Source organism: Rhodococcus yunnanensis NBRC 103083, from assembly GCF_001895005.1.
In the GTDB taxonomy this organism is placed as follows: domain Bacteria; phylum Actinomycetota; class Actinomycetes; order Mycobacteriales; family Mycobacteriaceae; genus Rhodococcoides; species Rhodococcoides yunnanense.
This window is the reverse complement of sequence record NZ_BCXH01000001.1, coordinates 345787-403457: the sequence shown is the minus strand read 5'-3', so window position 1 is coordinate 403457 and position 57671 is coordinate 345787. Positions and strand designations below refer to the sequence as shown.

31 protein-coding genes (1 of these 31 running past the window's edge) are annotated in these 57671 nt (G+C 63.4%); 22 read left to right on the top strand and 9 right to left on the bottom strand.

Translation table 11 applies throughout. From position 1 onward, the window contains the following. Positions 1–61 precede the first annotated feature (61 nt). The 7 genes from RY1_RS01760 to RY1_RS01730 all read left to right on the top strand — a co-directional run bounded on the left by RY1_RS01760 (position 62) and on the right by RY1_RS01730 (position 33709). A complete protein-coding gene (locus tag RY1_RS01760) occupies positions 62–1222 on the top strand; it encodes a sensor histidine kinase (protein WP_072801789.1) in 1161 nt (386 codons plus the stop codon). A gap of 18 nt (positions 1223–1240) precedes the next feature. Then, complete coding sequence (locus tag RY1_RS01755; RefSeq protein WP_072801788.1) at positions 1241–1900, top strand: response regulator; 660 nt, start codon at positions 1241–1243, stop codon at positions 1898–1900. A 71-nt stretch (positions 1901–1971) separates the two neighbouring features. Further along, positions 1972–2493: an FxsA family protein gene (locus RY1_RS01750; protein WP_072801787.1), complete on the top strand. Its 522-nt coding sequence runs from the start codon at positions 1972–1974 to the stop codon at positions 2491–2493. A 17-nt stretch (positions 2494–2510) separates the two neighbouring features. After that, complete coding sequence (locus RY1_RS01745) at positions 2511–4109, top strand: amidohydrolase (RefSeq protein ID WP_072801786.1); 1599 nt, start codon at positions 2511–2513, stop codon at positions 4107–4109. Further along, positions 4099–5694 (top strand): apolipoprotein N-acyltransferase, encoded by a 1596-nt coding sequence (gene lnt, locus RY1_RS01740; RefSeq protein WP_072801785.1) that lies wholly within the window; start codon positions 4099–4101, stop codon positions 5692–5694. The genes RY1_RS01745 and lnt overlap by 11 nt, the downstream gene beginning before the upstream one ends. Positions 5695–6271: 577 nt before the next feature. Next, positions 6272–32989 carry a non-ribosomal peptide synthase/polyketide synthase gene (locus RY1_RS01735; RefSeq protein WP_084727121.1) on the top strand — a complete coding sequence of 8906 codons (26718 nt, stop codon included), beginning with the start codon at positions 6272–6274 and terminating at the stop codon, positions 32987–32989. A 60-nt stretch (positions 32990–33049) separates the two neighbouring features. Next, positions 33050–33709 (top strand): DUF8020 domain-containing protein, encoded by a 660-nt coding sequence (locus RY1_RS01730; protein ID WP_245819458.1) that lies wholly within the window; start codon positions 33050–33052, stop codon positions 33707–33709. Positions 33710–33763: 54 nt separating this feature from the next. Here RY1_RS01730 and pabB read toward each other — a convergent pair whose 3' ends face one another. The 3 genes from pabB to RY1_RS01715 all read right to left on the bottom strand — a co-directional run bounded on the left by pabB (position 33764) and on the right by RY1_RS01715 (position 36833). Beyond that, positions 33764–35827 (bottom strand): aminodeoxychorismate synthase component I, encoded by a 2064-nt coding sequence (pabB, locus tag RY1_RS01725; RefSeq protein WP_072801783.1) that lies wholly within the window; start codon positions 35825–35827, stop codon positions 33764–33766. Between the two features lie 9 nt (positions 35828–35836). Further along, positions 35837–36169, bottom strand: a complete 333-nt coding sequence (locus tag RY1_RS01720; RefSeq protein WP_072801782.1) for a chorismate mutase — start codon at positions 36167–36169, stop codon at positions 35837–35839. Between the two features lie 325 nt (positions 36170–36494). Continuing rightward, positions 36495–36833 (bottom strand): RNA polymerase-binding protein RbpA, encoded by a 339-nt coding sequence (locus RY1_RS01715; protein WP_072801781.1) that lies wholly within the window; start codon positions 36831–36833, stop codon positions 36495–36497. 200 nt (positions 36834–37033) lie between these two features. Between RY1_RS01715 and RY1_RS01710 the strand changes: the two genes are divergently transcribed. After that, complete coding sequence (locus RY1_RS01710) at positions 37034–37357, top strand: hypothetical protein (protein WP_218019769.1); 324 nt, start codon at positions 37034–37036, stop codon at positions 37355–37357. A gap of 4 nt (positions 37358–37361) precedes the next feature. Here RY1_RS01710 and RY1_RS01705 read toward each other — a convergent pair whose 3' ends face one another. Further along, positions 37362–38153 (bottom strand): MBL fold metallo-hydrolase, encoded by a 792-nt coding sequence (locus RY1_RS01705; protein ID WP_072801780.1) that lies wholly within the window; start codon positions 38151–38153, stop codon positions 37362–37364. 54 nt (positions 38154–38207) lie between these two features. Here RY1_RS01705 and RY1_RS01700 point away from each other — a divergent pair, with 54 nt between their 5' ends. The 3 genes from RY1_RS01700 to RY1_RS01690 all read left to right on the top strand — a co-directional run bounded on the left by RY1_RS01700 (position 38208) and on the right by RY1_RS01690 (position 41323). Beyond that, a complete protein-coding gene (locus RY1_RS01700; protein WP_072802233.1) occupies positions 38208–40277 on the top strand; it encodes a phage holin family protein in 2070 nt (689 codons plus the stop codon). A gap of 8 nt (positions 40278–40285) precedes the next feature. Beyond that, positions 40286–40741, top strand: coding sequence for a tellurite resistance TerB family protein (locus tag RY1_RS01695; protein ID WP_072801779.1), 456 nt, complete (start codon positions 40286–40288; stop codon positions 40739–40741). 78 nt (positions 40742–40819) lie between these two features. Beyond that, positions 40820–41323 carry a DUF6328 family protein gene (locus RY1_RS01690; RefSeq protein ID WP_072801778.1) on the top strand — a complete coding sequence of 168 codons (504 nt, stop codon included), beginning with the start codon at positions 40820–40822 and terminating at the stop codon, positions 41321–41323. 18 nt (positions 41324–41341) lie between these two features. On the opposite strand, the gene RY1_RS01685 is transcribed toward RY1_RS01690, so the two are convergent. Together RY1_RS01685 and RY1_RS01680 are read right to left on the bottom strand one after the other, a co-directional pair. Next, positions 41342–41620, bottom strand: a complete 279-nt coding sequence (locus RY1_RS01685; RefSeq protein ID WP_072801777.1) for a DUF7218 family protein — start codon at positions 41618–41620, stop codon at positions 41342–41344. Between the two features lie 49 nt (positions 41621–41669). Continuing rightward, positions 41670–43178: an amidase gene (locus RY1_RS01680; protein ID WP_072801776.1), complete on the bottom strand. Its 1509-nt coding sequence runs from the start codon at positions 43176–43178 to the stop codon at positions 41670–41672. An 818-nt stretch (positions 43179–43996) separates the two neighbouring features. Here RY1_RS01680 and RY1_RS01675 point away from each other — a divergent pair. The 6 genes from RY1_RS01675 to RY1_RS01650 all read left to right on the top strand — a co-directional run bounded on the left by RY1_RS01675 (position 43997) and on the right by RY1_RS01650 (position 50207). After that, positions 43997–45106, top strand: a complete 1110-nt coding sequence (locus RY1_RS01675) for a tyrosine-type recombinase/integrase (RefSeq protein ID WP_072801775.1) — start codon at positions 43997–43999, stop codon at positions 45104–45106. Further along, on the top strand, positions 45103–45441 hold the full coding sequence (locus RY1_RS01670) for a helix-turn-helix domain-containing protein (protein ID WP_072801774.1): 339 nt from the start codon (positions 45103–45105) through the stop codon (positions 45439–45441). The genes RY1_RS01675 and RY1_RS01670 overlap by 4 nt, the downstream gene beginning before the upstream one ends. 181 nt (positions 45442–45622) lie before the next feature. Beyond that, positions 45623–46909 carry a site-specific integrase gene (locus RY1_RS01665; protein WP_245819456.1) on the top strand — a complete coding sequence of 429 codons (1287 nt, stop codon included), beginning with the start codon at positions 45623–45625 and terminating at the stop codon, positions 46907–46909. Between the two features lie 349 nt (positions 46910–47258). Beyond that, positions 47259–48329 carry a hypothetical protein gene (locus RY1_RS01660; protein WP_169914543.1) on the top strand — a complete coding sequence of 357 codons (1071 nt, stop codon included), beginning with the start codon at positions 47259–47261 and terminating at the stop codon, positions 48327–48329. Beyond that, positions 48326–49342, top strand: coding sequence for a hypothetical protein (locus tag RY1_RS01655; RefSeq protein ID WP_072801771.1), 1017 nt, complete (start codon positions 48326–48328; stop codon positions 49340–49342). The genes RY1_RS01660 and RY1_RS01655 overlap by 4 nt, the downstream gene beginning before the upstream one ends. A gap of 343 nt (positions 49343–49685) precedes the next feature. Then, positions 49686–50207 carry a DUF2441 domain-containing protein gene (locus RY1_RS01650; RefSeq protein WP_139279694.1) on the top strand — a complete coding sequence of 174 codons (522 nt, stop codon included), beginning with the start codon at positions 49686–49688 and terminating at the stop codon, positions 50205–50207. A 235-nt stretch (positions 50208–50442) separates the two neighbouring features. Here the strand turns inward: RY1_RS01650 and RY1_RS01645 are convergent, their stop codons facing one another. Further along, a complete protein-coding gene (locus tag RY1_RS01645) occupies positions 50443–51114 on the bottom strand; it encodes a hypothetical protein (protein ID WP_139279693.1) in 672 nt (223 codons plus the stop codon). 483 nt (positions 51115–51597) lie between these two features. Between RY1_RS01645 and RY1_RS30410 the strand changes: the two genes are divergently transcribed. Beyond that, positions 51598–51933 (top strand): hypothetical protein, encoded by a 336-nt coding sequence (locus RY1_RS30410; protein ID WP_245819455.1) that lies wholly within the window; start codon positions 51598–51600, stop codon positions 51931–51933. 175 nt (positions 51934–52108) lie between these two features. On the opposite strand, the gene RY1_RS01635 is transcribed toward RY1_RS30410, so the two are convergent. Together RY1_RS01635 and RY1_RS01630 are read right to left on the bottom strand one after the other, a co-directional pair. Continuing rightward, complete coding sequence (locus tag RY1_RS01635; protein WP_072801767.1) at positions 52109–52753, bottom strand: response regulator; 645 nt, start codon at positions 52751–52753, stop codon at positions 52109–52111. Further along, positions 52744–53964 (bottom strand): sensor histidine kinase, encoded by a 1221-nt coding sequence (locus RY1_RS01630; protein WP_072801766.1) that lies wholly within the window; start codon positions 53962–53964, stop codon positions 52744–52746. Before RY1_RS01630 ends, RY1_RS01635 begins: the two co-directional genes overlap by 10 nt. Before the next feature lie 177 nt (positions 53965–54141). On the opposite strand from RY1_RS01630, the gene RY1_RS01625 reads away from it, so the two are divergent. The 4 genes from RY1_RS01625 to RY1_RS01610 all read left to right on the top strand — a co-directional run. Continuing rightward, entirely contained in the window at positions 54142–54825 is a 684-nt protein-coding gene (locus RY1_RS01625) for a DedA family protein (protein ID WP_072801765.1), read from the top strand. 121 nt (positions 54826–54946) lie between these two features. After that, positions 54947–55543: a TetR/AcrR family transcriptional regulator gene (locus RY1_RS01620; protein ID WP_072801764.1), complete on the top strand. Its 597-nt coding sequence runs from the start codon at positions 54947–54949 to the stop codon at positions 55541–55543. Further along, positions 55540–56760, top strand: coding sequence for a GDSL-type esterase/lipase family protein (locus tag RY1_RS01615; RefSeq protein WP_072801763.1), 1221 nt, complete (start codon positions 55540–55542; stop codon positions 56758–56760). The genes RY1_RS01620 and RY1_RS01615 overlap by 4 nt, the downstream gene beginning before the upstream one ends. Then, positions 56757–57671: the 5' portion of a phthiocerol/phthiodiolone dimycocerosyl transferase family protein gene (locus RY1_RS01610; protein ID WP_072801762.1), read on the top strand. It continues 330 nt past the right edge of the window; 915 of the gene's 1245 nt are visible here — the first part of the coding sequence; its start codon is at positions 56757–56759; its stop codon lies beyond the right edge, outside the window. Before RY1_RS01615 ends, RY1_RS01610 begins: the two co-directional genes overlap by 4 nt.

Genomic DNA, 57671 nt, shown 5'->3' with positions numbered 1-57671 from the left:
TGCTCTCACCTGGTTACTGCCGTCGCGAGCCGAGCTGCTGTCATGCGGCAAACTCAATCACATGCGGAGATTCAGCTTGTGGCTCAGGGGCAAGCCGTTCGTGGCGGACTCGCTGCTCGCCGGAGCGCTCTTCGTGCTCGATGTCGTCGCGTTCGTCGGCAGCGCGGAGATGCAGAACTGGCTCCTCTTCGCTGTGGTGGCGGTGGCCGTCAGCGTGCCGATCGCGTGGCGTCGTCGACACCCGCGGACGGTCGCCGCGGCGGTGCTCGCCGGATCTTTGTTCAGCACGCTCGCCGGGGTGGCGGTGGGGGAGACCACAAACTTCCACCCGGCGCTGCTCGGAATTCCGATCATGCTGTACACCCTGGTCGCGTACGTGGGTCGCCGTGATGCACTCGTGTATCTGGTCGTCGTGACCGTCGACTCGGCTCTGTCGGTCCTGTCCTACGACGAGGACCTCGTGTCGACGATCGTGTTCACGGTGATGATGTACGCGCTGGCGTGGACCGCCGCCGAGTTTCTCGGCGCCCGCCGTGCGTACGACGAGGCTGTGGAAGCGCGTCTGGCGGTGGCGGACTACGACCGAGACAGGCGTGCCGACGAAGCTGTGGCCTTGGAACGAACCCGCATCGCACGCGAGTTGCACGATGTCATCGCTCATGGGGTAAGCGTCATGATCGTGCAGGCAGACGGTGCCTCGTATGCCATCCGGAAGGATCCGGAGCGCGCCGAGCAGGCGGTGGCGAACATCTCGGCGACGGGGAGGCAGGCGCTCGCCGAGCTGCGTCGTACCGTCGCGCTGCTGCGCACGACTCCCCAAGCCGACGACATGCCGCAGTACGGAACGGCCGGGCTCGCGAAGGTGGTCGAGATGATGACGAGGGCCGGCCTGTACGTCGAGCTGGAGCAGACGGGCAACCTCGACGACATCAGTCCTGCCATCAGCCTCGGCGTTCACCGTCTGGTGCAGGAATCACTCACGAACGTCCTACGGCACGGGGGCCACGCTCCGCGGGCTCGGGTGTCGGTGATTCGCCGCGAGGAGGACGTGCTGGTTCAGGTCGTCAACAGTCGTGTCGGGACCGCTGCGAGCACGGTGGAAGGCTCCGGAAACGGCTTGCTCGGCATGCGTGAGCGGGTCGCCGTGCTGCAGGGAACTCTTCACGCCGGTCGGACCGACGACGGTCAGTGGCTGGTGCGTGCCGAGCTACCGCTCGAATGACCGACTAGGTTGTTCTCTGTGCCGATCACCGTTCTCATCGTCGACGATCAGGAACTGATGCGGATGGGACTGACGATGGTCCTCGACGCACAGGACGACCTCACGGTCGTCGGCGAGGCCGCCGACGGTGCCTCTGCGTTGACGGCGGTGGCGAAGCTGAAACCGGACGTGGTTCTGATGGACGTCCGGATGCCAGGTATCGACGGGGTGACTGCGACGTCGAAGATCGTCGAATCGGATTCGGAGTCGCGTGTCCTGGTCATGACGACGTTCGATCTGGACGAGCACGTTCTGGGAGCTCTCCGGGCCGGGGCGAGCGGATTTCTTCTCAAGGACACTCCTCCCGAGGACCTGGTGTCGGCGATCCGCAGTGTGGCGGTCGGCGACGCGGTCGTATCACCGAAGGTGACTCGCAGGCTTCTCGCGCGCTTCATCTCGGACGACGCCGCGCCCACACGGGATCCGGAGATGTTGAACGCGCTCACCGAGCGCGAGCGCGAGGTGCTGAGTCTGTTGGCGACGGGAATGTCCAATGCCGAGATCGCGCGGAGTCTTGTGCTGTCCGAGGCAACCGTGAAGACCCACATCGGCCGAGTTCTGACGAAGCTCGGCCTGCGCGATCGGGTACAAGCGGTGGTATTGGCGTACGAGACGGGTCTGGTCCGGCCGGGAGTCTGAAGGTTCCGCTCCGATCGGGAGAAATTCGGCCGTCTTGTTCGTTGTCCGTTCAGGCAACGAAAGGAACTACAGTGTTTGCGATCTTTCTCCTCTACGTCATTGTCGAAGTGGCTGCTCTCGTCGCCGTCGGTAGTGCGATCGGCGTGTTGTGGACAGTTCTGCTTCTGATCGCAGGCTCGATCGTCGGATTGGTGCTCGTCCGGTCGCAGGGTCGACGGGTCATGGATGGACTGAGAGCCGCGAGTCGTGGAGAACGCTCGCCCGGCGGAGCCGTCGCAGACGGTGCGCTGTTCGCACTGGGTTCGGTTGCGATGTTCGTGCCAGGACTGGTGACGACGGTCTTCGGCATCCTCCTCCTGATGCCTCCCACCCGGTGGGCGCTGCGTCCGCTGGTGCTGCTCGCGGCGGCCCGGTGGATGCCGGGGGTCATGGCGACGACGAGCAGGATGCGGCCTTCGGTCATCGACGGGGAAATCGTGCCGGAGCCTTCGTCGGCGAGCGGCAGCGGGTCGGCGAGCGGCAGTGGGTCGGCGAGCATCAGCGGACAGATCATCGAGATCGACGGACGGGATTTCGATAAGCCGACTCGTTGAGGGCAGACTTGGCTGTCGTGAGTACCCAACTACTTCTCGGCGGGCGCATCTACAGTGCCTCGGCACCCGATGCCACGGCGATGGCGGTCACCGACGGCATCGTGACGTGGACGGGCGAGGACCGTACCGGTAGAGCCCTGCATCCCGGTGCAGAGGAGTTCGATCTGGCCGGTGCGTTCGTCGCTCCTGCATTCGTCGACTCGCATGTGCATACAACTGCTCACGGACTCGCTCTCGGCGGCCTGAACCTGACCGGCTGCCGTTCTCGCGCGCACTGCCTGGACTCGCTTCGTCGATACGTGCTCGCATCGGTGGATCCGGTGATCTGGGGACACGGCTTCGACGAGTCGACGTGGCAGGACGGCGGGGCGCCCACGACCACCGAGCTGGACGAGATCGCTCCGGGCCGTGCTGTGTATCTCACCAGAATCGATGCCCATTCGGCAGCGTGCTCGTCCGTACTGCGCAACGCCTCGCGCACTGACCTGACCCGCCTCGCTGGATACCACCCTCAGACTCCTCTGACTTCCGACGCCCATCACGCTGCGCGTGCTGCCGCCCGGTCGATGCTCACGGTTGCAGTGCGCGCGCAGGCGCAGAAGCGAGCACTCGACGACGCCGCGGCGTCAGGGATCTGTGCGGTGCACGAGTGCGGCGGACCCGACGTCTCGGGCCGCGCGGACTTCGCGGAGCTCATGTCCTTGGACCACGGTGTCGAGGTGCGTGGATATTGGGGTCAGGCAGTGTCCACCGCGCAGGAGGCGCGCGACGTCCTCGCAGACACCGGCGCGCACGCACTCGGCGGCGACATATTCGTCGACGGCTCGCTCGGCTCGCGCACCGCGTGGCTGCAGGAGCCCTATGACGATGCACCGGGGACCGGTGTGTCGTATCTGGGGGTCGATGCGATCGCCGACCACGTCGCAGCGTGCACCGAAGCGAATGTGCAAGCGGGTTTCCACGCGATCGGTGACGCCGCCGTTGCCGCCGTGGTCGAAGGATTCTCCCGGGTAGCCCAAACAGTGGGCGGACCGCGGCTCGCTGCGCGAGGCCACCGCGTCGAACATCTGGAAATGGTCACCGACGAGCAGGTGACGAAGCTCGCGTCCTGGGGTGTCATCGCCGCGATGCAGCCACGGTTCGACCGACTGTGGGGAGGCGAGAGCTCCCTCTATGCCCAACGGCTCGGGCGGGACCGAGCGCTGCGACTGAATCCGTTTGCTCAGCTGGCCTCCTCTGGCGTGTCCCTTGCGTTCGGATCGGACGCACCTGTCACCGCGATGGATCCATGGGCGGTGTCGAGGGCGGCCGTCAACCACCGGACATCCGGTAGTGGCCTGTCGCCGCGCGCAGCATTTGCGGCGTCCACACGTGGTGCCTGGCGCGCGGGGGGAGTTCGCGACGGACTCGCGGGAACACTGGCACCAGGTGCTCCCGCGAGCTACGCGATCTGGGAAGCACAGGAGCTCGTGGTCCGCGCGCCCAAGGACGGCGTGGCGCGATGGTCGACCGATCCGAGAGCGGGCGTTCCGCCCCTGCCGCCGCTGGACGAGGACTCACCGAGCCCGCGGTGCCTGCGTACCGTTCACCGTGGACGGGTGATCCATGAGGCGTGAGCGCGGGTCGATTCGGTCGATCGCAGTGTCGAGCCTGGCATCGGTCCTGTCCGGTCTTCTCCTCTTCCTGAGCTTCCCGCCCCGCCCCCTGTGGTTCCTGGCGCCGATCGCCATAGCTGTGGTGACCCTCGTCCTCGTGCGGTTCGGTCGCGGCGAGTCGCTGAGCAAGAAGGCGGGCTTCGGGTACGGCATGCTGTTCGGGCTCGGATTCTTCGTCCCGCTGCTTCCGTGGATCGGGGTCTATGTCGGACCGTTGCCGTGGCTTGCGCTCGCGGCAGCCGAGTCGGTGTTCATCGGTGTTTTCGGTGTCTGCGCGGTGATCGCCGCCCGGACGCGGTGGTGGCCCGTGTCGATCGCGTTGGTCTGGAGTCTTCTCGAATGGGCGAGATCGAGCGTTCCATTCGGTGGTTTCCCGTGGGGTCGGCTCGCATTCGGTCAACCCGACGGCTGGTTGCTTCCGTTGGCGAGTATCGGCGGCGCACCGTTGTTGAGTTTCGGCGTCGCGGTGACCGGTACCGGCCTCGCGGCCCTGGTGTGTGCGCTCACTGTTCGCCGTACACGTACCAGGGTGCTCGCTGCTGTGGCGACGACGATCGTCGCATCGATTGTCGCGCTTGCACTGTCGCCGACACTGGAGAACCGCACCGCGGAAGACGGTGACCGCACCATCACCGTCGCGGCGATCCAGGGCAGCGTTCCCAGGTTGGGGTTGGACTTCAATGCACAGCGACGCGCAGTGCTGGACAACCACGTAGCCGAGACGCTTGCGCTTGCCTCCGATGTGAAGGCCGGTCGTCGTCCTTCGCCCGATCTGGTGGTCTGGCCGGAGAATGCGTCGGACATAGATCCGTTGCGCAATTCCGATGCGGCCGCTGAGATCACGATGGCATCCGAGGCAATCGGTGCGCCGATTCTGGTGGGGACGGTGCTGGTCAACGACGACCGTACGACCACCAACTCGGTCATCGCCTGGGACGGGGCCGACGGCCCCGGTGAGCGTCACGACAAGAAGATCATTCAGCCGTTCGGCGAATACCTTCCTTACCGCAGTTTCTTCCGTCTGTTCTCCGAATACGCGGACAGAGCAGGTTACTTCGTACCCGGCACCGGAAACGGTGTGGTGCATGCAGGCGGGATCGCGGCCGGAATAGCGACGTGTTACGAGGTGGCGTTCGACCGAGCCCTGAACGAATCCGTGCGTTCCGGCGCCGAATTCATTGCGATTCCTACGAACAACGCGACGTTCGGCGACACCGAGATGACGTACCAGCAACTGGCGATGTCCAGAGTCCGCGCGGTCGAGCATGGACGATCGGTGGTCGTGGCGGCGACGAGTGGTGTCAGCGCCATAGTGTCACCCACCGGTGACGTCGTCGATCGCACCGAACTGTTCGTCCCTGATGCGCTGGTGGAGCGGATACAACTGAGGACCGGCACGACTCTCGCGACCGATCTCGGTCCGATTCCCGAATATCTGCTGTGCTTCGCTGCAGCAGCGTTCATCGCATTCGGATGTCTACGTTCGAGAAAACCGATCGTGAAGTCGGTTACAGCCGAAGAAAACAACTCATCTCTCGAAAATTGATGATCTTCACTATGCACAGTTCGGAATAGGTGGATTACAGGGGATCGATCAGCTTTCTTTCGATTTGCACGTCGAGAGCTGTAACGGTCGCTGACGTAGGCTCGATTCTTCAATAGTGATCGGCCATAAAGGGGGCAGCTGACTATTGTATGTTTGTAGATCGCGAGTGTGTAATAGCGCGCATTTTGCCGTCGGGACGAGCTGACACGTTTCGATCGCGGATTTGCGGGTCGGTGGCTCAGCGCATGGGAGGGGTCCTCGGTGAAATTTGGTGGTGTGGTTCGCAGGCCCGAAAACATCAGCGCGAAACCGACCGTGAGTCGGTGTGCCCTCGTCGGTGTCGAATCTTCGCCAGTATCGAAGTGTCCGAACGGGCCCATCCACGATACGACGCGCAACGAACCAACGTGAAAGGGGCGGCGCGACCGGGCACCGCACCGGTCATCCGTGCGTGGAGTGGTTTCGATGCTCCTGCCGCCACACGTAAGAAGACGCCGAATGTAGAAGAACGGACTCCGTAGTGATCGATCCCGCCAGGACACCTCCTTCCTCGATCTCGCTCAAGAAAGGCGAATGAATGCGGGCAGCAGTCTCAGGCGAGTCTCACAGTTCACCCCCTCATGGAGGCGGTGGCGAGAATGCGGGCTTTCCGTTGTCGTCTGCCCAGCGGGGGATGTGGTTCGCGCAGCAGTTGGCACCGACGGTGCCGGTCTGCATCGCCCAGTACGTGGATCTGCGGGGGGATCTGGATCTGGAACTGCTACGCAGAGCATCGCGGACGGCCGGTCACGAGTTCCAATCGGCGTTCCTGCGATTGTCCGAAGCACACGGCGAGCCGATTCAGATCGTCGATCATTCGATCGACGACCACATCGACTACGTCGACTTCAGGTCCGACAGTGACCCGATGCGTGCTGCGCGTATCTGGATCGACGAAAACTACACGGCACCAGTCGATTTGAGATCGGACAGGCTGGTAGGAGTCTGGATCCTGCACGTCGAGGACGACCGGTACCTGTGGTACAGCAAGATTCACCACGTCGCGCTCGACGGCTACGGCGCGATGACCATGGTCAATCGGACGGCGGAGCTGTACACCGCCGAATACGAAGGCCGTGAACCAGCACCGGCCAAAGCGGCGGACCTGAAGACGCTCTACGATCTCGATCAGGCATACAGGTCGTCGAGCCGTTTCGAAACGGATAGGGAGTACTGGGCGGACCACGTTCGCGACGTCCGTGACGGCGCGAGTCTGTCCAACACGGCGGGCGACACCGTGGCGGCCAGCAAGCTCGAAAGCGCATCCTTGCCCGTCGATGTCGTCGACGCCCTGGAGAACTCGGATGCGTCGAAGGGTGCTACTGCAGCCGCCGTCGTGATCGCGGCTTTCGCGTGCTACCTGTCTCGAATGACGGGCCGCGAGGATGTACTGGTCAACATTCCCGTTTCCGCGAGAACCACTGCGGTGCTGCGGCGTTCGGGCGGCATGCTCGTCAACGTCGCGCCCATTCCGGTGCGTGTGTCGCCGGACGAGACGGTGGGGGAGCTCGTCGCGCAGGTGCAGCTCGAGCTCATGGGTGCGCTACGGCACCAGCGATTCAGCATCGAAGACATTCGCCGCGATCTGCACAGCTCGGGCGCCGACAAGATGCTCGTCGCGCCGATGGTCAATGTGATGCTGTTCCATCAGGAGATTCACCTCGGCACGATCGTCGGTGAGTTCAACATCGTGACGTCGGGCCCGGTCGAGGATCTCCTGGTCAACATCTATCAAAGTGGTTCTCCAGCAAAGACGTTCGTCGATTTTCGCGGCAACCCGAATCGCTACGACGACGAAGATCTGGCCCGTCACCACCGCAGCTTCATCGACGTCGTCTCCGCGTTCGTCGCAGCCGGACCGCACGACGGTGTCGGAGACGTGCACCCGGTCAGTGCCGCGATCGGACGTCGCCGCCGAGTGGAACAGCAGCAACTGGCATTCTGGTCCACCGAGCTCGCGAATGCTCCCGATCCGGTCGGGTTGCCGCTGACACATGGCACGACCTCGCGCTCGACGCCACAGGTCCGCAGTACGACCCTGACTCTCGGCGCCGACTCGCATCGGTCACTGGTGTCGTCTGCAGCGAGCCAGGGATCGAGCGTCCTGGTCTCTATCCATGCTGCGATGGCGATTCTGCTGGCGCGGGTGTCCGGCGAAACCGACATCGTGATCGGCGCGCGCACTCCGTACACGGCCGACAACACCGTCGTACTGCGTGCAGAGGTCGACCCGCGAGAGTCCTTCCATGCGCTGTCCGGACGTCTTCGCGGGGTCGATTCCGCAGCGCTGGCACATTGCGATGTCGCGTTCGAGGACGTACGCCGCGAACTGAATGCGACCACGGGCCGGGGGACAGGCATCTTTCGGGTCCTGCTCGCGTATTCGTGCGACGTCGCTCTAGCCGACGTCGAGGGCGTCGACCTGATCGTGACGGCAACCGAGCGAACGGACTCCCTCGGAGCTCCGGCCGGCATCACGCTCGAACTCGAGTACGACGCCTCGGCGCTGGGGGAGAACTCCGTCGGTGAGCACGCGCAGAGACTCGCGCGCATTCTCGACGTCGCAGCGACGGACGCCACCTCCGTCGTCGGAGACATCGACGTTCTTTCGCAGTCCGAGCGTGCGTCGCTGGTGCCCGTGCGTGGTGGAGTCTCTATCGGGGCTCGGACGCTGCCGGAAATCTTGTCGGCTGCGGTGGATGCCAGCGGTGTGGGCTCGATGGCATTGATGTCCGGCGGTGTGTCGGTCTCGTACGGCGAGTTGGACGATCGGTCGTCGCGGTTGGCGCGACTGCTGATCGGACGCGGAGTGGGACCTGGTTCGTTCGTGGCGCTGGCGTTGTCGCGATCGGTGGAGTCGATCGTGTCGGTGTGGGCGGTCGCGAAGGCAGGTGGTGCGTTCCTGCCGGTGGATCCGTCGTACCCCGTGGACCGTATTGCGCACATGCTGACCGACTCCGGTGCGGCATTCGGTATCACGATGCACGAGCATCTGCCGATGCTGTCGGACATCGGGGCGCGCGTGCAGTGGACGGTTCTCGACGATGCTCTCGTGGAAGACGAGCTGATCTCGATACCGGGTGGGGCCGTCACGGCAGAGGTCAGGTCGAGTCCGCTTAGCGTCGACGATGCTGCGTACCTGATCTACACATCGGGTTCCACAGGAGTGCCGAAGGGCGTCGTGGTGACGCATCGCGGACTTGCGGACCTGGCCGAGCTCGAACGCGATCGCTTCGCCGTCGAGGTCGGCTCGAGGACACTCGCTTTCGCGTCGACGAGCTTCGATGCCTCGGTGCTCGAGCTGTTGCTTGCCTTCTCCGCCGGGGCGACGATGGTGATCGCCCCGACCGACGTGTTCGGCGGCGTCGAGTTGGCCCAGCTGTTGGCGCAGGAAAAGGTGACGCACGCGTTCGTCACTCCTGCGGCGTTGGCGTCGGTGGATCCGAGCGGGTTGGATTCGCTCGCGGTGGTGGTCACCGGTGGTGATGCGTGTGGTCCCGAGTTGGTGGAGCGCTGGGCGCCCGGTCGGTCGATGTTCAATGCATACGGTCCGACCGAGGCGACGGTCTTCTCCTCGGTGAGTGCGGCGATGCAATCGGGTTCAGCGGTCGATATCGGCTCGCCCATCACAGGTTCCGAGCAGGTGGTTCTCGATCACCGTTTGCAGCCGGTTCCGGTGGGTGTTGCGGGTGAGTTGTATCTGGTGGGCGCTGGGCTGGCTCGTGGGTATCACGGTCGGGCGGGTTTGACGGCGGAGCGGTTCGTTGCGGCGCCGTTCGGTGTGGGTGTGCGGATGTATCGCACGGGTGATGTGGTGCGGTGGAATGTCTCCGGTGCGCTGGAGTACGTGGGTCGTTCGGATTTTCAGGTGAAGGTGCGTGGGTTCCGTATCGAGTTGGGTGAGATCGATGCGGTGGTCGCGTCGGTGCCGGGTGTGGAGTTCGTGGCGACGTTGGGTGTGGAGGGTCCGTCGGGGTCGACGGTGTTGGTGTCGTATGTGATGCCGGTGCGGGGCGCGGCTGTCGATGTCGACGGCGTCCGCGCTCGTGTAGCGGCCGCATTGCCCTCGCACATGATGCCGTCGGCATTTGTTGTGCTGGAGTCGATTCCGCTGACTCCCGCAGGAAAACTGGACCGCAAGGCACTCCCGGTTCCGGAATTCGGACGTGTCACCGAATTCCGCGCTCCCGAAACCGAATACGAGCAAAAGATCGCCGAGGTGTTCACCGAGCTGCTCGACGGCAGGCGCGTCGGGTTGGACGACAGCTTCTTCGATCTCGGTGGAAACTCTCTGATCGCCACCCGAGTCGTGGCGCGAGTCAACGCGGAACTGGGCACCGGTCTACGGGTGATCGACCTGTTCGAAGCGCCGACGATTCAGGCACTCGCCTCCCGTGCCGAGGGTTCGGCGGCAGTGGTGAGCCGTCCTGCGTTGGTGCGGGTGGACAGGCCTGACCGAGTGCCGTTGTCGGCGGCGCAGCAACGAATGTGGTTCATCAACCAGTTCGACACCACGTCGGCGGCATACAACATTCCGTTGGCGGTGCGGTTGTCGGGTGTGGTCGATGTTGCGGCATTGAACGCTGCGATCGGTGACGTGCTCGCGCGTCACGAGTCGCTGCGGACGACATTCCCGGTCGACGGGGAGCTGCCGCGTCAGTTGGTCGGCGGTGTCGATTCGTCGGTGGCGTCGTTGGTACCGGTGGATGTGGACGAGGCCGAGGTTGCGGAGCGTATTGCTGCTGATGCGTCGCGTGGTTTCGATGTGACGGTGGACAAGCCGTTCCGGGCTGGGTTGTATCGGGTTGCCGATGCGGAGTTCGTGTTGGCGATCGTGGTGCATCATATTGCGGCCGATGGTGCGTCGATGGCGCCGTTGGCGGCGGATGTGATGGTGGCGTATTCGGCTCGGGTCAATGGTGATGCTCCGTATTGGGAGCCGCTCGAGGTGCAGTATGCGGATTACACGGTGTGGCAGCGTGAGTTGTTGGGTAGTGAGGACGATCCGGGTTCGGTGGTGTCGTCTCAGTTGGGGTTCTGGTCGCGGGAGTTGGCGGATCTGCCGGATCTGTTGCCGTTGCCGGTCGATCGACCTCGCCCACCGCAACAGTCGATCCACGGTGCCACCACACGCTTCGAGATCCCCTCCGAGATCCGCGATCGGCTGACGAGGTTGGCATCGGACAACGATGCGACATTGTTCATGGTCGTACATTCTGCGTTGGCGCTGTTGTTGGCGCGACTCAGCGGCACCGAGGACATCGCGGTCGGAACGCCGATCGCCGGTCGTGGCGAGGCAGGCCTGGACAAGCTGGTCGGAATGTTCGTGGGAACGTTGGTGCTCCGCACCGAGGTGTCGCCGCACGTGAGTTTCACGGAATTGCTTGCGCGTACTCGTGCAGCCGATCTGGCGGCGTTCGACAACACCGATGTGCCGTTCGAGAAGTTGGTCGACGAGTTGGCTCCGTCGCGGTCGACCGATCATTCGCCGCTGTTCCAGGTGCTGCTCGAGTTCCAGAACAACGCGGCCGCACACCTCGAACTCCCCGGCCTCGAGGTCTCCTTCGAGGAGATCGACACCGGAACGACGAAATTCGACCTTCAGCTGCGGGTGGACGAGTATCCGACGTCAACGGGCGCCTCGACGGCGGCGTTCACGTACTCGACGCAGCTCTTCGACGCCGCGACGATCGACATGTTCGTCGATCGTTTTCTCAGGCTCCTGCGATCGGTCTGCGACGCGCCGACCATCGCCCTTCGCGACGTGAAAATCCTGTCGACTCGGGAACGCGAGACAGTCGTCGAGACATGGAACGCCACCGATCGGGCCCTGCCCGCACACGTCGGCGACGACCCGACCCTCAATACGCTGTTCGACCTACAGGTCGCTCGAAGTCCGTATTCGATCGCCGTGGTCTTCGACGACGAACACATCACCTACCGTGAGTTCGACGATCGGGCGAATCAGCTTGCCCGGCACCTGGTGTCGCTCGGCGTCGGCCCGGAGACGCACGTCGGTCTTGCCATCCGTCGTTCGACCGATCTGCTCGTGGGAATGTACGCGATCATCAAAGCCGGTGGCTCGTATGTTCCGATCGACCCGGACCATCCGGTGGAACGATCCGCCTACGTGATCGAGAGCGCGGCACCGATCTGCATTCTGACCACGAGTCGCGACTGGATCAACGTTCCGGTCGAGACACCGGTTCTCGCGATCGATCTGATCGACGTCTCCGATCGGGATACCGCCCCGTTGACGCAAGCCGAACGAATCGGCCGGGTCACCGGTCGCAGCACGGCGTACGTGATCTACACATCCGGTTCGACCGGACGCCCCAAGGGCGTGGCGGTCACACACGAGGCGATCGTCAACAGGCTTCTGTGGATGCAGGACCGCTACGGCCTCGAGCCGTCCGACAACGTGCTGCAGAAGACCCCCGCGACGTTCGACGTCTCGGTGTGGGAGTTCTTCTGGGCGCTTCAGGTCGGCGCGAAGCTCGTCATCGCTGCCCCCGACGGCCATCGTGACCCGGACTACCTTTCACGGTTGATACTTCGCGAGCGCATCACCACGGTGCACTTCGTACCTTCCATGCTCGCGGTGTTCATCGAAGGAGGACGGCCGGAGGACTGCGCGTCGCTCAGGCTAGTCTTCTGCAGTGGCGAGGCGCTGCCGCCCGCCACGGTGTCGGCGTTCTCGGCGTTCGCGGACGCGGAGCTGCACAACCTGTACGGGCCGACGGAAGCGGCCGTGGATGTCACGCACTATCACTGCGCCTCGGGTGATCTGGCCGTCGTTCCGATTGGCGCGCCTGTCTGGAACACCACGGTGTACGTGCTCGATGCGGCGCTCGAACCCGCACCCATCGGGGCTCCGGGCGAGCTGTATCTCGCGGGAGTGCAACTCGCCAGGGGATACGTGGGTCGCGGTGATCTGACCGCGGACCGATTCGTGGCGAACCCGTTCGGCGAGCCGGGGGCAAGGCTGTACCGCACCGGTGATCTCGTGCGCTGGCGTTCGGACGGCAACCTCGAATACATCGGTCGGACCGACTTCCAGGTCAAATTGCGCGGGCTCCGCATCGAGCTTCCCGAGATCGAAGCGGCCCTGCTGCGCCACGACGCAGTGGCGCAGGCAGTTGCTGTGGTTCACAGCAACCCCGTGACAGGTGAAGTCCTGTTGGCCTATGTCGTGCCGGCACGCAATGCGGACTTCGACGCGGCGGCATTGACCGCGTCGGTAGCCGAGTCACTCCCCGCGTACATGGTCCCCTCCCTTGTAGTCGAACTCGACGCCCTGCCGCTGAACGCAAGCGGTAAACTCGATCGAAAGTTGTTGCCCGAACCAGAGTTCGGGAGTTTCGACACAGAAGCAGTGTCGCCGGAGAATCCGGTCGAGGAGATAATCGCTGCGGAGTGCGCAGACCTGTTGGGAGTGGCTCAGGTCGGCGTCACGCACAACTTCTTCGACATCGGCGGAAACTCCCTCGTTGCGATGCGCTTGGTCGCGCGAGTCAACTCGGCCATGGGATCGTCACTGACCGTTCGGGACCTGTTCGATGCGCCGACGGTTCGGGGACTGGCAGCCGTCGTCGAATCGCAGGAATACCGAACGGACCCACGTCCTGCGCTCGTTCCTGCCGATCGCCCCGAGTCGATTCCGGTTTCCCTTGCTCAGCAGCGTATGTGGTTCATGAACCAGTACGACACCACCTCGGCGGCGTACAACGTCGCGTTCGCGATGCGGATGACCGGTCATCTGGACCTCGATGCACTTCGCAGCGCTGTCAGCGATGTGATGGACAGACACGAGTCGCTTCGGACGGTCTTCCCCCTGACCGACAGCGGACCGGTCCAGTCGATACTCGAGCCACACCAGGTACTTCCGAACCTCGATCCGATCGACGTCGAGTCCGAGAAGGACGCGCTACGACTGATCGCCGAGGCAGCGCAGTCCGGATTCGACGTGTCGGCAGACGTGCCCGTCCGCGCGCAGTTGATCCGCATTCACGAGGACGTGCATGTGCTGGCCTTCGTCGTGCATCACATCTCGTCCGACGGATTCTCCACGGCACCACTGGCACGCGATCTGATCGTCGCCTACAGCTCCCGCATCCACGGGGATGCACCGATCATCGATCCGCTGCCGGTGCAGTACGCGGACTACTCGCTGTGGCAGAGGGCTTTCCTCGGATCCGAATCCGACCCGTCGTCGTTGATGTCGCAGCAGTTGGCGTTCTGGGTCGAATCCTTGTCCGGGGCACCGGATGTTCTCGCCCTACCCCTCGATCGACCACGCCCGAGCGAAGCGTCGTTCCGCGGCGACACGATCGAGTTCGACATCGAACCCGAACTGCACCAGGCGATGTCGCGTTTGTCCTCGTCGCGGGATTCGAGCGTTTTCATGATCGTGCATGCGGCTCTGGGTGTACTCCTGTCGAAGTTGTCGGGGACAGAGGACATCTCGGTGGGTACCCCCATCTCCGGACGCGGTGACGCGGCACTGGACGATCTCGTCGGCATGTTCGTCAACACCCTGGTACTTCGGACCGACGTTCGCCCGGCACAGTCCTTCGCCGAGCTCCTCGACGTCGTTCGCGCCACCGATCTCGAGGCGTTCACGCATGCCGACGTCCCGTTCGAGCGCGTCGTGGATCGACTCGACCCGGTTCGGTCGACGTCGTACACGCCGCTGTTCCAGGTCATGCTCGAGTTCCAGCACACCGACCGACCGAACATCACGTTGCCGGGACTCGAGGTCGAGCGCGTGGAGCTGACCAACGACATCGCGAACTTCGATCTGCAGCTGACCATCTCGGAGTCCTTCGACGAGGCGGGAAGCCCGTCCGGCATCGAGGCCGCGTTCCGATACGCAACCGATGTGTTCGACGCGAACACGGTGTCGGAATTCGCATTTCGATTCAGATCGATCCTGCAGACGGTCGTCGACGATCCGGCTGTCGTGGTGGGTAATGTCGATGTGTTGTCCGTCGACGAGCGCGCAACGCTCGCTCCCGTCCGCGGTGCCCCCGCAGTTCCCGAGCGCCTGCTCGTCGACATCCTCTCGGACGCGGTGGCCACCGCTGGAGTGGACGCGCCTGCGATCGACTACCAGGACGACGTCGTCTCGTACGGCGAGCTCGATTCACGATCTTCGCAGTTGGCACGGGTCCTGATCGATCGCGGTGTCGGCCCGGACACGTTCGTGGCGTTGGCGCTGCCTCGATCGGCGGACACGATCGTCGCCATCTGGGCAACCGCGAAAGCAGGAGCCGCGTTTCTTCCGATCGACCCCACCTATCCCTCGGATCGAATCGAACACATGCTCGTCGATTCCGGTGCCGTCCTCGGTCTCACGACGCCCGAACACGCGGCAGAGCTCGGGTTGTCAGCCGCGGAAGCCGAGTGGCTCGTTCTCGGTGATCCGACGATGTCGGCCGAGATCGCGTCGCGTTCGGCGTCGGCCGTCTCCGATTCGGATCGGCTACGTCCGTTGCGTCTGGACGACTGCGCGTACCTCATCTACACGTCCGGTTCCACCGGACTGCCGAAGGGCGTGGTCGTCACGCACCGGGGTCTCACCAACCTCGCCGACGAGGAACGACTCCGATTCCGTGTGACTCCGAGCTCGCGCACACTGGCTTTCGCGTCTCCCAGCTTCGACGCGTCGATCCTCGAATTCATGCTGGCGTTCGGAAGCGCTGCGACGATGGTCGTCGCTCCGCCTGCCATGTACGGCGGACCCGAACTGTCGCAGCTCATGGCCGACAAGCGGGTGACGCACGCGTTCGTGACTCCCGCGGCCCTTGCGTCGGTCGATCCGTCGGGTCTGCCGCATCTCGACGTCATCGCCACCGGCGGCGACGCATGTTCACCGGAACTCGTTGCCCGCTGGGCTCCGGGACGTGCGATGTTCAATGCGTACGGACCGACCGAGGCAACGATCTTCTCGTCCATCAGCGATGAATTGCATCCTGACACCCCGGTCGATATCGGGGCACCGACCATCGGATTCGCGGAGGTCGTTCTCGACGGCAGGATGAATCCCGTACCCATCGGAGTACCCGGCGAGCTGTATCTCGCGGGCCCTGCCCTTGCCCGCGGCTATCACGGCCGTTCCGGCCTCACCGCCGAGCGGTTCGTCGCAAATCCGTTCGCGACGGACGGCTCTCGGATCTATCGAACCGGGGACGTGGTTCGGTGGAACCGCAGCGGTGCCCTGGAGTTCGTCGGCCGTAGCGACACCCAGGTCAAGGTCCGCGGATTCCGTATCGAGCTCGGTGAGATCGACAGCGTTCTGGCCACGCATCCCGATGTCGAGTTCGTGACGACGGCGGGAACGACCGGACCGGCTGGAAACACGATTCTCGTGGCCTACGTGTTGCCCGTATCGGGTGGGTCGGTGGACTCGCGCGTACTACGTGATCACGCGGCGGACTCGCTCCCGGGCCACATGCTTCCGGCCGCGTTCGTCGAATTGGAATCGATCCCGTTGACCCCTGCGGGCAAGCTCGATCGTCGAGCCCTGCCCGAACCGACATTCGACAACCGCTCCGAGTCGGGGCGTGAAGCCAACACCCCGATCGAGAAGTTGCTCGCCGGATTGTTCTGCGAAGTTCTCCGCCTCGATCATGTGGACGTCGACGACTCGTTCTTCGCACTCGGCGGCGACAGCATCATGTCGATCCAGCTCGTGTCCCGTGCGAAGGCTGCGGGCATCGTGCTGTCACCTCGTGACGTATTCGAACGCAAGACCGTGGCGGCGCTTGCCGAGGTTGCGTTGTCGGTGTCGGACGATGCCGTCGTGGTGCTGGAGGAACTCCCGGGCGGCGGCGTCGGTGACGTGCCGCTCACTCCGATCGTGTCCTGGATGATCGAACGCACACCCGTGTTCGATCGACACACCCAGACAGCACTGTTGACGTTGCCCGCCGACATCGATCTACCGACACTGGAACGAACGATTCAGACGGTCCTCGATCACCACGACATGTTGCGCGGGCGGCTGCGCACGCACGACGGTACACCGGTGATGGACGTCCTTCCGCCGGGAGCGATCCTTGCGTCGGACATTCTTCGCCGTGTCGTGACCGGTGAGTCGATAACTCCCGCCGGCGAGCTGGAAATTGCTGCGGGACAATTGGATCCGGCATCGGGTTCGATGATCCGCTTCGTGTGGCTCGACGACGTCGGAGCGTCACGGCTACTCATCGTTGCGCACCACCTCGTCGTCGACGGCGTGTCCTGGCGCATCTTCGTGCCGGACATGGCGGCTGCGTGGTCACAGATCGTCGCGGGTGACGAACCCGAACTCATGCCGGTCGGCACGTCGATGCGTCGTTGGGCTCACGGTCTTCGCGACGCGGCTGCCGAGCGCCGCGGCGAGCTCGATCTGTGGCGGCGCACCCTGGCCGGACACGATCCGCTCATCGGTTCGCGTCCTCTGGATCCGGCGATCGACGTGCACAGCACGGTCGATCGGGTCGACGTCGAACTGTCCGCAGACGTGACCGACAGTGTGCTGACGACGGTTCCCGAGGCGTTCCACGGCAGTGTCAACGACGGTCTCATGGCCGGTCTGGCTCTCGCCGTGGCGGCGTGGCGGCGTGATCGCGGCATCGACGCTCCCGACACGCTCGTCAGCCTCGAGGGACACGGCCGGGAGGACCAGGTCGTGCCGGGCGCCGACCTCGCGAGGACCATCGGATGGTTCACCACGATCTTCCCGATTCGGATCGACGTGTCCGGTCTCGACCTCGACGACGCTCTGTCCGGCGGTGCCGCGGCAGGTTCGTTGATCAAGTCGGTCAAGGAGCGCTTGCTCGGCATTCCCGATCACGGAATCGGGTACGGGCTTCTCCGCTATCTCGACGAGGAATCGGGCAGCAGCCTCGCGGCGTACGCGGCCCCACAGATCAGCTTCAACTATCTCGGACGGTACAGCGCAGGCATCCCGGAGAATCTGCGTGATGTCGGCTGGCTGCCGGTCGAGGACGACGACGTCGGGGACGTGCAGAATCCGGAGCTGCCGGTCGCGGCGGTTCTGGACATCAATGCCGTCACGGCAACCGGCGACGACGGTAGGGCAGTGCTGAAGGCGACTTTCGCATTCCCCGTCGGTGTACTCGATCGTGACGATGTCGTCGAACTCACGAGACTGTGGACACGCTCCCTCACGGCGATCTCCCGACACGCATCAAGGCCGGGTGCAGGCGGTTTCACACCGTCGGATCTGGATCTCGTGCAGCTCGATCAGACGTCGATCGACGACGTCGAACGCCGCTACCCGGAACTCGTCGACGTGTGGTCGATGTCGCCGCTCCAGGCCGGACTGCTGTTCCACGCCGAGCTGTCCGATCAGGCGGTCGATGCGTATTTGGTCCAGTTGGTCATGACGTTGACCGGCAGCGTCGACGAGGTTCGGTTCCGGGCGGCGGCACAGAAACTGATCGATCGTCACGCGAACCTGCGCACTGCCTTCGTGCACAACATCGACGGCGACTCGGTGCAGGTCGTCGAACGGCGAGTCGAGGTGCCCTGGGAATCGTTCGACCTGACGAATCTGGGCGACGCGGACCGCGCTGTCGAGCTCGACCGAATCATGGCCGCCGACCGCGGACGACGATTCAACATGGCGCAGGCACCGCTGCTTCGATTCATGCTGATCTCGGTGCAGCCTTCCGAATGGCGACTTGTTCTGACCAACCATCACATTCTCATCGACGGCTGGTCCACACCGCTCCTGGTACGCGAGTTGTTGACCCTGTACGCGACGGATGGCGACGACTCCGTGCTGCCGCGTGTACCCGCGTACCGTGATTATCTGACGTGGATGGCTCGCCGGGATCCTGTCGCTGCACGGGACGCATGGGTGAGCGCGCTGTCGGGCCTGGCCGAGCCGACTCTCCTCACACCCATCGAGAGCCGCAGGCAGGAATCCACCCTCGCCGCACGGAAACTGACGTCGATGACGGAGGAGGACACCGATCGGTTGCGTGCGTTCGCGCGCGTGCACGGCGTCACCGTCAACACGCTCGTCCAAGCTGCATGGGGTACGGTCCTCGCAGGTCTGACCGGACGCGACGACGTCCTGTTCGGGGCAACGGTCTCGGGTCGTCCGCCGGAAATCAACGACATCGAGTCGATGATCGGATTGTTCATCAACACGCTGCCTGTCCGCGTGACGATCGATCCGCGAGAAACGCTGGGTGACTTCATCACTCGCCTCCAGCGGGAGCAAGCGAATCTGCTCGATCACCACTATCTCGGGTTGACCGAGATTCAGCGCGCTGTCGGCCCGGTTGTCGCGTTCGACACGTTGACGGTGTTCGAGTCGTACCCCATGGACCGGGCAGGTCTGACGGACGAGACGGACATCGTCGGAATGCGTGTGGCGAACATTCTCGACGGAAGCGACACCGCGCAGTATCCGTTGACACTCGTGGCCATGGTCGACGAGCGGCTGCACATCGAGGCCAAATACCTCCCCGATCTCTTCGAATCCGATGCGGTCGAGGCGATCGTCGGTCGGATCGGCCGCGTACTGCACGCATTTGCCACAACGCCTGATCTGTTGATGGGCCGTGTGAACCTGCTGTCGGAATCCGAGCGTGCGGTGTTGGTGCCGGTGCGGGGTGAGGAATCCGTCGAGGTTCGGTTGCTGCCGGAGATTTTGTCGACCGCTGTCGACATCGCGGGCGTGGATGCGACTGCGCTGGTGTCGGGCTCGGTGTCGGTGTCCTATGGAGAGTTGGACGCGGCGTCGTCTCGATTGGCGCGGTTGTTGATCTCTCGGGGTGTGGGTGTCGGTTCGTTCGTGGCCTTGGCGTTGTCGCGTTCGGTGGCATCGGTGACCGCGGTGTGGGCGGTGGCGAAGGCCGGAGGTGCTTATCTGCCGGTGGATCCGTCGTATCCCGTGGACCGTATTGCGCACATGCTCACCGACTCCGGTGTGAGCTCGGGTATTACCCTCTCCGGGCACCGTTCGGTGTTGGACGACGCCGCGGACACCGTCGAGTGGATCGCTCTCGACGACGAGGACATCTCGGCGACGCTCGGCGACCTGCCGGGAACTCCGATCGAGGCCGAGGAACGCACGGATGTTCTTCGACCGGACGACGCTGCGTACTTGATCTACACCTCGGGGTCGACAGGTGTGCCGAAGGGCGTCGTGGTCACGCACCGCGGACTCGTGCACGTCGCCGAACACGAACGCACCCGTTTGGATGTCACGACCGAATCTCGCGTATTGGCCTTCGCGTCACCGAGTTTCGACGCCAGCGTGCTCGAGTTGCTCTATGCGTTCGGTGCAGGCGCGACGATGATCATCGCGCCCACGGATGTGTACGGCGGCGAAGAATTGGCCGTGCTGCTGGCACGGGAGCATGTGACGCACGCATTCGTGACCCCAGCGGCGTTGGCGTCGGTGGACCCGAGCGGCCTCGACGAGTTGCGCGTCGTGGCGACCGGTGGCGAGGCATGCGGACCGGAATTGGTGGAGCGCTGGGCGCCCGGCCGCCGAATGTTCAACGCGTACGGACCCACCGAAGCAACGGTGTTCGCAACTCTGAGTACTGCCATGAACCCGGGCACCCCGATAGCGATCGGTAGTCCGATCATCGGTGCCGCCGTCGTCGTTCTCGACGCTCGGCTGCAGCCGGTGCCGGTAGGTGTTGCGGGTGAGTTGTATCTCGCGGGCCCGGCCTTGGCTCGTGGGTATCACGATCGGGCGGGTTTGACGGCGGAGCGGTTCGTTGCGGCGCCGTTCGGTGTGGCTGAGCGGATGTATCGCACGGGTGATGTGGTGCGGTGGAATGTCTCCGGTGCGCTGGAGTACGTGGGTCGTTCGGATTTTCAGGTGAAGGTGCGTGGGTTCCGTATCGAGTTGGGTGAGATCGATGCGGTGGTCGCGTCGGTGCCGGGTGTGGAGTTCGTGGCGACGTTGGGTGTGGAGGGTCCGTCGGGGTCGACGGTGTTGGTGTCGTATGTGATGCCGGTGCCGGGTGCGGTGATCGATGTCGACGGTGTGCGCAGCAAGGTGGCATCTGCGCTGCCTGCGCACATGATTCCGTCGGCGTTCGTGGTGCTGGAGTCGATTCCGCTCACTCCCGCAGGAAAACTCGACCGCAGGGCACTGCCTGCGCCGGACCTGCGCAGCGGCGTCGACCGCCGTGAACCGATATCCGATGCCGAGATTGCGATCGCGCGTGTGTTCGCCGATGTCCTCGGAACCGAGGACATCGGTCTCGACGACAACTTCTTCGATCTCGGCGGCGATTCCCTGAGTGCGACGCGCGTGACAGCTCGCGTCAACGGCGCACTGGGCACCGACATCAGCGTGCGGGCACTCTTCGAGGCTCCGACCGTCGAGATGCTGGCTGCACGGGCAGTGGGGCAGAGGTCTGTCGGATCCCGTCCTGCTCTGGTACGAGTGGAGCGTCCCGCCGTTGTTCCGTTGTCACAGGCGCAGCAGCGGATGTGGTTCATCAACCAGTTCGACACCACGTCGGCCGCGTACAACATTCCGTTGGCGGTTCGGCTGTCCGGCACGGTGGACGTCGACTCGCTCAATGCGGCGATCGCGGACGTGCTCGCGCGTCACGAATCGCTGCGGACGACCTTCCCTTCCGACGGCGTCACTCCGCGGCAGTTCATCCACGACGCCGGATCGACCGTGGTGACGCTCGCGCCGGTCGACGTGGAGGAATCACAGCTGTTCGAGCGTGTCGCTGCTGATGCGTCGCGTGGTTTCGATGTGACGGTGGACAAGCCGTTCCGGGCTGGGTTGTATCGGGTTGCCGACGCGGAGTTCGTGTTGGCGATCGTGGTGCATCATATTGCGGCCGATGGTGCGTCGATGGCGCCGTTGGCGGCGGATGTGATGGTGGCGTATTCGGCTCGGGTCAATGGTGATGCTCCGTATTGGGAGCCGCTCGAGGTGCAGTATGCGGATTACACGGTGTGGCAGCGTGAGTTGTTGGGTAGTGAGGACGATCCGGGTTCGGTGGTGTCGTCTCAGTTGGGGTTCTGGTCGCGGGAGTTGGCGGATCTGCCGGATCTGTTGCCGTTGCCGGTCGATCGACCTCGCCCCCCGCAACAGTCCATGCGCGGCGCGTCGGTGAAGTTCACGATCTCGCCGGCGTCGCACCGCGCGCTCGTCGACATTGCGCGAGAAGCGCATTCGACCGTGTTCATGGCAGTGCACGCTGCCTGGGCGTTGTTGATGGCACGGCTCAGCGGCACCGAGGACATCGCGGTCGGAACGCCGATCGCCGGTCGTGGCGAGGCAGGGCTGGATGCTCTGGTGGGTATGTTCGTGGGAACGTTGGTGCTCCGCACCGAGGTGTCGCCGCACGTGAGTTTCACGGAATTGCTTGCGCGTACTCGTGCAGCCGATCTGGCGGCGTTCGACAACACCGATGTGCCGTTCGAGAAGTTGGTCGACGAGTTGGCTCCGTCGCGGTCGACCGATCATTCGCCGCTGTTCCAGGTGCTGCTCGAGTTCCAGAACAACGAGCGTGCACACCTCGAGCTACCAGGCCTGGAGGTCACCGCGCTCGAGTTCGACGCGGGTGTCGCCAAGTTCGATCTGCAGCTGACGGCATTCGAGGAGTACGACGAAAACGGCTTGCCCGCAGGGATGTCCGCGGCGATCACGTACGCGACCGACCTGTTCGACGAGTCGACCGTCGTGACCTTCGCCGACCGGTTCGTCTCGATCGTCGACGCTGTCGCGGTCGATCCTGACGGGGTCGTCGGAGACATCGACATTCTCGGACGCACCGAGCGCACGATGATGAACATCGACTGGAACCACGAGGGACGCACCGCGTCCGCCGAGACGCTCGTCGAACGTTTCGAATCTGCGGTGGCACGGTTCCCCCAATCGACGGCCGTGGTGGACGGCGACCGCACGTACACCTACAGCGAGTTGGAGGCCAGGGCCAATCGGCTCGCGCGTCATCTGGTCTCGGTGGGTGTAGGACCGGAAACACTGGTTGCAGTGGCGATGCCGCGTACTGCCGAGCTACCGGTGGTGCTTCTGGCAGTGCTCAAGGCAGGCGGGGGATACCTCCCGGTCGACGTCACCTACCCAGCGGACCGACTCGCCTTCATGCTCGAGGATGCGCGCCCGGTCTGCGTCGTGTCGACTGTCGCCGACAGTGCGGCAGTTCCGGCCGGCGGGATCGCGCACGTTCTCGTCGACGATCCCGACACGATGGCTGCCCTCGACGCGCTGCCTGCCGATATGTTGACCAGCGCAGACCGAGGTGGCGATCCGACCGCGGACACCATCGCGTACGTCATCTACACATCCGGAAGCACCGGTCGACCCAAGGGTGTCCAGGTCACCCATCGAACCGTGGGGACGTTGTTCGAGAACACGATCGACAAATTCGGATTCGACGAGACCGATGTGTGGACGATGTTCCACTCCTACGCGTTCGACTTCTCGGTGTGGGAGCTGTGGGGCCCGCTCCTCTACGGCGGAAAACTCGTCGTCGTCGACTACTACACGGCCCGTTCGCCGGAACTGTTCCGTGAACTACTCGTCGCCCAGTCCGTCACCGTGCTCAATCAGACGCCGACAGCCTTCTACCAGTTCGCCGAGGCAGACCGTGTCGCGGCCGACGAATCAGGCCTTCTTGCACTGCGCTACGTCATCTTCGGAGGCGAAGCGCTCGATCTTGCCCAGTTGGAGCGTTGGTACACACGCCATTCGGAGAACTCGCCGACGCTGGTCAACATGTACGGCATCACCGAGACCACGGTGCACGTCAGCTACCTGCCGTTGACACGCGAGTTCGCGGCGGCAGCGTCGGCCAGTGTCATCGGTCAGGCGATCCCAGGCCTCGGTGTCTCGGTGCGCGACCATCGGCTCCGACTCGTTCCCCCCGGTGTCACCGGCGAAATGTACGTGTCCGGGGCACAGCTCTCGCGCGGGTACCTCGGCCGGATGGCTCTGACGTCGACACGCTTCGTCGCGAACCCGGATTCGCTCGACGGCACCCGGATGTATCGCACCGGCGATACCGCGCGGTGGAATCGCCGCGGGCAGCTCGAGTACCTGGGTCGAAGCGACTCTCAGATTCAATTGCACGGCTTCCGTATCGAACTCGGCGAGATCGAGTCCGCGTTGCTGCAGGCCGACGGTGTCGCACAGTCGGTGGTGACCGTCCGTGACGACGGCGCAGGCGAGCGACTCGTCGGCTACGTCGTCCCGGAGTCGGGTCGAACGGTCGACACGACCGAGGTTCTGGCGTTCGCGGGCACGGTGTTGACCGCGTACATGGTTCCCGCGGCTCTGGTGGTGTTGGACGAACTCCCGTTGACCGCGAACGGCAAGCTCGACCGACGCGCCCTGCCTGCGCCGGATTTCGCGGCCCGTGTCACCCACAGCCGTGCGCCTGCCACTCCGGTCGAGGAGTCCCTCGCGTCGCTGTTCGCCGAGGTTCTCGGTCTCGGGTCCGTGGGTGTCGACGATTCGTTCTTCGCCCTCGGCGGGGACAGCATCATGTCGATCCAGCTGGTGTCCAGGGCCAAGGCCGCAGGTCTCGTCATCGCTCCGCGAGACGTGTTCGAGCGCAAGACCGTGGCAGGACTCGCCGAGGTCGCACGTTTCGGAAGCGACGTCGTCGTGCTCGAGGAGCTCGAGGGCGGCGGCGTCGGCGATCTGCCGTTGACACCGGTGGTCCAGTGGATGGTCGAGCGCAGCGAGCAGTTCGGCCGCTACACGCAGACTGCGCTGCTGCAGCTTCCTCCGTCGATCGAATCCGATGTGCTCGAGCGGACCGTTCAGGCCGTCCTCGATCACCACGACATGCTGCGCGCCCAGCTCTACCGCGACGAAGACGGTGTCTGGGTCGAAAGTGTTGCCGCCGCAGGTACGGTGACCGCAACATCGGTACTGCGTCGAGTCTCCGTGGATTCGGTTGTCGGCGAAGATTTCTCGGCGGTCGCTGCACGTGAACTCGACGCCGCCGCCGATCGACTCGATCCTGGCGTAGGGCGCATGATCGAGATGGTGTGGTTCAGCGACGAGTCCGGGGCCGGACGCCTGCTGATCGTCGCACACCACCTGGTGATCGACGGGGTGTCCTGGCGAATCCTGGTTCCGGACCTGGCCACCGCATGGGCGCAGATCGCCGCGGGAACCGAGCCCGAGTTGGCCGAGACGGGGACGTCCATGCGGCGCTGGGCCACCGGACTGGCCGAGGTCGCTCCGGCGCGTGCCGCCGAACTGGCTCTGTGGACCCGCACGTTGTCCGGAGCCGATCCGGTGATCGGTTCTAGAGCACTCGATCCGGCAGTCGACGTCGATGCGACCGCCCAGCGGATCCGCACGGCGCTTCCCGTCGAGGTCACCGAGCACCTGCTCACCACGGTGCCCGAGGTGTTCCACGGCAGCGTCAACGACGGATTGCTGACCGGACTCGCGTTGGCATTGACCGCGTGGCGCCGGGAGCAGGGAACGCACGTGGACGATGCGCTGGTGAGTCTCGAGGGCCACGGCCGCGAGGACGCCGTCGTTCCGGGAGCCGACCTCGGTCGGACGGTCGGCTGGTTCACCACCATCTTCCCGGTCCGTCTCGACCTCGACGGTATCGACGTCGCGGATGCCTTCGCTGCCGGTGGCGCCGCGGGTGATGCGATCAAGTCGATCAAGGAACAACTGCTCGAGATTCCGGATCACGGAATCGGCTACGGCCTTCTCCGGTACCTGACCGAGGACGGGCGAGCCGCCCTCGGAGGCTTTGCTCGTCCACAGGTCAGCTTCAACTACCTGGGACGCTTCTCGACCGGTTCGACCGAGGACATGGCAGACGTCGGCTGGATTCCGGTGTCCGACACCGCGCTCGGAGATGCACAGAACCCCGACATGCCGGTACCCGCACTGCTCGACATCAACGCGGTCACCAATTCGACACCGGACGGTCCGGTTCTGAGTGCGACGTTCGCGTTCCCGACCGGTGTGCTGTCGGCGATCGAGGTCGAGCGCTTGATCGAACTCTGGATCGAGGCACTCACCGCGCTCACGACCCACGCAGCCGGATCCGGCGCGGGCGGTTACACTCCGTCCGATCTGGAACTCGTCGACATCGATCAGTCGACGATCGCCGAACTGGAACAACGTTTCCCGGCTCTCTACGACGTCTGGTCGATGTCGCCGTTGCAGTCCGGCCTGCTGTTCCATGCGCGGTTGGCGGGTGAGGTCGACCAGGAGGTCGACACCGGTGTCGACGCGTACATGGTGCAGCTGGGCCTCGAACTGCGCGGTGAGGTCGATGCGCAGCGGATGAAGGCGGCGGCGCAGACACTGCTGGACCGTCATGACAATCTCCGCGCCGCATTCGTGCACAACGCGAACGGCGAGTCCGTCCAGGTGGTACAAACCAACGTTCAGGTGCCGTGGGCGCAGGTCGACCTCAGGGGATTCGCCGATCGAGAAGGTGCGCTGGAGACGGTGCTGGCCGAGGATCGCGCACGACGGTTCGTGCTCGATCACGCACCGCTGCTTCGCTTCACGCTGATCACCAAGGCGGAGGGGGAGTGGCGTCTGCTGCTCACCAACCACCACATTCTGCTCGACGGTTGGTCCACGCCGCTGTTGATCAAGGAACTGTTGACGCTGTACGCGACGGCCGGTGACGATTCCATGCTGCCGCGCGTGCCCGCCTACCGTGACTACCTCTCGTGGATGCACCGACAGGACGCCGAAGTGTCGAAGGCACAATGGATTCGGGCTCTGTCCGGCGTCGAGGAGCCGACGTTGCTCGTAACCGCAGACCGAGGAAGGCAGCTGTCCACGACATCGGCCGAGACGACGCGTTCGCTCTCTCGCGACACGACGGGCGCACTCCGCGACATCGCCGCACATCGCGGATCGACACTCAACACGATCGTGCAGAGCGCCTGGGGCATCGTGCTGGCCGCACTCACCGGACGCACCGATGTCGTCTTCGGCGCCACCGTGTCCGGCCGCCCGCCGGAGATACCAGGCATCGAGTCGATGATCGGCTTGTTCATCAACACGCTGCCGGTCCGCGTCAGTCTCGACCCGGCCGAGCCCGTGGGCGATCTCGTCGATCGCATCCAGATCGAACAAGCGTCGCTGCTCGATCACCACTACATGGGCCTGACGGACATTGCGCGTGCGGCCGGACCCGGCGTCGCATTCGACACGCTCACGGTGTTCGAGTCGTACCCCGTCGACCGCGCGGGGTTGTCCGAGGAGACGGACATCGCCGGGATGCGCGTCGCCGATGTACTCGGAACCGACGCCGCGCACTACCCCCTGACGCTGGTGGCTTCGGTCGACGATCGCTTGCATCTCAAGGCGAAGTACCTGCCCGATCTCTTCGACGAGGAGGCCGTCGATCGGATCATCGCTCGCGTCGAACGTGTACTCGACGCGGTCGTGTCCGACGATCGCCGACCGGTGGCCGGGATCCGCCTGCTCAGCGAATCCGAGCACGCCGACCTCGCGCCGGTGTACGGCGAGAGCGGTGGTTCGACGCGGTTGCTCGCGCACATATTCGAGAACGCTGCATCGCTGGATCCCGAGCACACGGCATTGCGCTTCGCGGACTTCTCGCTCAGCTACGGAGAACTCGATCGACGGTCGACGCAGCTGGCGCGGTTGTTGCTGCGCCGAGGAGTGTCCGCCGAATCGTTCGTGGCTCTCGGTCTCGCCCGGTCCATCGAATCGGTCGTCGCGGTGTGGGCCGTCGCGAAGACGGGTGCTGCGTTCGTGCCGGTCGACCCCGGATATCCGCGGGACCGGATCGATCACATGCTGAGCGACTCGGGTGCCCGATTCGGTATCACGGTCCGAGGCAGTCAGGACGGACTGCCGCGGACTCTCGAGGGCGGTGGATCCTGGATCGTCCTCGACGACGAGCAGACCTCGGCCGAGTTGGCATCGCTGTCGGCCGAGCGCCTCGGCGACGACGAACGAGTCGACTGCGTTCGCATGGACAGCGCCGCCTACGCGATCTACACCTCGGGCTCGACGGGTCTGCCCAAGGGCGTCGTCGTCACACACAGCGGTCTCGACAACTTCGCGACCGAGCAGATCGACCGGTATGCACTGACTCCGCAATCGAGGACGCTGCACGTGTCGTCGCCGAGTTTCGATGCGTCGATCCTCGAGTACCTTCTCGCGTTCGGTGCAGGCGCAACCATGGTCATCGTCCCGCCGAGTGTCTACGGCGGCGACGAACTGAAGGAGGTCATCTCCAGCGAGGGCGTCACGCACGGGTTCATCACCCCGGCGGCGCTCGCCTCGGTGGATCCGTTCGGGCTGGAGAGCTTCCACACCGTCGTCGTCGGAGGCGAGGCAGTTCCCGCCGAACTGATCGCGGCGTGGGCTCCGGGACGCACGCTCTTCAACGGCTACGGACCGACCGAGACGACCATCATGTCCAACATCAGCGATCCGCTCGACGCTGATTCCGCGCTCACCATCGGCGGACCGATCCGGGCCGTCCACGAGGTCGTGCTCGACGCGCGCATGCAACCGGTTCCCATCGGAGTTCGGGGCGAGTTGTATCTGGCAGGGGCCGGGCTGGCCCGCGGATACCACGAGCGACCGGCACTGACGTCGGAGCGGTTCGTGGCCAACCCGTTCGGCGAGCCGGGCGAACGCATGTACCGGACTGGCGACGTGGTGCGGTGGACCCCGGATCGCACCATCGAATACGTCGGTCGAAGTGATTTCCAGGTCAAGGTTCGTGGTTTCCGCATCGAGCTCGGCGAGATCGACGCTGTCCTGTCGGCTCATCCCAGTGTCGACTTCGCAGCGACCGTCGGCGCCGAATCTCCCGCGGGCGCTACCGTGCTCGTCGCCTACGTTCGTCTCGTCGATCGCGCGTCGTCGGTCGACACATCGGAACTGACGGCTCATGCTGCAGATCGGTTGCCGGGGCACATGGTGCCGTCGATCATCGTTCGACTCGACGAGATTCCGCTGACTCCTGTCGGAAAGCTCGATCGACGGGCTCTCCCGGCACCGGAGTTCGGTTCCGAGACAGCCGATTACGTCGCGCCGAGGTCGGCGGACGAGGAAGTCGTCGCTGCCGTGTTCGCCGAGATACTCGGTGTCGATCGTGTCGGTGCACTCGACAGTTTCTTCGACCGAGGCGGAGACTCCCTGTCTGCGACACGGGTCATCGCACGTATCAACGCGGCGACCGGCAGCAGTGTGGGCGTCCGGGCGATCTTCGAAGCTCCCACGGTGGCCGCCCTCGCCGCCCGTGTCGCAGGATCGGGTTCGACCGACTCGCGACCCGTGCTGGCTGCCGTCGACCGCCCGACACGTATCCCGCTCTCGCTGGCGCAACAGCGGATGTGGTTCATCAACCGCTTCGATCCCGCGTCGCCCGCGTACAACGTCCCGCTGGTCGTTCGCCTCACCGGTGAACTCGACCTGACGGCGTTGACCTCCGCGGTCGCCGACCTGCTCGACCGTCACGAATCGCTTCGGACGACGTTCCCGGCAAACGAGGAAGGCCCCGAGCAGGCGATCCACTCCGCCGAGGACGTTCTGCCGTCGATCGACGTCACCCCGGTCCACGAGAGCGACCTGCGAGATGTCATCGCAACGTTCGCGGAAACAGGGTTCGACGTCGCGACGGAGATCCCGATCAGGCTCGCACTGCTTCGTGTCACCTCGTCGGAGGAGCCGGTGCACGTGCTGGCCGTCGTCGTCCATCACATCGCCGCCGACGGCGCCTCGATGGCGCCGCTGGCTCGGGACGTGATGGTGGCATACGCGTCGCGCACCCAGAACGCAGCGCCTGCGTGGGAGCCGCTCGAGATCCAGTACGCGGACTACACACTGTGGCAGCGAGAGCTGCTGGGCGACGAGGCCGATGCGACGAGTATCTCCGCACACCAGCTCGACTACTGGCGTGGCGCACTGCGTGGGCTTCCCGATCTGCTTCCGTTGCCGACCGATCGACCGCGACCGAACACTCAGGACTTCCGCGGCGGCAGAGTGAAGTTCACCATCGACGCCGACATCCACCGCCGCGTCGCGGAGTTCGCTCGGACGCGGAGCGCGACGATGTTCATGATCGTGCACGGCGCGTTCGCGGCATCGTTGGCGAGGCTCAGCGGTACCGAGGACATCGCCATCACGACCCCGGTCGCAGGTCGAGGCGAGGCGGCACTCGACGACCTCATCGGCATGTTCGTCAACACGCTCGTGCTGCGTACGGTCGTCGACGGCGCCGAGTCGTTCGAATCCTTGCTCGGCCGCGTCGTCGACGCGGATCTGGAAGCGTTCGGGCACACCGAGATTCCGTTCGAGCGTGTCGTCGAGGTCCTCAACCCGACGAGGTCGACTGCGTACTCGCCGCTCTCTCAGGTCGCGCTGTCGTTCCAGAACAACGACGAGGCCCGCTTGGAGCTGCCGAATCTGCTCGTCGAAGGCGTCGACATCGATGTGCCGGTGGCGAAACAGGATCTGCAGCTGCTGTTGTCCGAGAAATTCGACGCGTCGGGTGCGCCCGCCGGGATCGAAGGGGCATTCGACTACGCCACCGCGCTGTTCGACGCGTCCACGGTGTCGTCGTTCGCGAGAAGGTTCGTCCGTGTTCTCGGCGCAGTCGTCGCACACCCGGGCGCGCCGGTGGGCGACGTCGACATCCTCGCCGACGACGAGCGCCCGATGTTCGCGCCCGCACGGGGAGACGACGGCGGTGATCCGCAGACGTGGCCGCAGATCCTGGCGAACGCGGTTCGTGCGAATCCGGACGGTTCGGCCATCGAGTACCTGGACAGGTCGCTGACCTATCGGGAACTGGACGCGGTCTCGACCCGGATGGCACGGATGTTGATTGATTACGGCACAGGTCCAGAGACCTTCGTCGCGCTCGCGATGCCGCGGTCGATCGAGTCGGTCGTCGCCACCTGGGCGGTCACCAAGTCCGGTGCGGCCTTCCTGCCCGTAGATCCGAACTACCCGGCGGATCGCATCGCACACATGCTCGAGGACTCGCATTCGCCGATCGGGTTGACGGTCGCGGCCTTCCGCGATCAGCTCCCCGACACGATCACGTGGTTGGTCGTCGACGATGACGAGTTCGTCGCCGACGCAGAGCGATACCCGACCGATGAGGTGACCGACGCGGACCGGACCTCGACGCTGCGGGTGGACAACCCCGCCTACCTCATCTACACCTCGGGATCGACGGGTCGACCGAAGGGCGTCGCAGTGCGCCACCGCGGCATGGCGAACCTGGAGGACGAGGTCACTCTTCGCTTCCATCCGAAGCGGACGTCACGCGTTTCGCACATCGCTTCGCCGAGCTTCGACGCGTCGGTGTACGAGCTGACCATGGCGTTCGGTGTCGGAGCGACGCTCGTCATCGTTCCGCCCGGCATCTTCGGCGGCGACGACCTCGCCGATCTGCTGGAACGTACGTCGGTGACACACGCCTTCCTGACGCCCGCAGCGCTGGCATCGATCGACGGCGATCGTCTGCAGGACGTCGAGGTGTTGGCCGTCGGCGGTGAGGCGTGCACATCGGAACTCGTCGCTCGCTGGGCGCCGGGCCGCATGATGTTCAACGGTTACGGCCCGACGGAGACGACGATTCAGGGCAGCGTCGGTGGTCCCCTCGTTGCAGGGGAGCGAATCGATGTCGGCAGTCCCGCGATCGGATTCCGATACCTCGTGCTCGATTCTCGGCTCCGCCCGGTACCGGCGGGTGTTGCCGGAGAGTTGTACATCGCAGGCCCCGGCACCGCACGCGGCTACCTGCACCGCTTCGCGTTGACGTCCGAGCGGTTCGTGGCCGACCCGTTCGGTGAGCCGGGTGAGCGGATGTACCGGACCGGAGACGTCGTTCGGTGGACTGCGGACCACACGATCGAATTCGTCGGACGAAGTGACTTCCAGGTGAAGGTGCGCGGGTTCCGCATCGAGTTGGGCGAGATCGACGCAGCGCTCACCGAGCACGACGCGGTCGGGTTCGCGGCGACCATCGGCCACACAGCCCCCTCCGGTGACACCGTCCTCGTCTCGTACATACGGATGCACGACAACTTCGCGGTGTCGACGTCCGAGCTGACCGAATACCTCGCGGGTTCGCTACCACGTCACATGATTCCGACAGCATTGGTCGTACTCGACGAGATTCCGCTGACCCCGGTGGGCAAGCTCGACCGAAAGGCATTGCCCGTGCCCGAGCTGGCATCGGCGTCGACCCCGTACCGCGCGCCGTCCACACCGATGGAATCGGCAGTAGTCGATGTGTTCGCCGAGGTTCTGGGTGTCTCGCCCGTCGGCGTCGACGACAACTTCTTCGATCTCGGTGGCACGTCGCTGGTGGCAACACGAATCGTGCCGGCTCTCGAGTCCGCGGTCGGTATCAGGGTGGCGCTGCAGGCGCTGTTTCTCGATCCCACCGCAGCAGGTCTGGCAGCACGGATCGAAGCAGGGGAGGGGTCGACGACGCCAGGGTTGGACTCGGCGTTCTCGGTCGTCATTCCGTTGCGCGCGCAGGGAACGGCAAGCCCCCTCTTCTGCGTGCATCCCGGGATCGGGCTGTCCTGGGGCTATTCGGGAATCGTCCGTCACCTCCGGGAGGACCGCCCCGTCTACGGGTTGCAATTGCCGAGCATTTCCGAAGGCGGGGAGTTCGGTTCGATCCAGGAACTCGCGCATCGCTACGTGCGGGAGATCAAGTCGGTGCAGCCGGAGGGCCCGTACAACCTGCTCGGCTGGTCGCTCGGCGGCGCGATCGCACACGCAGTGGGTGTCGAACTACGCGGCGAGGGCGACGAGGTCGAGTCCTTGACGATCATGGACAGCTATCTCGCAACGCCGGCAGAGTCCGTGTCGGGTGAACTGACAGTCGAGGAACTGCTCAGTGGGCTCGGGCTCGATATCGAACGGGATCAGTCGCAGCCGTCACTGACCTACGAGGGCGCCGTTCGATTGCTGAACGAGAAGTTCGGTCAGAACACAGGTCTCACTCCCGAGCACCTGCAACGAATCAATCGAGGTTTCGCGAATTCGACCACGTTGATGGACGGGTTCGTGCCCGACGTCTTCGACGGCAGTATCTTGTTCTTCGCGGCGGCACACGGGTCGGGTGATGGCGTCCACCGAGACCCGGCTGAGTGGAATGCATTCATATCCGGTGAAATGGAAATTCATCCGATCGAATGCGCACACAATCAGATGATCGAACCCGAGGTTCTATCGAAAATCGGGGAGCAGTTGGAGAACCACATCGGACACTGAATTTCGATGACACTGAATTTCGATTATGCATTCACGCAGCGGCGGTTTACGAATACCATCGTGACCTACGCACATTCGTCGAACTACGGTCTGGGGATGCCTGTGAAGCGGATCAAGTCAGTATCAGCGCAAGTTGTCGCCGTGTTGGCAGCCACGACGGTCGCCGTTGCGATGGCGAGTGGAACGGCTTCCGCCGAGCCCACTTCCACCACGGAATCGGTCGGCTACCACACGTCGGTCACACCGGACGGTGCCGTGCGCACCGTCCTCGACGCCGGTGCATTCAGAATCGACGCCTCGGGATCGGCAGTCGATATCGTCGGCGAGTCCGGGGCGGTTCTGGCAAAAGTGCCACTGACCTACACGGTCGACGGCGCGTCGTACTCGATCGCGCCGCTGGTTGCGGGGGAGCGGCAACTGTCGTTGGTCCCACAACCGGCCTCGTTGGTCACCGATGTTGCAGGTCCGGTGACCAAGCAACAGGCATTGGACAACGTGATCGGCCAGATCGGCACGGGACTGGTGGGCGGCGGTGCGGCAGGAGCAGCGATCGGCGCCGCGCTCGGACTCGCCATCGGATGTGTGTCGATTTTCCCGAACTTCATCTCGGGCTGCATAATCGGTACCGCGATCGGTGTGGTGTCCGGGACGATCATCGGGACCGTGAACGCAAATCCGGGCATTCAACCCGCTGTGGTCGAGTACTTCAACACTCCATAGGAGCGACGTTCGATCCGGCGACACGTTCGATCAGGCACGGCAATCGGACGGGCGCTACGTGCTCGTCCGGTTGCCGTTGCAGTTGCCGTTGGCGTGAGTGAGTGCTCGCCGCATTGATACGGCCTTGACCATCGTCTCGGCGAATTCTTCTTCAGGGTCCGACAATGCGACGATCGCGCCTCCGACTCCGAACGTGACCTCGTGCTCGGTCGAGACGATCGTACGGATGACGATCGAGAAGTCCGCGGTGCCGTTCAGCGAGAAGTAGCCAATGGCACCGGAATACACACCTCGTGGTCCGTCCTCCAGCTTGTCGATGATTGCCATGGTTCGGATCTTGGGTGCACCCGTCATCGACCCTCCGGGGAACGCCGCCCCGACGCAGTCGACTGCGGACGCGTCGTCCCGCAGCCGACCCCGGACAGTCGAAACCAATTGGTGCACAGGCGCATACGTCTCGACGTCGAACAATTTGGGGACATGAACCGACCCCGGTACACATACGCGTGTCAGATCGTTGCGCACCAAGTCGACGATCATCAGGTTCTCGGCTTGGTCCTTCTCGTTGCCGAGCAGATCCGAACGCAGCGCCTCGTCTTCGGCAGCACTCTTCCCTCGGGGGCGTGTGCCCTTGATCGGCTTGGATTCGACGATTCTGTCGGCATCGATTCGGAGAAAGCGTTCCGGTGACGCGCTCGACACGGACAGGTCCGAGAAGTCGAGGAACGCGCTGTACGGCGTCGGGTTGATCTCGCGGAGATACGAATACGTACCGAGGGCGTCGATCGGCCCAGGGAAGGTGGCAGTGTTGGTCAGGCATACCTCGTAGGTCTCACCGGATCGGATGTCGGCCAGGCACTGTTCGATGAGGCCGATGTACTTGGCGCGATCGTGCCGAAGAGGTAGCTCGGATTCGACGGTGGGCGCCACGAGAGGTGTGTCCGGCGTGTTGCTGTAGCCGCGGACGGAATCGAGAGTCGTCAGCGCACTTTCGATGGTATCGAACCACTCCAGCGTTGCTGGTTCGTCATGTTCGGAGACCAGGGCCATCGCGTAGCACTGGCCCGATTCGTGGTCGAAGACCAAGGCGCGATCGGCGAACACCATCGACGCATCCGGTGTGGACGCAGTATGGACGAGCTGACCACCCAGGTCGGCTTTGAGCTCGTAACCGAGGTATCCCACATAGCCGAGCGCAAACGAGAACGGGTGGTTGTGCAGGGGCGGAACGGCTCTCGTCTTCATCTGGTGATTCAAATATTCGAAGAAGGTCGAGTCGATCGAGTCCACCGTGCCATCGCTGTGTCGAACTTCGACTCTCGCCTCGGCGACGCTGTACGTGACGTACTCGGCGCGTGGACCCGAACTGTCGCCCATCACGGAGAATCGAGAGTCCGGTTCCACGGCCGAGCTGCCGTCGAGCCAGAAACTGTTGGGGCCCTCGGCGAACAGTGCACGGAACACCTGCTCGGTATCGAACTGCCAGTCGAAGCACCGTGTGTCGATCGTGAAGGGGTACGGGGCCGTGTCCAGATCCGCGACGGGAACCGTGAGATCGCGGAAATTGGCGAGTACTTCACGCCCGTACTCCGTACTGATCGACTCGGGGTGGAACTGCACGCCCCACAGCGGCAACGTGCGGTGACGAACTGCCATCACCAGACCATCCTCGGTCCAGGCACACGGTTCGAGTTCCTCGGGTAGTTCGATTGCCAGCAACGAGTGGTACCTCACCACCGAGAACGGTGACGGAAGGCCGGCGAAGAGGTCGATCCCGGAGTGGGTTATCTCCGAAATTCGCCCGTGCATCGGCAGGGGTGCGAGGTCCACCCGGCCGCCCAGTAGATGGCAGATCGCTTGGTGCCCAAGGCATACGCCCAGAACAGGGAGCCCGCATTCGGTGATCACTCTTGCGCTGATTCCGAGATCGTGTGGCGTCGTCGGGCGACCGGGACCGGGGGAGATGACGACGTTGTCGTACAGAGTGAAATCCAGCGACTCCCAGGCGACGTCGTTCTTGACGACGACGGGAGGCATACCGTTCACCTCGGCGAGCAAGCCGTAGAGGTTGTATGTGAAGGAGTCGTAGTTGTCCACGAGCAACGTCCGAACCGCCATGACAATCGCCTATCGTCGCTGCGTGTTCGATGCGGTGCGGGATACGGCGGGCTCGGATTCGATGATGGCGTCCTCCACACGGCACGCTTCTGCGATCAGGGTCGAATACACCGAGACGAGAAACTCTTCGGACAGATCGTGGGCGCGCGCAAACACACGCGCACGCTCCTGGACGACTCCGACTCGCGCAGGCTGCATCATCGGAATATCGAACGCGCGCTTCACATGCGCCACCCGTGCGCACACGTCGATTCGATCACGGATCGATTCCAGAAGGCGTCGGTCGATCTCGTCGAGTTCGTCGCGCAAAGAACGCAATCGGTTGTCGATATCTTGGCTCACGTGCCGCTGCCCCCCTCGGTTCTGCAGCACAATTGCTGCCTTGGGCTCCACCCGGTGCTCACAACTTATCGTCTGATCTACGCGGACCGTTACCCGAACGGTGCGCCTCGCTCAGCTTTCAATAGTTGCATTGCACAGATGAATTGGCATCTCGATCGCGAGAGAATTCGAATTTGTCCTCGGATCGAAATGGTCGAGAGACGAAAAAAAGACTGCGAGTCGCTTTGCGGCACAAAAAACTGCGCCGAGCGATTGTTTCGTCGCCCAGCGCAGTTGGTCGAACCCAGCTCAGTTGATCAAACCGACACAGCTGTTGGAGAGAGGGTCACGCGCCGCGGCGTTTGACCTTCAGCAAATCCATGCGCTCCTTGAGGAGCTCCTCCAGCTCGTCGACGGACCGTCGCTCGAGCAACATGTCCCAGTGGGTGCGAGGAGGCTTGACCTTCTTGGCTTCGGGAGCCGTTCCCTCGATCAGGCTGCCTTCGAGGCCGTTGCGGCACGCCCATGTGCCAGGGATCTCGGCGTCGTCGGCGAACGGAATGTCGAACTCCTCGCCGTTGTCGCAACGGTAACGCGCGACGCGCCGAGGAGCGAGGTCGTGGTCTCGATCCGTCTCGTAGCTCACTGCGCCGAGTCGGCTACCCCGTAGTACGCGATCTGCCATTGTGAAGTCCTCTCGCTCGATAGTGCGTGCTGTGCGGGGCGGACATCGTGCCACTGTGCACGATCCGCACGCCACTCACAGATGTTCAACGTGCCGTGTACACCGATCGTTCCCGATGCGGCCCACGACACGAATCGACCCGCGCACATGTGCCGATCATTCTACCGCCACGCACCCGTAGGCTCGTGACCATGTCTGTCATGTCGCGCCGAGTACATGCCTGCGCGTGGTGCGGCCGTGAAGTTGCCGACTCCGGAGTGGGGCGCAGACGGCGGTACTGCAGGCAGTCCTGCCGTCAGCGCGCATACGAGCACCGCAGCGCAGTCAAGGGAACGTCTATCCCGGAGGACGCAGTCGTGCTCTCAGCCGACGAGGCGTCCGCGCTGATCGACCGATCGTTCGAAGTCAGATGCGCGGCCGAGGACGTCGCGATCGCGGTCGACGAAGGCGCGTCACCGGCGGAGCTCGCCGAACTGTGCAAAGAACTCGTGGCCAGGGCCAAGGACGCCGAACGCCTCCGATGAACGGTCACGTCGTGACGTGCACGCTTTCCCCCGGATCGAGTACACGGACCCCACGCTCGAGCAAGGCCGCAGCCGCCCGGAATTTCGTTCCGGGCTCGTAGAACATCGACGGGCGTATTCGATCGAATCCGATCGGCCACAGCGTTCCGTAGTGAATCGGGATCGAGAGCCGTGCATCGGTCCTCGACGCGGCCAGAGCGGCGTCGCCGGGCTCCATGTGTCCTGCGCCGAGCGTCGGACCCCATCCGCCCACAGGCAGCAGCGCGACGTCGCATCGCGGGACCCACGTGCTCATGTCGTCGAACAGTGCGGTGTCACCGGCGAAGTACGTGACGATGGCACCTTCGACGACAAACCCGAGTGCAGCGACGTCGTTCGGTCCGCGTCGCCATCTCCGTCCGTCGTGGGCGGCTGGGACCGCGGTGACACGGAGCGGACCGATGTGGACCACGTCTCCGGGGTCGACGGTGAGCAGCCGCGACCCGAATCTACGCAGGCCGGCGAGCTTGTCCGGCGCGCCGCGGGGGAGCACGATCGGCGCGTCGCCGCCCAAGCTGTCCAGCGATGGGAGGTGGGTGTGGTCGGCGTGCAGATGCGACAGCAGAACGACGTCGGGAAGGTCGTCACCGACCAGGCCGGGATCTGCTCCTCGTCGACGCCGGAGGTGCCCGAGCCTGTTGGTCAGGACCGGGTCGGTCAGGACCGTCGTGCCGCTGTCACGGATCCCGACAGTGGCATGGCCCCACCATGTCACCACTGTCGGATGATCTCGGCCCTCGGCCACGCCGTCTACCATTCCAGAATTCGAAAGATTGTGCGTGCGCTCTTCGTCGACGGGTGGGTCCAGCAAATGGCGTCAGGCAGAAGGACGGTGTCGATCGGCTCCATCGTCGTGCTCGCTTGGGAATACTGGGTGCTGACCGCGGCGTGCGCGGTCGCGTTGATCGTCGCCGACCTCGTCATGCCAGGGTTTCATCTGGACCGGATCGGCTCGTCCACGTTTCTCGGGCTCGTGGCCAGCGGCGTCGTACTGTCGATCGTCTTCGGCGCGCTCAATGCGATCCTGTGGCCCCTGTTGCTTCGCGCGATGATGTGGGCGGGTCCCGCGTTGCTGTTCGTGTTCGTTTTCGTGGCCAGTGGCCTGATGATGCTGCTGAGCGTCGTACTGGTCCCTGTCGCACACTTCGATGGTCCGGTCGATGCGACGACGCTGGCACTCGTGCTGTCCCTGACCACGTCGGTCATCTCGGGGGCGATGGCGGCTCGTCGGGACACCACGTACCGGACCATGGTCGTCCGTCGTCACCGCGTGCGTGCTCGCACAACTCGGCCGTCGGCTACAGGTCCGGGACTCGTCTGCATTCAACTGGACGGACTCGGACACGATGTTCTACGCCGTGCGATGTCCTCGGGCGTGACGCCGACGCTGGCGAGGTTGGTGGCCTCCGGTTCTCACTCGCTCGTTCCCTGGCACACCGACTGGAGCAGTCAGACGGGTTCGAGCCAGCTCGGCATCCTCCACGGCTCGAACCGGGACGTGCCCGCGTTCCGCTGGTACGACAAGACCACCTCACGCATCGCCGTCTTCAGCGATCCGGCATCGAACCTCGAGCGCGAGCGCGAACGCTCCGACATTCCCGGACTGCTCGCGGGCGACGGCGCCAGTCGCGGCAACTTGTTCTCCGGCGGAGCCGAGGACAACGTGCTTGTCGTCAGCCGAATGAAGGGCGCTCGTCTCGGAGGCGGCGGTAGCGGATACTCCGGTTATTTCATCGACCCGGCCAATGCAGTCAGGACGGCCATTCGGCTGTTCGCGGAAGTGTGTCGCGAACTCGGCCAGGCGTGGTCGGCTCGCCGCCACGACATCGTGCCGAGAGTGTCGCGTGGCGGGATATATCCGTTGGTTCGCGCGTTCACCACGGTCGTCGAGACCGATGTCGTGGTCGCGGCAGTCATCGGCGACATGGTTCGCGGGCGGACCATCGTGTACGCAGATCTGGTGGGGTACGACGAGGTATCCCACCACTCCGGCATCGAACGACCCGAAACGCTCGCGGTGCTGCGCAAGCTCGACGCGGAACTCGCCATGATTCACGCTGTGGCGGAGAGCAGCGATCGTCCGTACCGACTCGTCGTTCTCTCCGATCACGGCCAGAGTCAGGGCGCGACGTTCAGCCAGCGCTACGGCGAGTCGCTGAAGTCGCTGGTGTTGCGACAGTGCGACGGTGCCTCGGTCGCGGAAGAACCGGCACGAGCAGGGGGAGGGGAGGGAGCGGGATACGCCGCTGCGAGCGTCGGACTCTCGCCGGCTCCCGATCGTGCGCTCCGAGACAACGACGATGCTGTCGTTCTCGCGTCGGGAAATGTCGGCTCCGTGTCCTTTCCTCACATCGAGGGGCGGGCGACGAAAGAGACGATCGAGGAGAAGTATCCACGCCTGCTCCAGGCCCTGATCGACCATCCGGGAATCGGATTCGTTCTGGTGGCTCGTGGCGACGGCGGATCGATCGTCCTGAGTGGATCGGGAAGCGTCGAGCTGGCCACGGGAGTCGTCTCGGGCACCGACCCGTTGCAGGCGTTCGGGAGCGGCGTACTCGACATGGTGCGACGGACGGACTCGTTCGGCAACGTCCCCGACATCATGATCAACGGCACGTACTGGGCGGAGACGGACGAGATCGCGGCATTCGAGGAACAGGTGGGCTCGCACGGCGGACTCGGCGGTCAACAGACCACACCGTTCTTGCTGTTTCCGACCGCTTTCGATTTCCCACCACTTCCGTTGCACGGGGCCGAGTCGATTCACCGAATCCTCAGCTCGTGGCGTGACCGCGCGGACGGCTCACCAGCCATTTCGGACGTTTCGGGCGGCGTTGTGGACAATGGTGCCGGTAGTGCGATCGGTACCACTCGAGACTGAGGAGTTACATGGCGTTCTGGGATCAGCTGAAGACGAGAGCCCAAGAGTTGAACGGGCAGTTACAAACCAAGACAGCCCAGTTCAAGAACAAGGAGTTCGCGAACGGAAGTATGGCCATGTGCGCGCTCATCGCGGCAGCGGACGGGTCGATCGACCCTGCCGAACGGCAGAAGACCGCGTCGCTGATCGCCGCCAACGAGTCTTTGAAGGTGTTTCCGCCAGATGAGCTCCGGCAGAAGTTCGATTGGTACTGCGACAAGTTGCAGGGCGATTTCGAGTTCGGCAAGGTCGAAGCTACTGCGACGATCGGGAAACTGAAGAGCAAGCCGGACCAGGCACGTGCGGTGATCCAGATCGGCATCATCATCGGTGGTGCCGATGGCAACTTCGACGACGACGAGAAGAACGCCGTCCGGAACGCCTGTTTTGCCGTCAGCATCGATCCGGCAGAGTTCGAACTCTGACCACTGGGTCGGTGAGCGTTAACACTCCCACGCGCTCACCGACCGCGCTCACAACGCACTCGAGGCTAGTGTTGGTCGATGGAGCACGATGAGGGACTCGATCACCTCGAATGGAACGGTAAGGCGCGCAACGAGACCCCGACTCAGCAACTCGACCGAAATTGGACGGCGCTGTTGCAGGAACTGCGGGTCGTGCAGACCGGTGTCCAGCTCCTGACCGGCTTCTTGCTGACGGTGCCGTTCCAGCAAAGATTCGACGACCTGTCGTCGGTGGGTCGCGTTGTGTATCTGGTTACCGTGACGGCGTCGATCGTCGCGACGATTCTTCTGATCGCTCCGGTTGGCATGCATCGGTTGCTTTTTCGGAAGCGCGCAATCGGGGTCCTCGTCCGCGTCGGGAATCGACTCGCGCTTCTCGGGCTTCTGATGTTGGCAGTTGCGTTGGTCGGCGTCGTAGCGCTGACTTTCGAAATCGTCGTCGGAATCTTTGCTGCGGAAGTTGCGGCGGCAGCCGTCACGGTACTGCTGTTCGGTCTGTGGTTCGTGCTACCGCGTGCGTACCTTCGCACGTCGGATCAATGAGTCTCTCGCGTTGACGGCTCAGTGATCGCGAAGCTGCTGCACCAGCTCGTCCTTGCGAAGGTCGGAGTAACCACTCAGTCCCAGTTCCTTTGCCCTCGAACGAAGCTCGTCAACGGTCCAATCCTCGTAGGATCCGGAACGTCCACCGCTCGCCCCGACCGCCGACCGCCCCTTGTTCGCTGCGGCGTTGGAGATGCGAGCGGATTTCTCCTTGGAGTTACCCTCCTTCCTCAGCTCCTCGTACATCTCCTGATCCTTCAACTGAGGCTGTGAGTCCTTCGAATTGCTTGCCGGCATCGTTTCTCCTCCGTAGTCGTGCGTGGCGGATATCCGAAGGCTGGAAAGATCAAACCGCGTTCTTCTGCGTCGATTTCACCGGCGCGGGGAATCGGTGGATCCACGGCCGGGCCTCTTCCAGCTGAGCAGCCAATCGAAGTAGTCCGCTCTCCGACCCCAATCGTCCGACGAATTGGACACCGAGCGGAAGCCCGTCGTCTGTCCAGTGCATCGGGACACTGATCGCGGGACGTCCTGTCACATTGGCCAACTGAGTGTAGGGAACCCATCCGAGCCCATCGGCGATGGCGTCGTCGACGATCCCCGACAGGGCCATCACTCTTCCCGCCCGCATGGTGCTGACGACCCTGGCGGCTGCCTGAACGAGTGATGACGTTGCGGTCGAACCCAGTGCAAGCGGGGGAGTCGCGATAGTGGGAGTCAGTAGGAAGTCGTAACGGTCATGGAATGTGGCAAGCGACCGCACATAGGTCGTGGTGTTCTCGAGGGCACTGATGGCGGCCAGCATTCCGTTGTGGCGTCCGAACTCAGCCAACGCCAGGGTATCGGCTTCGAAATGGGAGTTCTTGGCGCCGATGCGTGCCTTGATCTCGGAGACCTGGACGTGCACCTGGGCGAACCATATCGACAAGAAGTCGCGAGAGAGAGCCCAGTCGTCGAACGGCGGCGGCACCTCCTCCACGTGGTGCCCGAGTTCGCTGAGCACGGCAGCGGTGCGCTCGACGGCAGCTATTGCCTCCCGGTGTGGATGAGGATTGACCGCCGACGAATGCGACCAACCGATCCGCAGGCCGGTCGGCCTCGAACCCAACGAATTCGCAAATGGTTCGGACGGAAACTGCGCCAGGTACTCGGCATTGGGATCGGGGGAGACGATGGCGTCGTACAGCGCCGCGCTGTCTCGGACGGTCCTGCTGACGACCCCCTGGCCGACCATCCCGAACATGATCTCCCCGGTCTGCGGACCGTACGGTGACAATCCGCGGCCCAGCTTCAGTCCGACGAGCCCGTTGCAGGCGGCGGGTATCCGTATGGATCCGCCGCCGTCGTTGGCTCCTGCCGCTGGGACGATGCCTGCAGCAACGGCCGCTCCCGATCCACCCGAGGACCCGCCCGGTGTTCGCGCTGTGTTCCACGGGTTACGTGATGAACCCCAGTAATCTGGCTCCGTAACGGCTTTGGCGCCGAACTCCGGCGTGTTGGTCTTTCCGAAGATCACCAGCCCGGCATCGAGGAACCGCTGCGTGACGAGCGCGTGATCGGTCGCGACGTCTGCGGCAAGTGACCGTGAACCGTAGGACGTCGGGTAACCCCGATACTCTTGTGCGAGATCCTTGATCAGGAATGGAACGCCTGCGAATGGGCCGTTCAGTGTGCCGCTGTCGGCGCGTTCGTCCGCGGCTGCGTCCATCCGCAGGACAATCGAGTTGAGTTCACCGTCTACGTCGTCAGCCCTGCGACGAGCCAATTCGAGCAGCTCACGAGCGGACACTTCGCCCGACTGGACGAGTGCAGCCAGCTCGGTGGCATCCATGGAAACGTACTCGGCGAGTTCCACCGCACGATGCTACAACGGGCACACCGGTCGGTATTCGAGTTCGGGACGATTTCGCCTGTCATTCCGAATCGACCCACAGAGACGGGGCGCTCCGGGGTCGAGTGTGTGGCAGGAACTGGGCGGTCGCGCACGCCTGGCGTCGCGGAAACTGCGTCGAACGACATTGCCGAGGCTTGGCGTATGTGCTGAAACTTCAATCATGCGACAACCCGCACACTGCATTTCGTCACATGTGACGAAATGCAGTGTGCGGCAGGGCTATACGACAGGGGCTGAGAAGGTTGCCGGCTTCCGACTGCTGCCAACGATTGCAGGATGCGTCGACGATCCGTCGACGGAGAGCTCGGCATCGCCGGTGAACGCCGGCACTGACAGGTCGAGGAATGCAACGCGGACTGGAGTTTCAACACTGGAGACGCCGCGCAACGTCATGGGCTCGAGCCTGGGCGGCAGCGGCGCGGTTGCGCCGCGCGTCAAGCACCGAATATGCATGAGCGACGAGTTGTTGCAACGGACAAAACCCGCCCATCTCTATTGCCGATAATCTACATTATGTCAGTTAAAACTCTGCATGTTGCATCTGATGAATCATTCAGCTATAGCAAACTGGGTGCGTGCATCTTTTGATACGACACGAAATCTGTTCAGAATGAGGATGTTACGTGCCGTCTGGCAGGCCGCCCGTTCGGACGTCCTTCTCAAGGCATCATCAGCCTGTAGTTTCCGCTGTTCAACGTCGCTCTGCGGCAGTGCTATTGACACCAATGATTCATCTGATGAATCATTGATTCGCTGAACGAGACAAGCAGAGGGGTGTCGTGGGGGTAGACAATAGCGGTCGTGTCATCATGGTCGAGTCGGTGACACCGCTCCATCCTGAGGAGCAAACGGTCGAAGACATGCTCACGGGCTGGCGGAACCAACAGCTCTGCCGAAACCTCCAGCTCGGCACCATCGAGCAACGTCAGCAGATGGTCGTGAGGTTCATCGACTACACCAACGAGTTCCCGTGGACCTGGACACCGGCGATGGTCGAAGAGTTCTTCGGAGATTTACGTTCGATCCGACGAGTCACACAGTCGACGATCCGGAGCTATCAAACCTCACTGAAACTGTTCTGTGCCTACATCAGCAACCCCGACTACGGCTGGGACCGGCTCTGCGAGCAACGATTCGGAACACACCCCGCCCAGGTGTTCTTCGAATGGAACAGCGCAGCACATGTCCAGGACAACGAGTCGACGCCGACCAAACGGGCCTTCACCAAGACCGAACTGCAAGAGTTGTTCGACCACGCCGATACCCAGGTCGAGACGATCGCTGGTATCGGCCGCAAGGGTTGGCTGCCGGCCTACCGCGACGCGGTGATGCTCAAGATCGCCTACTCGTACGGTCTGCGCTTCAACGAGCTCCGGCATCTGCAGACCGTCGACTTCACACGAAACCCTCACGCCCGCGAGTTCGGCCGGTTCGGTGTGGTGAACGTGCGCTACGGCAAGGCCAAACGAGGATCGCCACCGAAGCGCCGCAGCGTCCTGACCGTGTTCGACTGGACACCCGAGATCGTCGAGGACTGGATGCTCCACGGGCAGCCCTATCTCGATGCGGGACTGGACCTGTTCCCCTCCGAACGAGGAGCATTGGTCGCCGAATCGACCCTGATCCGCCGATTCCGGCGATACTGCACCGAGCTCTCGCTGTCCCCTGGCCTGGACCTGCATTCACTACGGCGCTCGTACGCCACCCATCTGATCGAAGACGGATGGGATCCTCTGTTCGTGCAACATCAGATGGGTCACGAATACGCCAGCACCACCTCGCTGTACACCTCTGTCTCGAGCGACTTCCGCACCACAACACTGCGACGCGCGCTCGACGCGACAGTCGCAGACGCGCTCGGACTCGGTGAAGAGGGAGAGATCTCGTGAAACGCACCGTCGACTACACCTGGCGCCTACCCGAACTCATGGCCGCACACGGCATGCACAACAGCACCGACCTCATCCCACGACTGCTCGAGCGCGGAATCGACCTCTCCCGTCCACAGGTGTACCGCCTGGTCACCCAACGCCCCGAACGCGTGTCACTGCAGATGATGGCTGCACTGTGCGACATATTCGGCTGCGGAATGGAAGACCTGGTCACCGTGACGGCCGCCGACGAACGCAAGAAGAAGATCGCCTCATCGTCCGCGCCGAACGTCATCGAACTCAATAAGACCGTCCGGCCGCGACGTGCCCGGGTGATCCGCGATGACCATTGAGATCCGGCCTCGCAACACTCGTCGGGGGCGACCGAGAGCCGGCGGCGGTTTCACGTGCGATCGATGCGGACGGGACGCCGGCAAACCGCGCGTGCGCTGGCCCGAAGGCAACATCTGCGGGACCTGCTTTCACACAGCCGTACGCACCTACGGCTACTGCGGAGGCTGCGGGTTCGAACGGATGCTCCCCGGACTCATCGACGAGAAAACGGTGTGCGTCGACTGCGCCGGAATCACCACCGACTTCCATTGCACCAGCTGCGGCATCGAAGCCGAGCACTACCGCCGCGGTATCTGTGCGCGCTGCGCCCTTCGAGACGACCTCACCCCCATGATGCTCGACAACCCGGCCGATCCCGCAGCTATGCAGACTCTGGTGAACATTTTCTGCGCCGTCGACCGCCCCGAAAGCATTCACACTTGGAAACGCTCGACATCGGTGCAAGATCTGCTGCACCGGTTGGCATCCGGTGAGATCCCGATGACCCATGAGGGCCTCGACCGGGTCGATGACGACCGCCGCACCGCCCACCTACGCAGTGTGCTCGAACATCACCAACTGTTGCCACCAAGGGACCGTTACCTCGCCCTGTTCGAGGAGTGGATTGCCAACAAGATTGCGGTTATCGGTCAACCTGCTGTGCGGCGTCCTGCGGAACAATTCGCCACCTGGCATCACCTCAAACGGGTGCGCGTGATCGCGGCCGAGGGAAAGCCCACCCGGGGACCGGTCCACGCGTCGAAACAAGACATCACCGAAACCATCAAGTTTCTGACCTGGCTACACGACACGCACAACCGCACCGCCGCGACATGCCTGCAGCTCGACGTTGACGAATGGCTCGCCGCCGGCCCTACCACTCGGCATTTGGTTCGAACGTTCTTCGTCTGGGCGAAAGCCACCCGCATCAATCGAAACGTGACGATCGCCCACCGCTCCCCCGCCCCCACAGTCACCTTCACCCAAGACGAACGACTGCGCTGGATCCGCGAACTACTCACCGGCAGCAGCGAAGCGCTTCCCTATCGAGTGGCCGGCATCCTTCTGCTGCTCTACGCACAGCCGATGGTGAAAATCGCCGCACTACGCACAGAACAGGTCAGTACCGACACCGATGGGCTGCGGATCGCACTCGGCACCCAACCCGCACCGGTACCCGAGCCCTTCGCGGCACTGTTGCGCCTGCAGGTCGCATCACGCGCGACGCGTCTCACCGGTGCGGACGCCGGCTGGTTGTTCCCGAGCTTCCGAACCGGCCGACACCTACACCCCAACACCCTCATGGACCGACTCAGAGCCCTCGGCATCAACCTCCGAGGTGCTCGCGCGACAACGCTACGCGCCCTCGTCACCCAGGTACCTCCTCCGCTTGCCGCCGAGATGCTCGGATACAGCTACTCCGTCGCCCACCGCCACGCCGAACTGGCCGCACAACCATGGGCGCAATACTCCACACACCGAAAATAGCCTCAGTCCTACGCGCGTTCACCATCAAGTTTCCAGCTTGTGAATCGACGACGTGTCGAAGGGGGTGAGGTAGTGTAGCGGACATGACACTGCAGAAAGGCGCATGAGCGCTCCGTCGTCTGAGCGCAGACTCTTGCGCCCACGATATATTCGTTTCGCTGCCGCCCGGCTGTGGGTGATCGACGAAACCCAGCCTGTTGCAGTGCTTCTCGAACCGACATCCGGACAAATCGATCGGATAGTGTCTTGGCCGGAGATTTCTTCCCCGTCACCTGCGCTGACGATTGCCTCCTATGGAAACCGTGTCTGGCTTCACTACCGCGGAACGGATGCTCTGGCTTGTGTGACCGTGGACGGGGTAAATCACGCCGAGTACCTCGAGGGCACACATCTGCTCACAGCTGGATCGTCCGGAGCATGGTGCTTTCGACCGACACGCACGCGTGACGACGTCGCTCGTACTGCGGACGAGCCGCCGCTCCTCCGCCCGCAAACGGGACCGCCTTTACTCCTGGCCCACCCGGGCGGAGGCACGACTCCGATCGACGTCGACGGGGTCGTCGTCGCAGCCGACTTCGACGAACGATCGGTCCGCCTGGGCGTCGAGCAGGCCCCATGGTCGCGCATCTATCGCGAAACCCCAACCTCGGCAGGATATGTTCTCCAACAATCCAAGTCGTGGATTCACGTCCCGTTGGATACCGAACGGACCCACATCGGACTCGACGACCACCCTCGATCCCACGCCGACGGCGCGTGGCACACCAGTGAGTACGCGGACACCACGTACAACGAGCTGCACCGCCGCAAGCGCGCGATCGGCGACGGCGTCCGATGGCACTGGGGCATGACAGGCAGGCACGGCGGTGTTCTTTTGGTGAAGGCATTCCGTGGCGGTTCGTCGACGCCTGTACGTGAGATCGAATTGCCCGGTGTCCAGGCCTCTGAGGGCACCGCGCACGGTGATCAGCTCTGGCTCCTTGTCAGATCTGTAGACGGAAGCAGCTCGACCCGCCACTTTGTTCGACTATCGACGGACACAGCGAAGTCCGAAGTCGAAACAGCGATTGACGACTTGGACATCACGGGATACTGCCGTGCCGTCGCTCCCGAACCGGCTGATCATGCGTCGTACGTCCGGTACTGCGTTCGCCGACTCGACGGGTGGCAATTTTCGCCGCTGATGCACGACGTGCGGGCCGAATTCATCGGGGACTGGCCGCATGGACGATTGCACATCAGCTTCACGCACGATGACTACGAGGGGCTCACTTTGGTGACTCGACTCAATCTGTACGACGAACAGGGTCAACGTCTCGACGACGTAACCCGTTATGTACCGACGGAATTGATGGAGCAAGCTGACACCCGCGCCTACCCCGATCGGTCGCACGCCGTCGGCGGGGTGTTGTACCTATGACGCATTGGGTCGAGGTACTGCTCAAGATCGTCGACGGTCCGCAACGGCCGGTCATAGGTGTTGCCCGCGCAACTCACGCCGACCTCGGTCCGCGAGTCGTCTACGACGGGCACCACGGCATCGTTCCGTCGTATGTGGGTTTCGGGCTCGGCGAAGTCCGCCTGTTCCGTTCCGGTCGAAAGACGCGCATGGAGTCCCTCGACGGGAAACCGCTGTTCATTGCCGACGGCCAGAAATGTTGGGTGTTTCAAGCCAGTCACGAAGATCCGATCGAAACGAACGAGCTCAACACGCGGATACACGACCCGGGTCGGGAGCTGATCGTCTCCCGGCCGGTCGAACATTGGGCGCGGCCGGGCCTCACCCGACCCACGCTCCCCATCGAAGAGGTCGAATTCATCGGACGACGCTGCTGGAAAGTGAAGTTGAAGACCGGCAGCGAGGGCTCGCCGACGGTGCTGACGGTCGACACCGAGACCGGGACCGTGTTGAAGCAGGAGTCCGAGGAGGGCAGCGCGGAGTACGTCGATTGTGCCCTGCCGGAGAAAGTTTCGGATTCGACGTTCGTGTGGAGCGGCCCGGTCAGAATGGCGCACAACGTGTTCGCCGAAGATCGGGCGCGCTCGATCGAACAATCGAAAAGCAACATGCAATGGTTCCACGACAACGTCAGCGCGCTACGAATACAGGCGAACGTCCTGGTCGACTTCACGCCGACCGAGGTGCGACGAGACCCCGAACATCCCGAGAGCTTCGAAGCCGATTTTGAGAAAGGTGCAGGCCGACTGTGGCGACGCGCGCGCTCCGCCGAAGACTGGTTGCTCCCCGTGAACTGGACACGGCACTACCCGACGCCGATCCGGGCATGGTCCACGCACGAATTCGACTGGGCATGCGCACTAGGCCTTGGACCGGGTAGTTTGACCGACGCAACCTTGGCGCAACTCCAGGACACGCTTCACCCAGGTCAAGACGTGATTGGCATCCCCCCACTGAATCCAAGATCGCGCTGATCAATACGACAGTTCCATAATGCAGAGTCACCTCTAAACCTCTGCATAGTGTTCTTCTGCAGTCTTTTCGGCATATCCGCCATCGGCGTCTGCACTTTGCGTAGTGCCTTGAGTTCGACGCCGTGGCTTCGGTTCCAGATTCGCTCGTGTTACGCGCAGACATTTCGCCGCACATTCATCGCACGGAATGTGCGGCCTGCGTGACTATGCTTCGGATCCGTAGTCTGAAAAATCAGGGAGACGGGCGTCGTCGCCCACGAGCATCGACCGGTCACGGCATCGGTGCGAAAAGGGGTAACCAGTGCACGACCACAATGCGCCAGAGCCGACACACGCCACAGTGATGCCAACACAAGCAACATCGACAACCCAAAGCTTCTTTCACGTCGACCGTCGTGGAACGATCGCTCACACAGGCGGGTACATCGCACTCAACGGTGCCGGCTTGCCCGAGCACGGCCGCCAGTATCAGCTGGACGAGCCGGTGGTCGGGTCGGTGTCCTGGAACGGCAGCAGCGCCAACATCGTGTCGACCAATCTCGCGGTGGAGAACTTCTGGGAGCTCTACCGGCGCGCCACGTTTCCTGCTCTGCCGTCACGCTTCCATTCTCTTTTCGCGTTCACCTCAATCAACGACGCTCGGCGTTTCGCCAAGGACGCTGGCGGTGCTCCGATCTTGGAGCTGTGTGTTCCAGCAGGGGCGGTGATCCACCGAGGCGACATGGACTGGCTCAAGGCAGGGAACTTCGCCTTCATGCTGGATTGCGCCGATAGATACTGGACCGGGCAACCGATGACCGCCACACCCGTGTGGGAAGCACTCATCGCCCTCCCGGTGGTGATGACGCTGACTCCGCTCCCCTGAGCTGCATCTACCGTCTGTCGCTCGGCCGTCGCATCGAGCCCGGTAACGTCGACACATGCAGGGAATACGACGAATCCCGATATGCAGAGTTGCCGGTAAATTGCTGCATATTGTTGCAGCACATTGCTTTCCGGATTACGAGGAACTGGCGAGTTAGGGCTGAGCGAGACAGATCGACCTTTACACGGCAGTGACCGTTCCGTGCATTTCGAGCCGTCCGGCACTAGTTTGCTTGCTATCGGGTGTCGGGTTCTTCGACCCGTAGAAGGTGTTCGAGGTCGATCGACACGCTCGGGGCGGTGTTCAGTCCGAGTTCCGTGTAGGCGATGGAAAACGTGATCGGTCCAGATTCGGGGAGGGGGCTGAGAAAATACGTTGCACCGGTCTCCGTCGGACGGCTGTAGCTTCCTCCCCCGTACAGCCATGGAGTCGTTGCGTCGTCGTCCTCGGGGGCATCCCAGGCAAAGCTCTCCTTGTTGGACACCACCTTGCCTGTGGGAAGTACGAGACCTAGATATATCCGGTGTTTCGCGGGAGGACGCATGCGATGCGTCAGATTGAGACGGTCTCCCAACAACCCGGTGTCCTCGTGAAGGGATGTCGCAGCGAGGTCGAACTGGAGACCTGTTCGGAAGATGCGGAGCCGATCGATCTGCATCTGGACTCCGCCGAGAAGTGCGTCATCGAGCGAGAACGGATACTTCGCAGAGGGTTCGACCAGTAGGCCGTCGGTTTTGAGGGGTGGCTTCCGTTGGGGGTGAACATACCGCCGGTTGGCCTTCCGCTCGCGGATGGCTTCCTTGCGAGCGATGTGTGCGCGCACCTCGGGGGGATTTTCACCCACACTGCTCCAAGGGACGCGCCGGACTCCGGGCTCGTCCGGATCGATGCCTTCTACGAACTCCATACCTGCTTCCACCATTGGCCCGACCACCGTGCAGCCTCAAGCCAAGTTATCGCAGGCGAGCTCCACCCGCCTTGGAAGTACGGGACAGTTGAACTGGCTCTGGCTGTGCGAGAAGCTGACCTATACGACCAGTCCTGATATGCAGGGTTACCAGTAAGGGGCTGCGCGTTGTTCTGAAGTCGTACGGCGACCCACGACTCTGCGTCGCCACACGCTCAAATATTGCACCCGGGGCGGTGAGCCACCAGAGCGGCGCATTGAGATAACCTTCTGCAGGTGGCGAGCAATCCAGCGCTTAGAATGTCGCGGCTTCGAACTTTGATCGATCACCCGCGAACGGGCATCAGTGAGCGCGACGCCGCACAGCGAATGCTGGACCGTATTTTGACGAAATCACGGTCACCTGTCACGAACACGGAACGAAGTTTCGGCACACGGCACGCACGGGTTGGCCGGCATGCCGGCCTCCCTCGCATCGCTGAGATGATCCGCGAAGACATCGTTCTCGCGCGGACTGTCTTCGCGACCAACGCTGCGGTAAGCGACCTCGCGGTAGTGGACCCGATAGGCAGCGCACCCACAGAGATTCTCTTCGACGTCAATACGCCGTTCGGCAGCGAAATCGTCATTACGTTGAGTTCGGTCCCCGAGGAGTGGGGATGGGTAAAAGAATGCGGAATCTCAGTGGTCTCCCCCGCCCTTCAAACACTCGCCGACGAACTGGCCGCGGTCGTCAACAGCTACAACCACACTGGCTCAGACATAGCACAGCGGTTCTTCGGAAGAGTTCGAGTCGGCAGTGACACGCTGGCTTGGTGATAGGTCGCTGGCCTTCGCTCATGTTTTACCGCAGTCGACCTGTCGAGCATGGCAATCGAAACTGGCCCCAGTCTTACGTGGTTCCGTGAGGGAAACACTGTTGCAGGATTCGCCAAAATGATCCGCGCCCCGAAGTCTCGGGTCTCGCCACTTCCACCGAACTTCCTGCGGTCGGTCAGGTGCGAAGATAGGTCACCACAGCAACCACGCGACGGCTCAAACCTGAGGAGTGCGCGAGTCCGAACTTCTCGAAGATTGCGTTGATGTGCTTCTCCGCTGAGCTGACAGAGATATGCAGATCCGCTGATATGCGCGCGTTGGTGAGCCCCTCGGCCATCAGCTCGAGTACATCGCGCTCGCGCGGAGTGAGGCGTTCGAGGGGATTCGATCGAGTCGTGCGCGACAACAGTTGTCTCACTACCTCCGGGTCGAAGACAGTCCCGCCGTCGGCAACCCTGTTCAGGGCGTCCAAGAACTCGTCGACCTGGGTGACGCGGTCCTTCAAAAGGTACCCGACCTTCCCTCCGGATCCGCTGATCAGTTCTGTCGCATAACGGTTCTCGACGTACTGGGACAGCACCAGTACCGCCACCTCAGGCCATCGACCGCGAATGGTCAACGCCGCCCGTAGCCCCTCGTCACTGTGATCCGGCGGCATTCGAACATCGGTGACGACGATATCGGGGCGATCCTGTTCCACGGCGTCGAGGAGTGTCTCGGCGTCTGCAACGGACGCGATCACGTCGTGGCCTTCGTCGATGAGCATGCGGACCAAACCCTCTCGCAGCAACGTCGAGTCTTCTGCGACCATCACCCGCACGGGACGCTCGCTGTCACGACCGTCGGGCCGCCGACTGGACTGTCTACGTTCAGGGTGCCGTCCATGGCCGCTACGCGGCGGGCAAGTCCGGACAAGCCGGTGCCAGCCGGATCGGCTCCACCGAGTCCGTCGTCGGTGATGGTTGCAAGTGCGCGTTCGAACCTCTGGTGCGTGACGGTGACCTCCACCAGTCGGGGGGTGGCGTGCTTGGTTGCGTTGGTCACTGCCTCCGAAATGACGAAATAGATGGCCGTTTCCACTGCAGGTCGCAATCTCTCTGTCAGTTCGTACGTCAGTCGAATGGGCACACTCGCACGCTGCGCCATCGTCTCGATCGCCGCGTGGAGACCGGCGTGATCGAGTGCGATCGGGTACACCCGGTTGGCAACCTCGCGCAGCTCGCTGATCGCCACCTGGGATGCGGCGTGGGCTTGGGCGAGGAGTTCGCGTTCCTTGTCGGGCTCGTCGGCGCGGCGGGCTCGGCCGATGAGCATTCCCACAGCAACCAACTGCTGCTGTATGCCGTCGTGCAGGTCGCGCTCGATGCGGCGGCGTTCGTCATCGATGGCGTCGACCACGTGATCGCGGCTGCTCGTCAGTTCGGCCACTCGCTGGTGCAGCAACCGCTCGGACTGCCGTCCTAGTACTTGAATGACGAACCAGCGCTCCAACGATCCAACACCTGCCACCCCCACAACCGCGACGAAGATCAGGAGCATTCCGGGCAGCGCTGCTTGCGCTAGGAGTCGACCGTTCACTCGTTCGGAGTTCTCGATCAGACCCCAGCTGCCGTTCATGATCCACGCCGAGAACATCGATCCGGCCACGACGACACAGAGCGTCAAGAAGAGGACCACGCCTACACCGAGTAGGCCAATTGTCCATCGCATGCCGAGATACCAGCGGCAGCGTTGAGGGAACAGCACGTCCGTGTGGAGCCGACCGTGGAAGCGGATTATCCGACGGAGCTCGAGCTCCGTCAACGCTAGTGCACCCCCGTCGACTGCCGTCCGCAGTGACGATCCCCATCGGCCGAGGACGTGCGCGGATGCGAGGAGTAGCAACGCCACCACGGTAAATAGGAGCGCCGAGACCGCCGTCACGCCACCGAGTGCAACTCCGGCAATCGCGTTCAGCCACAGTCGGACCAGTGATCTGACGGCAACCCGATCTGCCAGATCGGGTGGGTACACAACGCGGTTCCCCGTCACCCGAGCAGCATATGCCGAGTATGCGTCCCCGCATATTGCGGTAAACCACAGACTTTTCTGGGGGGCAGATCCACGATGGTCGACGGCTTTCCTCGATGTCCCCCATTCGCCAAGCTCCTAACGTTTTCAGCGACCTTCCTTCACGGGCGACGTCACCAACACATGAGGAGAAACGCGATGTCCGATTCATTGATCGCTGCAGTTGCTGAAACCGAACCACTTGCGGGGCTGGCAGGTTGGGCGGTCGGCATCATGGACGCCCTCGGTGGCCCGGGCGCAGCCGTCATTGTCGGTGCGGACAACCTGTTCCCACCGATTCCGAGCGAACTCGTTCTGCCGCTTGCCGGGTTTTCGGCCAGCCAGGGAGCCTTCTCCTTCGGTGCGGCACTCTTTTGGACGACTCTCGGCTCGGTCCTGGGGGCGGTCATCGTCTACGCGGTCGGCGCTCTCATCGGACGAGAGCGCACGCGGACCCTGGTGCTGCGGATCCCGCTGATCAAGGCCAGCGACTTCGATCGATCGGAGACGTGGTTCGCCAAGCACGGCTCGAAGGCGATATTCCTTGGCCGAATGGTCCCGCTGTTCCGAAGCTTCATATCCCTTCCGGCCGGAATCGAGCGAATGGGAATGGTGACGTTCCTTGTACTCACTTCAATCGGCAGCCTGATATGGAACACCGTGTTCGTCACCGCGGGATATCAGCTCGGCGAGAACTGGCATTTTGTAGAAGGGTATGCCGGAGTCCTGCAGAAAATCGTCATCGTGTCGGTCGCTATTGCCTTGGTTGTATTCGTGGCAATGCGGCTGCAGTCCCGCCGCCAGGCAGGGAAAACCGACCGATCCGGACATCAAGAACCTTGACAAAGCTAGAGTGACGGACCGCTGCCAGTTTCTGATTCAGGCGCAGCTGGATATCAGTCGTCACTCTGGGTAGATCGCCTATTGCTCATAGGCTGCTTCCTAATGCTGTTAGGGTAAGTGAATGGAGAGGCCGAAGCTCAACCGATCGCTGGTGGTGTTGCGGGCGGCGGAGATGGCCGACGCTGACGGGTTCGATTCGGTGAGCCTCACCGGTGTGGCCCGGTCTTTCGGAGTGCAGACCCCCAGTTTGTACACACACGTCCGAGATCTGGCAGCCCTTCGCGACGGCATTACCGTGGTGGCGCTCGACGAGCTCGCAGAACGCATCGGGGTTGCCATCGCCGGCAGATCCGGTCGCGATGCGCTGTCGGGATTCGCCACGGCTCATCGCGAGTACCTTCGAGAACACCCTGGGCGATGGGAGTCGTTGCAGCGCAAGGCAGGTAGTGATGCAGTCAACGCCCCGGCTGCTCGCCGAATAGTGAACGTCACCGACGCGGTGCTTTTCGGATACGGGATCTCGGGCGAGGACCGTACGCACGCCACCCGCATTGTCGGAGGAGCGATCAGCGGGTTCCTCAACCTCGAGCGCATCGGAAGTCTCGGGCACAGCAACCCCGACGCGGAGCAGTCGTGGGCAGAACTGATCGTCCTTCTGCATTTCTCTCTTGTCCATTGGCACGACCGTCGAAGAAATCACGAGACCGAGGCAACATGATCATCACGCCACTCACGGCGGAACTCGTACACGGGGCCATCGAACTCGAGTCGACCGACCGAGGCGTGCGCCCTCACCGGCTCCCTCAGGCCGTACGCGACCGAGATGCGGACCGTCAGCTCACGCTGATGGAGGCGCAACCCTCTGGTGTGCGAGTCGCTTTCGTAACATCCGCTCGCAGCGTCACGCTCGAAGTTCACGCGACACGCATCGCATATCGAGGCACGACCCGTGCCCGGGGCGCCATCGATGTGCTCGTCGACGACGCCATCCATACTTCCCGTGTCCTGACACAGGGAGATATCGTCGAGCTGGATCTCAACACGGGCGCCAGCGCCTTCGTATCGGGCACGTCGGATCGCATCACGGTTGACGATCTTCCTCACGGGGCCAAGAGAATCGAGATGCTGCTCCCCCACAACGAACAGGTCGATCTGATCGCTCTGTATTCCGACTCCGAGGTGAAACCGGCAACCCTAACCGGTCCCCTGTGGTTGCATCACGGCAGCTCGATAAGTCAGGGCTCGAACGCGTCCAGTCCCGCTGGCATCTGGCCGGCCATCGCGGCCCAGCGTGCTGGTGTTCGCTTGCACAACCTCAGCTTTGGCGGCAGCGCCCTGGTCGACCCGTTCATGGCCAGGGTCATACGCGACTCCCCCGCTGATCTCATCAGCGCCAAACTCGGTATCAACGTCGTCAACTTCGACGCGATGCGGTTGCGCAGTTTCGTGCCTGCAGTGCACGGCTTCCTCGACACCATCCGAGACGGGCATCCCACCACACCGGTACTGCTCGTTTCGCCGATCTTCTGCGGTATTCACGAAAACACTCCCGGCCCGGGCGCGATCGATCCAGACACGCTCGGCACCGACACGATCAGGTTCACAGCGACCGGACGCACAGGTGACACCGATCAGGGCAGACTGACCCTGCAGGTGGTCCGCACAGCGCTCCAGGACATCGTCACGGCACGGGCCGATGACCCCAACCTCCACTATCTCGACGGACAGTCCCTCTACGGCGAATCCGACGCCGAGGTCCATCCGATTCCCGACGCTATCCACCCTGACAGCGACACACATGCGCTCATCGGAGAGCGTTTCGCCGATCTGGCCTTCGGCGCAGGTGGGGTTTTCGAGCGAGAATCAATCGCAGACCACGGCGCGAACGCTGCGAGCGTGCTTCCCGCGAGTCGCCTCCCGAAAGGACACCGATGACTAGTTCTGTTGTAGGACAAGCGCTACGCCCGCTCGGCGCTTTCGAACGAACCATCGACCTCTACATGCACCGCAACCCGGTGCAGTTCTCCCTTGCCATCGACCTGCGCTGCGAGCCGACCGAAGTCGAGCTCGCCGAAGCCCTCCGCCGCCTGCAACTCGCTCATCCCCTTCTTGCCACGCAGATCGACCGGAGTGGAACCGAACCGACATTTCGATCCTCGACCGAGGAGATACCGATGCGGAGCGCACATGAGTCCACACTCGAGCAGGAGGTCGCAGCCGAGCAGACGCGTCCGATACCCCCGTCGCCGGGACCGCTGGTTCGGGCGGTCTTGATCACTGCTGACTCTCGACCGGTAAGTGCCACAGTGGTGTTGACTTTCTCCCACCAGATCGCCGACGGCCGAGGCGCGCTACGTGCCGTGCACGACCTCGTCGCGATTCTCTCCGGACAGGACCTCGCCCCTCGGGACGTCCCGACCGCCCAGGAAGATCTGGTGCCGCGACCGACATCAGACGAGCCGACGTCTCCGCCGGAACCGATCGATGATGAATTAGGGCCGGAACAGCGCGCGCCCGCGACGCTTCGACCGTTCGACGGGACCGCGCCGATGGTTGCGCTTGCCGAGCTCGACGAGGCGTCGACTCGCTCTCTTCGTGACGCGGCGCGTGCACACTTCTGCACCGTGCAGGGCGTGCTGTGCGCTGTGGCCGCGCAATCGCTGTTCTCGGCGCCGGAGAGGGACACCGTACGCATCAATGTCCCGATCGATCTGCGTGGACCGGTCGGACTCGAAGACGACGTTGTGGTTCGATTCACCGCCACATCCGTGGTGTTGACCTCCGTCCCGCAGGTCACGTTCTGGGAACTTGCTCGCAGCGCATCCTCGCAGTTGGCCGACGCTACA

Bases quoted from the DNA above. Each gene is read 5' to 3' on its own strand.
- RY1_RS01615 (WP_072801763.1), top strand. From the start codon at position 55,540: ATGATCATCACGCCACTCACGGCGGAACTCGTACACGGGGCCATCGAA.
- RY1_RS01715 (WP_072801781.1), bottom strand. From the start codon at position 36,833: ATGGCAGATCGCGTACTACGGGGTAGCCGACTCGGCGCAGTGAGCTAC.
- RY1_RS01645 (WP_139279693.1), bottom strand. From the start codon at position 51,114: ATGGAGTTCGTAGAAGGCATCGATCCGGACGAGCCCGGAGTCCGGCGC.
- RY1_RS01710 (WP_218019769.1), top strand. From the start codon at position 37,034: ATGTCGCGCCGAGTACATGCCTGCGCGTGGTGCGGCCGTGAAGTTGCC.
- RY1_RS01760 (WP_072801789.1), top strand. From the start codon at position 62: ATGCGGAGATTCAGCTTGTGGCTCAGGGGCAAGCCGTTCGTGGCGGAC.
- RY1_RS01620 (WP_072801764.1), top strand. From the start codon at position 54,947: ATGGAGAGGCCGAAGCTCAACCGATCGCTGGTGGTGTTGCGGGCGGCG.
- RY1_RS01655 (WP_072801771.1), top strand. From the start codon at position 48,326: ATGACGCATTGGGTCGAGGTACTGCTCAAGATCGTCGACGGTCCGCAA.
- RY1_RS01685 (WP_072801777.1), bottom strand. From the start codon at position 41,620: ATGCCGGCAAGCAATTCGAAGGACTCACAGCCTCAGTTGAAGGATCAG.
- pabB (WP_072801783.1), bottom strand. From the start codon at position 35,827: ATGGCGGTTCGGACGTTGCTCGTGGACAACTACGACTCCTTCACATAC.
- RY1_RS01705 (WP_072801780.1), bottom strand. From the start codon at position 38,153: ATGGTAGACGGCGTGGCCGAGGGCCGAGATCATCCGACAGTGGTGACA.
- RY1_RS01695 (WP_072801779.1), top strand. From the start codon at position 40,286: ATGGCGTTCTGGGATCAGCTGAAGACGAGAGCCCAAGAGTTGAACGGG.
- RY1_RS01700 (WP_072802233.1), top strand. From the start codon at position 38,208: ATGGCGTCAGGCAGAAGGACGGTGTCGATCGGCTCCATCGTCGTGCTC.
- RY1_RS30410 (WP_245819455.1), top strand. From the start codon at position 51,598: ATGATCCGCGAAGACATCGTTCTCGCGCGGACTGTCTTCGCGACCAAC.
- RY1_RS01650 (WP_139279694.1), top strand. From the start codon at position 49,686: ATGCCAACACAAGCAACATCGACAACCCAAAGCTTCTTTCACGTCGAC.
- RY1_RS01735 (WP_084727121.1), top strand. From the start codon at position 6,272: ATGCGGGCAGCAGTCTCAGGCGAGTCTCACAGTTCACCCCCTCATGGA.
- lnt (WP_072801785.1), top strand. From the start codon at position 4,099: ATGAGGCGTGAGCGCGGGTCGATTCGGTCGATCGCAGTGTCGAGCCTG.
- RY1_RS01665 (WP_245819456.1), top strand. From the start codon at position 45,623: ATGCTCCCCGGACTCATCGACGAGAAAACGGTGTGCGTCGACTGCGCC.
- RY1_RS01690 (WP_072801778.1), top strand. From the start codon at position 40,820: ATGGAGCACGATGAGGGACTCGATCACCTCGAATGGAACGGTAAGGCG.
- RY1_RS01625 (WP_072801765.1), top strand. From the start codon at position 54,142: ATGTCCGATTCATTGATCGCTGCAGTTGCTGAAACCGAACCACTTGCG.